Source organism: Aeromonas sp. sif2433 (assembly GCF_019218705.1).
In the GTDB taxonomy this organism is placed as follows: domain Bacteria; phylum Pseudomonadota; class Gammaproteobacteria; order Enterobacterales; family Aeromonadaceae; genus Aeromonas; species Aeromonas encheleia.
Genome location: NZ_JAHUXD010000004.1, coordinates 113389 through 170027, shown reverse-complemented (window position 1 = coordinate 170027; position 56639 = coordinate 113389). Strand labels below are relative to the sequence as shown.

The following is a 56639-nucleotide window of genomic DNA, read 5'->3' as shown; positions in this document are numbered from 1 at the left end:
TGTCCAGCAAGGGGATCCCGGTCCTGGTCAACGGCCTCGGCTGATCCTGTTTGTCCAGCCGCCAGCGCTTGATGGCATCACGCGGGATGGTCAGGGCCTGGCTGTAAGCCGGCTTGATGCTGATCTGCTCGTCGGTGATCTCCTCTATGGTGCCGGTCAGGCGATCGCCGTTGCGCATCCACAGGATGTCGGCCATCGCCGTCGTGCTGGCGCACAGGAGCAGCAGGCTCAGCAGACCCTGTCTCATCACCGCCATGCCGGTGAGCACTCAGCCGCTGATGGGCTGGGGTAGCCCGCTCTTGCTGTCGAGCAGGACCGTCACCTGAGTGCTATCCACCTCGGGGGCGGCAATGAACTGCTCGACCTCGGTTGACAGCACCAGGGGGGCGCCTTGTGCCATCTCCTCCTCGGTACGGGAGAGTGGAGAGTGGACCTCTAGCCAGCGTCGGCCGTCCGGCTCCACCGCCATCTTGACCGGCTGATTGATCACCCGCACCTGAGTGCCGACCGGCACCAAGTTAAACAGGGTCTCGATGTCGTCGGGACGCAGCCGGATGCAGCCTGCGCTGACCCGCAGACCGACCCCGAAATCCTTGTTGGTGCCGTGAATGAGATAGTCCCGCTGACCGTAGCCCAGGCGCATGGCGAAATTGCCAAGCGGATTGTCCGGTCCGGGCGGTACCACGGCCGGCAGATCTATGCCCTTTTGCTCCAGCCAGGACTTGCGCACCATGGGGCCGGGCACCCAGGTCGGGTTCGGGTTCTTCGCGATGATGGTGGTGGTCATCTCCGGCGTCTCGCGACCTATGTCACCGATGCCGATGGGCAGCACCATCACCTCCTGCTTGCCCTTGGGGAAGTAGTAGAGCCGCAGCTCGGGCAGGTTGATGACTATCCCCTCCCGCGGCACATCGGGCAGCAACATCTGGGTCGGCAGGGTCAGCCGGGTGCCTGGGGTGGGCAGATAGGGGTCTACCCCAGGGTTGGCCTCCAGCAAGGCCAGAAAACCAATCTGGGTATGCTTGCCGACCAGTTCCAGGTGATCCCCTGGTTGCACTATGTAATCTTCCAGCTCGCCGATCAGGCGGCTGTCCGCCGGCGGGAGGGGATAGGTTTTGGACCAGACCGGCGCGGCCCAGAGGCTGGTGGCGACCAGCAGCAGTGAGACGATACGTGGATACAACATGGTTTTTCCTATCTGTCAGTCTTGTCTTGAGGGAAGCGCTCCCTCCCAAAAAATGAGCAGAGATTGTAACCAATAGTCCCGGGATTACCAGCGCCTGGCTGAGGCACTGCCGAGCCGGCTGGGCATAGTCCGCCTCCCCCTTTCACCGCGCAGGCCCCGCTTTTTCGGCGAAACGGGGATAAGCGCGGGTCGACTGATGGCCGCTGACGTCGGCGGGGAAGAGTCACATCTTGACCGCCAGGGGTGGCATGGCCGATGTGCGGCCGGCTGCGATGGCGGGGGAGGGGAGCAAACCGCCGCGGGCTGGCTGTTTAATAGCCAGTCGTATGATCTTCAACGATATTTACATTGATTTCCCGACTCGGGTTGGGTCAATATGAGGGCCCGCGGAGAGATGCCGGAGTGGCCGAACGGGATTGACTCGAAATCAATTGTGGCAGCAATGCCACCCAGGGTTCGAATCCCTGTCTCTCCGCCATCTTCTGAGCCCGACTTGTACAACAGGTTGGGCTTTTTGTTGTCTGCTTGTTTTCCGCCGCTTCTGCCAGCATGCCGGCTCGTTGAACCCCACAGAACAGCTCATCCCTTCCTCTGATTTGCTTCTGGGATGCAGAAGAGCGCTCATCGGGGTGAGCCGAGGCAAATACCAGGCGAAACAATCGGCTAGAAGCGGCCTGACCCCTGTGGATAGTCGGAGGATTCAGGCCAAGTTCAGCGCACCCCCGGTATGGTGCTCCGGCGTTTATGCGGTGTAACGAATAACAAACAGAGATGGCTGCCGGCGCAGTCATTCCCGTCTATCTTCCATCCCACAAAGACGCGAAGCGACATGCACGAGCCCAAGGCCCACCCCGGTCAGGGGCCGCGCTCGCTGCCGATATCCATCCCCTGCCGTACGAGCTGCTGGCCATGATGCCTCTTTGCAGCACCGGTGGTCACCTCGCCATTCTCATGACGTCCTGGAGGACATGATGACCGAATGCCATCTGCGCAACTGCATTACCCCTTCTCTCATTCGCCAGATTGGGCTCGGTCTGGCCGCCGGCGCTTTGTGTTTCCTGGTGCTGAGCTATGCGGACCCGGCCGCTCGAAAGAGCGAGCCCGAGGCGGCCGTCGAGGTCCCCACGCCAGCAGAGCCCCTCTCGTCCGAACCCCAGGCCAGTGGCGCCGCGGCAACCTCGAGCCAGCCGGATGAGGCGAGCTTGCCCCTGCCGGCGCTGACGGCCGCTGGCGGCTCTGATGGAGTGCAGGGAGAGGGGATGGCCGACGAGGTGATTCCCACCCCCATGCTGGGCGAGCCGAGTGCGGCCGTATCGATAGCGGGTGAAGAGAAGGTGGTGGCTCAGCCGCCCATGCTGATAACCGCCAGCACTCCGCCCTCTACCGCTCAGCCTGCGGCCAAGCCGTCGGTGCCTCCGGAGTCGGTGTCCAAGCCAGCTCCCAAGCCAGCTCCCAAGCCTGAGAGCAAGCCTGAGGCCAAGCCGCAAGGCAAGGCGCCCGGCAAGGTGAGCTTGACGCCTGCCAAGGTCCTGCAGCAGAAGAACGGCAACCACCTCAGCGTCCAGTTGATGGGATCAGGCAGCCTGGCGGCCATAGAGCAGTTTGTGCTCGCCAACCGGCTCGCTGGCAAGGTGTGGATTTATCAGACCAAGTTCCACGGCAGCCCCTGGTATGTGGTGCTGAAGGGGGAGCATGCCAGCATGAGCCAGGCGCTGGCAGCCATTCGCAAGCTGTCGCCTGCCCTGCAGAAGGCGGGGCCCTGGCCCAAGTCATTTGCCCAGGTGAAGAACGAATTGAAGCAATAGGCCTGAGAGTGGGGGATGTGGCTCGGCCGAGCCGGGTCATGGTCGAGCATTCGCACCATTGCCCCATCCTATGAGCGTCAGCCCCTCAGCCTTTATTGCACCACAGCCGCGCCAGTCGCGGCTGTGGTGTTTTCGGTCTGGCTGATTTCAAACTGCTCCGCCATTCCTTGGGCAGCGTGAGACTGGCCCCAAGGACGGCCGTCAGCCCTTGCGGCTGGCGAGCTGGCGCAGCAGCTGGGTACTCTGGTGCAGGCTCTGCTGCTGCACCTCGCTCAGCGGACACTGCTTGATCACGTATTCGGCGCTGGCCACCACCGTCTTCCAGCGGGGGGCCTTGGGCAGGGTATCCAGGCTCAGGTATTTGTCGAGGGTGCGGGTCTGGGGGCTGGATCTGTCCATGTAGACCCGCCACAGCTTGCTCTTCTCCGCCAGCACTATCTTGCCCTTGCCGGTGCTCTGCTGCCAGGCATCCAGGGTGAGGCGCATGGTGTCCACCAGGGCCCGGCGCAGCGGCTCGTCATCCTGCTGGCGGATCAGGTTGTCCGCCAGGGAGCGGAACTCGCCACCGAGCCGGCTGAGTTCACCCAGCAGCTGACCGTCCTCTATGATGGCCTGGCGCGACAGGCTCTTGAGGGCGTTTTCCAGCGCCATCACCCGGTTGTCATCCTGGCGGGACTCGGTGCTGAGGGTGAGGGCGAAGGCGCGCTGGCCGCCCAGGCTGATGGGCAGCGCGCGGGCGTTGAGTTCATCCTTCTGACCCGCCACCAGGAAGCTCAGATCCTGCTCCGGCCGTGCGGTCAGGTCGGGCCACTGGCTCGCCAGGGGGGAGGCCAGCCACTCGTCGAGGAGCAAGCCTTCCATGGCCTCCGGCTCCTGTCCCAGCAAGCGGGCCAGGGCGCGGGAGGCAAACAGCACCACCCCCTGCTCGTCGATGAAGACCATGGGATCCGCCCCTTCCCCGAGCAGCGCCAGCAGCCGCTCCTGATCCTGATGCAGCTGTGTCTGCAGGCTGAGGCGGTGCTCTATCTCCTGCTTCAGTAGCCGGTTCTCCACCAGGGAGGCACGGCCGGCACTGGCTTCCAGCAGGGCCTTGACCCGGGCAAATAGCTCCTCCTTGCAGAACGGCTTGACCAGGTAATCGTTGGCGCCGGCGTTGAAGCCCTCTTCTATATCCTTTGGCTGGTTGAGGGCGGTGAGCAGCAGCACCGGCAGCTTGTCCTTGGGGTGCTGTTCGCGCAGGCGGCGGCAGACGTCGAAGCCGGACAGGGTCGGCATCATCACGTCCAGCAGTATGAGGTCGACCGGCTCCTGGGCCAGCTTGGCGAGGGCGTCGTGGCCGTCGCTGCTCGGCAGGATGCGGTAGCCGCAGGGCTGCAGCAGGTGGCGCAGTATGTGCAGATTGATGGGCTCGTCATCCACCACCAGGATGAGGGGCGCATCGGCAGGTGGCGGTGGCAGATCGTCGCTCTCCCAATCCGGCAGGATCAGTGGCTGCTGGCGCTCCAGCTGATGCTCCATCTGGCGACTGTCCAGGGTCAGGCTGCCCGCCTTGCCGCTGGCGAGCGGCAGGGTGAAGGCGAAGGTGGAGCCGACGCTCGGTTCGCTCTCCACGCTGAGTTCGCCCCCCATCAGGTGCACCAGCTGGCGGGTGATGGAGAGGCCGAGGCCGGCCCCCTGCTTGCTCAGCTCCGGGCTCATCTGCACCAGCGGTTCGAAGATGTGTTCCAGATGCTCCCGAGGGATGCCGATGCCGGTGTCGGTCACCCTGATGCGCAGGAACTGGCCCTCCACCAGGGCGCTCAGCACCACCTTGCCCTGGGGGGTGTACTTGATGGCGTTGCCCACCAGGTTGTAGAGCACCTGTTCCAGGCGCTGCTCGTCGGCCAGCACCGGCGGCAGCTCGGCCGGGCTTATGTCCACCAGGGTGAGCGGCTTGGCCTGCACCAGGTGCTGGCAGAGATCCAGCACCAGCCGGATGACCCCCTTGGAGGAGACCGGCTGGGGATGGATCTCCAGCTGGCCGTAGCGCATCTGGTGGTAGTCGAGCAGATCGTCCACCAGCCGGGCCAGGCCGTCGGCGCTCTTGATGATGAGGCCTAGCTGCTTCTGCTGACCCTCGGTCAGGTCCTGCTGGCTTGCGAGCATGGACTCCGCCATCCCCTTGATGCCGTGGATGGGGGTGCGCAGCTCGTGGGAGGTGTTGGCGAGCAGCTCATCCTTGAGCTTGTCCGCCTGTTGCAGGCTCAGGTTCTGCTTGTGGGTCAGCTTGACCTGCTGCTGCAGCTCCTGGGTCTGGCGCTCGATGAGTTCTATCTTGTCCTTCACCGAGCGCTGCATGTGGCGAAACGCCTGGGCCAGCCGGTCGATGTCATCGTCGGTACGGGCGATGCTGATGGGGTGATCCAGGGCACCGTCGGCCACCTGCTCGGCGGCGGCGGTGAGGGAGCGCAGCGGCGCCGTGATGGAGTGGGAGAGCCAGCGGGAGAACAGGATCAGCAGCAGCAGGGAGCCGGCACCGAGCAGTATGACCAGGGTCTCCAGCTGGCGGATGGGGCGGTAGGCCTCGCTGGTGGAGATCTCGGCGACGAAGGCCCACTCGGTGTCGAATACCTTGACCTGGGTGTAGGCGGCCAGCACCTCGTCATCGTGATAGGAGCGAAACAGCCCGACCCCCTGCTCACCGGAGAGGGTCTTGACGACCAGCGGGGTCTGCAGCGGTCGGAAGTTCGGGCTGAAGCTGTTCTCCACGCTGAACTCGGGGGCGAGCCAGGCATTGGCGCGCATCCGCTTGTCCGGGCCGACCAGTATGGTCTCCCCCGTCTCACCGAGTCCCTCCCGCTCCGCCATGATCTGGTTGAGCTTGTCCGGTAGCAGCTCGAAGATCACCACCCCGCGCACATAGTCGTACTGCATGACGGGGGCGGCCAGGTAGGCGACCACCTGGCCGGTCAGCTCGTTGCGGCCAAAGTCGGTGAACTCGAAGATCTGCTGGGGTTTCTGACCACCATCGAGCCGGCGCTTGATCTTGGCGAAGGTGTCGCCGAGGCCGCTGGTCTGATAGGGGCCGGAGAGCAGGTTGGTGGCAAAGTTGGCATGCTTGGTGACCGAATAGACCACATCACCGTTGAGATCCACCAGAAAGATGTCGCTGTAGTTGGACTTGCGCACCATGTCGGCATAGCCGCGGTGGAAGCGCTGATGCACCCGGCCGTACATCTCGTCCGCCAGGATCAGGGCGCTGATGGAGGGTTCTATGTCCACCTTGCTGTCGGGTTTTTGCAACTGATCCCAGGAGCCGGGCACATAGCGGGCCTGGGCACGGGCGCGCGCCTCCTGCGGGGTGGTGCCCAGCTTCTCGAAGGCGCCGGTGAAGCCATAGAAACGACCGATACTGTTGCCGGCAAAATCCTGCTGGGAGAAGTTGATGATCTGCTCTTTGAGGTTGCCGAAGTAGTCTTCCAGCTGGCTCTTCTTGATGTTGCGCACCGACACCAGATGATTGGAGGTCTGGGTGGTGAGGTCCTTGCCGTGGCTATAGAGGAAAAACAGGGTGACGACCAGGAAGGGCACCAGGCCTAACATGAAAAAAGCCAGCATCAGCTGAGCTCTGAGCCCACGAGGCTTGAAGGTCCATTTCATCTTGTGATTTTCAATTGAGAATCCAGTTACTAAACGCGACAAGTCTCTGATTAAAGACTAATCATTTCAATGACTTTATCTTGAATTCGCCTACGGAGTCACAGCGGGCCGAGGGAATTTCGGCCAAGGCGTTTAAAGCCTGAGCAAACGACCGGGAAAAGTGCTGAAAGACAGAAAAAAGGGTTGTGCCCGTGCTCTGGGTACGTATAATGCGCCTCGTTGTCAGGCAACTGGCACATAGCAGTCAGGCGGGAATAGCTCAGTTGGTAGAGCACGACCTTGCCAAGGTCGGGGTCGCGAGTTCGAGTCTCGTTTCCCGCTCCAATTTCTCATGGCACCAACCATGGGTATCACTTTCAAGGCGATCAGCCTTGTCAGCATGGCGCGTTAGCAAAGCGGTTATGCAGCGGATTGCAAATCCGTTTAGTCCGGTTCGACTCCGGAACGTGCCTCCATATTCTTCCTCTGTTTCATTCGTCTTCCATGCCTGTTTCAGCCTCGAAACTTCTCTTTGGCATACCCCCTTGTCTTTAATATCCTTGCTGGGTGAGTAACTGCTCGCAGCCCTGCTGGCGCCACTCTCTCTGCAGATAGTGACTCACGTCGCTCAGAGATTGCCCCCGGTATTGAAATTGCATTTCGGCGGAGTGCTCGGTCAGATCGGCCATCTTCTGTCTCAGTTGACCGCATTGCCACAGGCTGACGGTAGGCACCCCCTGGTACACCAGTGCGATGGCGTCATGCTGGTTGAGTCGCCACTCCTGCCACTCCGACCAGATCAGCAGGCCCAGCACGCTCAGGACCGCGACTTCTGCCAGTTTCATCCTCTTCTTCCTTCATCTCCCTGCCCATGCTCTAACTCTTGTCCAAGGAGTGGTTTTTGCCAGCCTTGTTACTCTTTGGTTAAATAATGTAACCCGGTTTCACTTTTTGGTTTTTAGGCGGTTTTTTTATAAAAAAATGGGCTTATTGGTGTAGTAATCCTACAAATTGTGGAGTAATCTTTGCTAAGTGGTCTTACCAGTGAGGCGTTAAATCATGTTTCATCCCTTCTCTCTGACTCAGATAATCCTTCGCCGCATCTTCGTGCTGCTGGTGGGCGTGTTGGCCTTCCCGGTGATGCTGTTTCGCAGCGATCGCGCCCGCTTCTACAGCTACCTGCACCGCATCTGGAGCAAGACCAGCACCAAGCCGGTGTGGCTCAAGATGAGCGAACGGGGCGAGCGGATCTTCTACTGAACCGTCTCCTCGCATAAAAAAAGACAGCCAAGGCTGTCTTTTTTATTTTTAAGCATATGAAATTAAATGATTTGTTCCTTACCGTGTCCACGCATTGACCACGTTGAGATAATCGGAAGCAAAAGCCCCAGTTTTGACTGGGGCTTTTTATTTGGTGGGGATTATCTGCCGAGGTAGTCCGCAATGACGACAGTGGCGACGCCAAGGACGGCATTTATCGTGGTATATACCCACTGCTTTTTGGCAATGAACACGACCTCACACACAATGCTAAGCACCAATACAAAGGGGTAGAAGATGTAGTAAGTAGCCAGAATTGAGTATTCGTCTGAGCGATGGACGGACACATCAAAGAGCACGAGAAAATAGTTGGCTACGAGGAACCATAAGCATATTTTCACAGATATCCCTCTATGGACTGATCAAGGCCCATTGCTGTTGTAAACGGTTCATGAGTGAATCCCTCATGGTGTTGGCGCGCAGACAAGAATGGAATCCTGCAAACGAGACGTAGCTGACCTGTTGTTGTGCCTGTGCCCACATCAGGCATATTTAGAGGATTGTTTCCCACATTCAGGCGACCCGAATGGACTCCGGGCCGCCATTGGTTCCGCCGCGGCGCTAGTGAAAGGGAAACAGATAGTTAAGCCAACTCGTCATTCGCAACAGCACTTTGCGGATAATGGAAACCTGGGTGAAGTACTTGGTATAGATGGCGGCCTGACCGCTGGAGCCCGCAATAACCTGATACTTGGGCCAGTCAGGATCCGTGATCTTGAGAGCGATAGGCAGGCGCCCTGGTGTCTGGGCCGATGTCTGATCGATCAGACTGGCGTTCGCCTGCACATTCCCGGCCGCCAACGCCGGTATGACAGACATCACCTCAGCAGTGAAGACCCGACCAGGGATACCATCTATTACAATTTCGGTTTCATCCCCTTCGGCTAAGCGCTGCATGCTGTTCTGCCAGAACCAGCCAACATAGGTAGTATCATCTTGGTGGATGAAGTTCATCACGGGGCGATATTGAAAAGGGGCCGCAATCATACCGGGGCGAAGCGCCAACTGAGAAACATATCCATCACTGGGAGCCGTGACCACGGTCTGCTCCAGCTCATACTTGGCCTCGTTGAGTTGGGCTTGCAGGTCTACGATCATGGCCTTCTGTTGGTCTATTTGGGCCGTAATGTCATCCACATTAGCCTGGGTCATATCGAGGTCACGCCGCTTGCCGATGCCACGATTCACCAATGCCAGTGCTCGGTCACGATCCAGGCTGGCGGAGCGGAGCCTGGCATCAATGGACTTGAGTTGCTCCCGATTGGATGCGAGCCTTGCGGTCAAGCTGGCCACCTTCTGTTCAAAGGGTTCGGCCTCAATACGAAACAGTACATCGCCCTTTTTGATCATCTGATTTGCCTGGACGGGCACCTCACTGACACGACCTTTCACCAGCGGCACAATAGGCGTGGAGACATAGTAGTTACGCGCTATTGACGCGTAGGGATGGTTGTAGTTCATCAGAACGATGAGCCCACCCACGAGAAAAAAACCACCGAGCACGGCGGTCGGCAGGGTCCACTTGTTGAGCGGGAGATTGAATATCTTGAATATGCCCGTAGCGCAAGCAACGTAACTGAGGATCAGTAGCAGGTCCATGGCTATCACCCTCTCTCATTCTGTTCGAGTGTCGCCATGCGGGCTTGCAGCGTGGCGAGCTCTTGCCTGAGCGCTGAAATGTCCTCTTCATCTTTCTTTAAGCGTTGAACGAACCCCCACCCCCGCTCGGGGCGGTAGAGGGTGGCCCAGATCCAAAGGAATGGCCAAATAACATGCAGAGTAAATAAGCTGACCCAGCCAGCCACATGAATGGCATCCTGATGGGGATGCTGACGATGTTTGGCTATTTCATAAGGAATATCGTGAATGACGATTATGCCGTAGAACAACACCAAGACGACGAATACCAAGACCCCTAACGCAAAGTAATCAAGTAGCATTTCTAAACCTCAACAGTTTTGCAGCTTTATCCCTCGTTGGTGTCACCTGTTATGCCCATATCGCTTTTAACACAGAGGGGTGAACATACCCTGAAGAGGTTTTGGTACTTCATGTCACTCTGGCAGTTCTTCTAGCTTCACTTCGAGTTGCAGGTGGTTGCCGTCTCGCTCCCCGTCTCTGGGAGTTGCAAGCCGCCAGCCAGAGCTGCCTCTCTCCCATCTATCGCCCATCGGGATCCAGCTCTGACCTGGCAGCAACTAGCCTCCCATCAAGACTCGCGCCGCTCCGATCGGCTCAGCCCTGCCAGCACGCTGCGCAGGCGGGCGAGGCCGATGGGCTTGAACAGGCACTCATCCATGCCGGCGGCGAGGCAGAGCTCCCGCTCCCTGGGCAGGGCGTGGGCGGTGAAGCCCCAGATGGGCAGCTCATGGCCGCGCGCACGCAGGCGGCGGGTCAGCTCGAAGCCATCCATCGTCGGCATCTGGCAGTCGGTGATGACGAGATCGAAGTGGTGGCTGCCGACGGCACGCAGCGCCTCCAGCCCGTTGCTGCGGACGCTCACCTCGTGCCCCAGATACTTGAGCTGCTGGCGCAGCAGCGTCTGGTTGGCATGGTTGTCATCCACCACCAGGATCCGCAGTGGCGTCTGTTCGGCCTCCTCCTGCCTGAGCAGGCTCTCTGGCGACGGCAGGCCCGAGACCACCGGCGTCAGCGGCAGGCTGATATCGAGTCGGGTACCCACGCCGATCTGGCTGCTGACCTCGATATCGCCCCCCATCATCTGGCACAGGATCCTGGCGATGTTGAGGCCAAGACCGGTGCCCGCGTATTGATAGGGAGAGTGGGCGCGGTAGAAGGGGGTGAACAGCAGTGGCAGCTTGTCGGCCGGGATGCCGACCCCGCTGTCGCTGATGAGCAGTCGCAGCACTGGGGCCTGCTCGTGCTCCCCCTCCAGGGTGGCCCGGATGCTGACTTCGCCGCGCTCGGTGAACTTGATGGCGTTGCTCAGCAGGTTGAAGACTACCTGGCGCAGCCGCAAGGGGTCGACCAGCACCAGTGGCAACGACTGGGTCGCGAGCTCGATGCGATAGTTCAACCCCTTCTGCTCGGCCATGCCGGCGAACACCTGGGCGACCGACTGCAGCAGCGGCGTGAGCGCGCACGGCTGCGGGGCCAGCGTCATCTGACCCGCCTCTATGCTGGAGATATCCAGTACATCCCCGATCAGATCCAGCAGGCCGTTGGCCGATTCAGAGGCGATGCGCAACTGCTCGCCGGTATGGGGCGAGAGCGCCGGATCCTGGATGGCGAGCTCCAGCATGCCGAGGATGGCGTTCATGGGGGTGCGGATCTCGTGGCTCATGGTGGCGAGGAAGTCGCTCTTGGCCCGACTGGCGCTGTCGGCCTGCTCCTTGGCCAGACGCAGCGCGCTCTCCATCGCCTTGCGCTCCGTGATGTCGATCCAGCCGTTGATCACCCCGCTGATGGCCCCCTGGCTGTCGCAGTAGGGCACCATCCAGTGATAGATGCACTTGCTGTGATCCCCCTTGTTGAAGACGCGATCGGCGAAGATGGGCTCACCATCCCGCAGTACTTTGGCGAAGTCCCGCTCCAGCCCGGCGAGGGCATCGGTATCGACCCGGCCACGGAGGCCCTCGATGAGGGGCTTGCCCAGCACGGCACCTGGCTGGGCATTGAGCAGCGCCAGGTACTTGCTGTTGCACAGCAGCACCTTGCCGCTCCTGTCCCGCACCACTATGGGGTGGGGCAGGCTCTCCCCCAGCGCCTCGATGAAGCGGACATGGGCTTCCAGCTGCTGGCGGGACGCCTGCTCCGAGCGGGCCAGCCGGTTGAGCATGCGATTGCGGTACAGCAGCAGCAGGGCCAGGCCAAACAGGACCGCAAACAGCAGGTAAAAGTAGTCGGCGTGGCGCTCCATGAAGGTGGGGGCCGGCAGCTTACGGTTGCGCCACTCGTAGCTCATCATTGCCAGCTCATTGGGGGAGATGGAGAGGATGGTCTTGTCGAGGATGCTCATCAGCATGTCGTTGTCCGCCAGGCTGGCGAAGCCCATGCGGATCGGCTCGTCGTCGGCGGGGCCCGCGATGCGCAGCCGGGTCAGGCGGTGGCCGTCCACCGCATGCTGGGCGAAGTAGAGCGGCACTATGGCGGCGTCGAGGCTGCCCCGGTTGAGCGCCTGCATCGCCTCCTCGGCGCTCTCCATGAAACTCACTTCGCTGCTGCCGAGGCGTGCGGCGAGGGGATGGTAGTGGGCCATGCCGACGCGCTTGCCGGCCAGATCCTGCAGGCTGGAGGTGGTCCGATCCGCTTGCTGGGCGAGGATCACATAGATGTCGTCGCTGGCATAGGGCAGGGAAGGGCGCAGCCCATAGCTCTCGGCCACGGGTTGGGAGATGGCGCCGATGAGATCGAGCCGGCCATCCCGCATTGCGTTGTTGCGCTGGCGATCCGAACCGAAGGAGGCGAACTCGAAGCGCAGGCCGGTGCGCTTGCTCACCTTGGCCAGCATGTCGACCGTCATGCCGGTGAGCTGATCATCATAATCCTTGACCCCATAAGGGTAGAGATCGTCCATCAGCCAGACCTTGATGGGGGGGGCCTTGCGCAACCAGGCCAGCTCGGCGGCGTCATAGAGATCGGACGGGTTGTCGACCATGTCGCGGATGGGCCCGTTCCACTGGCTGAAGATGAGGTTGCGGGTGATATCGTCGACATCACGCAGGGTGCGATTGATGAGGCTCAGCAGCTGCGGCGCCCTGGCGGAGACCGCGAAGCGAAAGCCGTCGGAAGCCAGGCTCGGCGGCGCCTCGCCGCGCCGCCCGAGTTTATCGAAGCGCTCGCTGTTGAGGTAATACATGGAGTGGATGTCGCTGAGCAGCACATCCTGCCGGCCGAAGAAGACGGCGTCGAAGGCCGCCACGTTGGAGGGGTAGGTCACCAGGCTGAGCAGGGGGTAGTCGCGTTTGAATTCCTGCTCATCGATGTAGCCCCGCACTGTGGCGACGCTCTGCCCGGGGGTCAGCAGGGGATCCTGGCGCTGCTTTGGCGCCGAGAAGACAGGGGTGTTGCTGAAGTAGCGCCGGCTGAGGCGGATCCCGGCTCGATCGCCGTCGGCCAGGGTCAGGTTGCCGAGGTTGACGATGTCGACATCACCCTGGCGCAGGGCGGCGAGGGCGCTCTCCTTGTCCTCGAAGCGGCGCAGCACCAACGGTTTCTGCAGGGCCTTGGCCAGGATGTTGAGATAGTCGGCGGAGATCCCCTCGAAGCGGCTGTCCGAGGCTGTCATGCTGAACGGGCGATAGTCGTGGTGCAGGATGCCGACGCGCAGCTGCGCGGTCTGCTGCAGCCACTGCTGCTCGGCCGGGGGCCGGGGGGAGTCGGTGTGCTGGATATAGTGGCGGCTGTGCAGCGTGAGCGCCAGCGCGGGCTGGGCGAACAGCAGGCACAGCAGGGTCAGCGATCGAAGCAGGTTCATCATGTCACCCGGGTTGCGACAGTCATCCTTGTCGGTCAAATGCACCAGAAAGCGGTCATTCTACCGGAATTATCGCAAAACAAGTCCCTTTGTTCGGCATTTCCCCGCGGGAACGACAGGAAAAAATGGCGGGACAGGCCCGCCATCGCTGCGCCTTGTCAGCCGCCGCTCATCCCCGTCGCCCTAGCCGAACCGGTAGGAACCCATATAGAGGCTGCCGTAGTCCCAGCTGTCGTGCAGCTTGTGGGGCTTGTCCTGGCCGGCCGCGCCCAGCGCCACGAACAGCGGGCGCAGGTGATCGTCGTGGGGATGGGATTCCACCGCGCCCGGGGCCCGGGCCCGATAATCTTCCAGCGCCGGGCGATCGCCGTCGCTCATGGCCTGCTCCAGCCAGCGGACGAAGCGGCTCGCCCAGTCGGGCACCGGGCTGTCATCCGGCCCGAGTGCGCGCAGGTTGTGGGTGATGGCGCCGGAGGCGAGGATGCCGATCCCTTGCTCGCGCAGGGCCTGCAGGGCCTCCCCCAGCTGCCACAGCTGGGCCGGGGTGAAGCTGGCCGGGATGGAGAGCTGCACCAGCGGGATGGCGCTCTGGGGATCCATCAGGGAGAGCGGCGACCAGACGCCGTGATCCAGCTCGCGCCGCACCGGGCTGGCCGGCAGGCCGGCCAGCAGCAGTTGATCGCTCACCGCCTCCTGCAGCCAGGCCGGGCTCTTGGCGGGCCAGCGGATCTGGTAGAGGGGCGCGGGGAAGCCGTAGAAGTCATACATCAGCGCCGGGCTGGGCTCGACGTTGAGTTGCGGCTCGCCGCGGCTGAACCAGTGGGCCGAGATCACCACCAGCCCCTTGATGTCGCCGAGGCGCAATTTCGTTAGAAATTGCGTAGCCGGCTGGTCACGCAGAACCAGATCCGGGGCGCCGTGGGAGATAAACCAGACGGGGGCGATAGCCATGATGAGACTCCTTGTTGGCGGCTTCGGCAGGGTCGGCCGGCACCGCGGGAAACGGGTTCAGGGCGGGGCCACTGAGGATGAGGTCATTATCTGCCCGGGAATCATGGTTAACAATCTACTGTCATGTATAAGCACTGTTCACCATGGGTTGATAGTCTGGTCGGTTAGAAGCGCTGCTGGATGGACGCGAACCCGCCAGGGTGGCTCGGCCAGAGAGCGCGATGGAATGGGGGATGGGCAGAAACGACAAGGCCAGCGTGTGAGCGCTGGCCTTGGTTTTTGATGGCGGTTGAGCCTTGGGGCTTACTGGATGCCCAGCAGCTCCACATCGAAGATCAGTACAGATCCAGGCGGGATCTTGCCAGCGGCTCTATCGCCATACGCCAGGTTGGCGGGGATGTAGAAGCGGGTCTTCTCCCCTTCCACCATCAGCTGCACCCCTTCGGTCCAGCCCTTGATCACCTGATTGAGGCCAAACTCGATGGGCTCGCCGCGGGCGACCGAGCTGTCAAACACTGTGCCGTCCAAGAGCTTGCCCTCGTAGTGCACCTTCACCTTGCTGCTGGCGGTGGGGTGGACGGTACCCGAGCCCGGGGTCAGTACCTCATATTGCAGGCCGGAGGCCGTGGTGGTCACCAGCGGCTTCTCCTTGTTGCCGGCGAGGAACTCGGCGCCCTGGCGCACGTTCTCTTCCGCCAGTTTCTTGTTGTTGGCGCTGGAGTAGAAGTAGTAGGCCACCCCGGCAACCAGCAGCGCGATCAGAATGAACTTCATTGGTTTTCCTTATTCCCTGAAATGCAAAGAGTGCAATGAGAGTCGCATCTTATCCCAGCCAGGGGCGCAGGGCGAGCCGCGCCGCCGGCGGATGTGAGCGGGCTGACAAAGGAGGAGGGAGCGAATGTTGCCCCTCTTCTCTGTCGTCTGGATTGGCTGGATGGCGCTACCAGGCGAGACAAATGATCAGGGGGTGAAGGTGACCCTCCCCTGGTGCCATCAGACGTTATTACTTGGCCGCCACCATCATCAGCGCCGGCAGGGCGAAGAAGAGCCCGGCCACGTAGCCAAGCGCCAGCAGCTTGTTCTCGCTGCCCACCCGGGCCAGCCCTTCGGCGGCCTTGATGGGCAGCTCGCGCAGGAAGGGCACGCCATAGATGAGCGCCACGGAGAACAGGTTGAACAGCACATGGACCAGGGCGATGGTCAGCGCCAGCTGGGCACCGGTACCGCTGATGGCGGTGGCCGCCAGCAGCGCCGTGATGGTGGTGCCTATGTTGGCACCCAGGGTGAAGGGGTAGAGCTGACGGGTGCTGAACACGCCGCCGCCGGCCAGCGGGATCATCAGGCTGGTGGTGGTGGAGGAGGACTGCACCATGACGGTGACCAGGGTGCCGGAGGCGATGCCGGTCAGCGGGCCACGGCCCAGCGCCTTGTGCAGCAGCTCCTTGGCACGGCCCACCATGACCTGTTGCAGTACCTTGCCCAGGCTGGTGACACAGGCGAGGATCAGCAGGATACCGATGCAGATGGTGGCGATGGCGGGGCCCTTGCCCGGCAGGATGGCGACGGCCTGATCGATGAGATCCAGTGCCGGCGAGATGAGGGGCTTCATGAAGTCCATCCCCTTCATCGACATGTCGGCGGAGCCCATCAGCAGGCTGGCGATCCACTCGGCGCTCCGTTGCAGCAGGCCGAACATCAGCTCCAGCGGCAGGAAGATGAAGACCGCCAGCAGGTTGAAGAAGTCGTGTACCGTTGCGGCGGCGAAGGCGCGGCGAAACTCGGCGCGATCCCGGATGTGGCCGAGGGAGACGATGGTATTGGTGATGGTGGTGCCGAGGTTGGCGCCCATCACCATGGGGATGGCCATCTCCATGGGCAGGCCGCCCGCCACCAGGCCGACGATCACCGAGGTGACCGTGCTGGACGATTGCACCAGGGCGGTGGCCAGGATGCCGAGCAGCAGGGCGACGAAGGGGTTGTTGGCGAAGGCGAAGATCTGGGCCGCGCCCTCGGCGCCGCCGGAGAAGCCCTTGAAGCCGTGGGAGACGGCGCCGACGGCGACCAGGATGAGGTAGATCAGGGTGATCACAGCCAGCCAGTTGAACAGTGGGCCGGTACGACGGGTCTGCTGTTGTGCGGAAGATGGGGTGCTGTGCATGGTGCCTCTGGGCAGTCTGTGAAGAATGGACGGGCGCATTACAGCAAGGCTCCATGACAGAAATATGACAAAGTGACACTTTTATGATGATTTGGTGACAGGGCGGCGCGGCTCGTCGCAGACAAAAAGTGTCGGAGTAAACGCCGTTCTGGCGCCATCTGGCCCACAACCGCCCCCCGCCCTTGCACTGAGATCTCAGGGTTATATGCTGCCGGACTCTCCTGTCTCCAAGCTGAGGAAGTTGTTATGCGTGCATGGGTATTGTGTCTGTCTCTGGGGTTGCTGTCTGCCGGTGCGCAGGCCAGCGTGTTCAAGTCCGAGTGCAACCTCGACAAGGCGGCCAGAAACGAGGCGATGAATGCGACCCTGGGGGTCAAGGGCAACTGCGACGCCGACAAGCTGATGCGTCAGCAGAAAGACAAGGCCAAGGCCGAGGTGAAGAAGAGCAGCACCGATGTGCTGGACAAGAAGACGGCGGGCCTGAAAGAGGCGAAGCAGCACACCAATGCCGCGCTGAACAAGCAGAGTGCCGGCCTGAAGGAGGCGCAGGGCAAGGTCAATCAGACCGGGCAGCAGCTCAAGCAGGCTCAGCGGGATGCGAAGGCGGTGGCCAAGGATCCGGTCAAGGCGGCCGCCACCGCGGTGCTCAATCAGGGTTGATGATCCGCCTGTGCGGATGTCTGAATGCAAGAAGGGGAGCCGCGGCTCCCCTTCTGTTTATCCACGATCCTTACTGACCGTCGACCGCTTCCTCGTACTGACGGAAGGGAATGCGGAACACCGCCAGCCGCAGGAACAGATAGGTCACCCCCAGCCCGGCCCAGATCAGGCCAAGCTCCAGCGAGCTCTGTTCCAGGTTGATCCAGAGCGCCCCTATGGTGGCGGCGCCGAGCAGCGGCAGCAGCAGGTAGAGCAGGTGATCCTTGAGGCACTTGTTGCGCTTCTCCCGCACCCAGAACTGACCGATGACCGACAGGTTGACGAAGGTGAAGGCCACCAGGGCACCGAAGTTCACCAGCGCCAGCGCGGTATCCAGATCGAAGGACACGGCGGAGAGGGCCAGACCGCCCACCATCAGCACGTTGATGGCCGGAGTCCGGTATTTCGGGTGGATGTAGCCGAACACCCGCTCCGGGATCATGCGATCGCGCCCCATCACGTAGAGGATGCGGGACACGCCGGCGTGCGCCGCCATGCCGGAGGCCAGCACCGCGACCGTGGTGCACACCAGCACCACGCTCTGGAAGAAGGTGCCGCCGACGTAGAGCGCGATCTCGGGCAGCACGGCGTCCGGCTCCTTGAAGCGGGCCAGATCCGGGAAGTAGAGCTGCAGGCAGTAGGAGACCACCACGAAGATGACGCCACCGATGAGGGCGGTCAGCACTATGGCGCGCGGGATCACCTTGCCGGCGTTCGGGGTCTCTTCACTGAGTGAGCTCAGACCGTCGAAGCCGAGGAAGGAGAAGCAGAGGATGGTGGCGCCGGTAAACAGCGGCAGCACGCTGGCGGATTCGAAGTGGAACGGCCGGCTGCTCATCAGGGTTGCCGCGCCTTCGCCGTGGTAGATGCCCCAGCCCATCAGGCCGATGAAGACGGTGATGATGGCGAGCTGGATCACCACTATGACGCCGTTGAAGTTGGCCACCAGGTTGATGCCGCGCAGGTTCAGGAAGGTCATCACAGTCACCAGACCGAAGATGAAGATCCAGGGATCGACCCCCGGGAACATGGCGGTCAGGTAGATCTTGGCCAGCAGTATGTTGATCATCGGCATGAACATGTAGTCGAGCAGGGAAGACCAGCCCACCATGAAACCGATATAGGGGTTGAACACCTTCTGGGCATAGGTGTAGGCGGAGCCCGCGGAGGGGAACTTGCGCACCAGATGGCCGTAGCTGAACGCGGTCAGCAGGATGCCGCCGAGCGCCAGCAGATAGGCGGTGGCGACCCGGCCCTCGGTGATGTCACCGACGATGGCGAAGGTGTCGAACACGGCCATGGGGGTCAGATAGGCCAGGCCCATCACCACCACCTGCCACATGCTGAGGGTTTTCTTCAGACGAACGGGTTGCTGGCTCACTCAGGCTTCCTCCTTGCACGGCTGGCAGGAAGTTGAATGGCTTGAGGCCATGGGACTGGTTTCTCGCATATGCATCGCATTGCTATGCAAACCACAGACGTTGGTCGCGCGGCGACCAAAGCAGGTTCCGGTGACAACCGGAGACAAAGCCAATAAGAGCCCCATGTTTTTCCTCATTGCGGCATTAGGTCCATCTGAACCTAGATATCATTTCCGGAACGTTCCGGCCTCGAAGTAGACACTTGTTTTCAAAATGAAAAATAACCGATGTGAGGATCACATCGGTTATTCAAATCGGCGCGCATTTTGCCCCAGATGGGGGGGGATGACAAGCCAGGATCGGCATTCCCGACAAGAGAATGCGCAAGGACAGGGTTTACATCAATAAACCGCGCCTATTCCGGTGTCGACGGCAGGGGTGCCAGCCCGCTGCTGGCAAGGCTTTCCGCCGGGTGGCTCGGCAGCGAGACGCGCCAGACCGTGGTGCGCAAAAACAGGTAAATTCCGCCGATGGCGGCCCAGATCAACCCCAGCATCAGGGAGGTCTGCTCCAGGTTGAGCCACAGGACAGCCACAGTCCCGGCCCCGAGCAGGGGCAGCACCAGGTATTGCAGGCGATCCTGCCAGGTCTTGTTGCGGCCCTGACGCACGTAGTAGCAGGAGATCACCGACAGATTGACCACGGTGAAGGCCACCAGGGCGCCGAAGTTGATCAGCGCCAGGGCGATCTCCAGATCGAAGCTGACGGCCGACAAGGCCAGCAGGCCCACCAGCAGGATGTTGAACACCGGGGTGCGCCACTTGGGATGGATGTAGCCGAAGGTGCGCTGGGGCAGCACCTTGTCCCGTCCCATCACGTAGAGGATGCGGGAGACCCCGGCGTGGGAGGAGAGCCCGGAGGCCAGCACCGCCACGCAGGCGCAGACCAGCACCACGCTCTGGAACAGCTTGCCGCCGACATAGAGGGCGATCTCCGGCAGCACGGCGTCCGGCGCCTTGAAGCGGGAGGCATCCGGGAAGTAGAGCTGCAGGGCATAGGCCACCACCACGAAGATGAGGCCGCCAAGCAGCGCGGTCAGGATGATGGCCCTGGGGATCACCTTGCCGGCCTCCGGCGTCTCCTCGGACAGCGCGCTCAGGCTGTCGAAGCCGAGGAAGGAGAAGCAGAGGATGGTGGCGCCGGTCAGCAGCGGCAGCAGCTCGGTGCTGGTGCTGTAGACGGGCTGCAGGCTGAGGGTGCCGAGCCCTTCTCCCTGATAGATGCCATGGCCGAGCAGGCCGAGGAAGACCAGCATGATGGCGACTTGGATGAAGATGATGAGGCCGTTGAGGTTGGCCACCAGATCGATGCCGCGCAGGTTGATGGCGGTCATCAGCACCGTCATGCCGAGGATGAAGATCCAGGGCTCGACGCCGGGGAAGAGGGCGCTCAGATAGATCTTGGCCAGCAGCATGTTGATCATCGGCAGGAAGATGTAGTCGAGCAGGGAGGACCAGCCCACCATGAAGCCCACCACCGGGGAGAACTCCCGCTGGGCATAGGTGTAGGCCGAGCCGGCGATCGGGTAGTGGCGCACCATCTTGCTGTAGCTGGAGGCGGTGAACAGCACCCCCACCAGGGCCAGCAGGTAGGCGGTGGTGACATGACCCTGGGTGATGTCGGTGACGATGCCGAAGGTATCGAACACCACCATGGGGGTCATGTAGGCCAACCCCATCACGACCACTTGCCACAGGGTCAGGGTTTGCTTCAGTCGCGCGGGGCGTGGGGCCATGGGGCCTGTCTCCTAAGAATGCAGTGGTGAAGAGCCCGCCTGCCGAGCAGGGAGACGGGCTCCATGACGGCGTGATGCGTCACAGAGGGAGCCAACTGCTCCTGCCATCATTTTTTAGGGGCGCGATGATACCGTATATGGCGGCCGTCCGCGATGGACGGCCTGCAGTTATCTGACGATATCCTTCGTGCGGGTGGGCAGATCCGGGCGCTAGCCCTGACTGGCGGCGGCCAGCGCCTGCTCCAGCAGGTCCAGCCCCTCGTCGATCAGGGCCGGGGGGGCGGTGAGGGGGGCCAGGAAGCGGATGACGTTGGCGCGCACGCCGCAGGCCAGCAACACCAGCCCCTGTTTGCCCGCCTCGGCCACCAGCCGCTTGGTGAGATCCGGGTCAGGTTGGGTGGCATCCCGTCCCTTGACCAGCTCCATGGCCACCATGGCGCCGGGGCCGCGGATGTCGCCGATGCAGTCGAAGCGCTCCGCCAGACGGTGCAGGCGGGCCTTGATCTGCTCGCCCTGGGTCTGGGCCTTCAGGTTGAGCTGCTCCTCCTCGATGACCTCCAGCACCGCCAGGGCGGCGGCGCAGGCGATGGGGGAGCCGGCATAGGTGCCGCCCAGACCACCGGGCTTGGCGGCGTTCATGATCTCAGCTTTGCCCACCACGGCCGAGAGCGGGAAGCCGCCCGCCAGGCTCTTGGCGAGCGTCATGATGTCCGGCTCTATGCCGCTGTATTCGGTGGCGAAGGTCTTGCCGGTGCGGCAGAAGCCGGTCTGGATCTCGTCACAGATGAGCACTATGCCGTGCTGATCGCAGATCTTGCGCAAGGCTTGCATGAAGCTCGGGGAGGCGACGTAGAAGCCCCCTTCCCCCTGCACTGGCTCCAGTATGATGGCGGCCACCCGGGCCGGCTCAATGTCCGAGCTGAAGCAGAGATCCAGCGCCGCCAGGGCCTCGGCCTCGCTCACCCCCAGATAATCGGCCGGGAAGGGCAGGTGATAGACCTCACCCGGGAAGGGGCCGAAGCCGGTCTTGTAGGGCACCACCTTGCCGGTGAGCGCCATCCCCATCATGGTGCGGCCGTGGAAGCCGCCCTTGAAGGCGATGGTGCCGCTGCGGCCGGTGTGTGCCCGGGCGATCTTGATGGCGTTCTCCACCGCCTCGGCGCCGGTGGAGAGGAACAGGGTGCGCTTGGGGGTGGGGCCGGGCACCAGGGCGTTCAGCTTCTCCGCCAGCTCGATGTAGCCGGCGTAGGGGGTGACCTGGAAGCAGGTGTGGCTGAACTTCTCGAGCTGCTCGCGCACGGCGGCGAGCACCTTGGGATGGTTGTGGCCGGTGTTGAGCACCGCGATGCCGGAGGCGAAGTCGATGTAGCGATTGCCCTCCACGTCCCACAGCTCGGCGTTCTGCGCCCGCTCGATAAAGACCGGCAGCAGGGTGCCGACTCCCTGTACCACGGCGGCTTCACGGCGGGCCTGCCAGGATTGGTTACTCATCTCTATTCTCCCTCTGGGGCTAGCCCCTCAATTCACTGTGATGGGCCGGCAGCTTGGCTGCTGACCCTCTCCTTGTGGTGATGTCATGGGGCGGACGACTCGAGACACCCCTGCCATTAAAGAATTAATAATTACAATAAATGTATTTTTATGCAATTGAGCCGAAGCAGAGATATTTGGTCTCGAGGTACTCTTCCAGGCCCTCGCTGGCCCCTTCGCGGCCAAGGCCCGACTCCTTGATGCCGCCAAAGGGCGCCAGCTCGGTGGAGATGATCCCCTCGTTGATGCCGACCATGCCGTATTCCAGCCGCTCGGCGACCCGCCACACCCGGGCAATGTCCCGGCCATAGAAGTAGGCGGCGAGTCCGTAGGGGGTGTCGTTGGCCATGGCGATGGCCTCGGCCTCGGTCTCGAAGCGCACCAGCGGGGCCACGGGGCCGAAGATCTCCTCCTGCAAGATGGGGTTGTCCTGCGCCACCTCGGTCAGGATGGTGGGGTGGTAGAACAGCGGGCCGGCGGGATGGGGCTCACCCCCCACCAGCACACAAGCGCCGGCGGTGATGGACTGATTGACCAGCTCGGCCACCTTACTGGCGGCGGCGGGATTGATGAGCGGGCCGATTTGCGTGCCCTCGCTCATGCCATCCCCGACCTTGAAGGCGCGCACGGCGCTGGCCAGCTTGTCGGCGAAGGCGTCGTAGACGCCGGCCTGCACCAGGATGCGGTTGGCGCAGACGCAGGTCTGGCCCGCGTTGCGGTACTTGGAGGCGAGCGCACCCGCGACGGCGGCGTCGAGATCCGCATCGTCAAACACGATGAAGGGGGCGTTGCCGCCGAGCTCCAGCGACAGCCGCTTCATGGTGTCGGCGCACTGGCGCATCAGCAGCTTGCCGATGCGGGTGGAGCCGGTGAAGGAGAGCTTGCGCACCTTGGGGTTGCGGCACAGCTCGTCGCCCACGACCGAGGCCTGATGGGAGGTGATGATGTTGATGACCCCGGCCGGAATGCCCGCCCGCTCCGCCAACACCGCCAACGCCAGCGCACAGAGCGGGGTCTCGGCGGCGGGTTTGATGACGATGGTGCAGCCGGCCGCCAGGGCCGGGCCCGCCTTGCGGGTGATCATGGCGATGGGGAAGTTCCAGGGGGTGATGGCGGCCACCACGCCCACCGGCTGCTTGATGGTCGCGAGGCGCCTATCCCCGGAGAAGCCCGGGATGGTGCGGCCATAGGCGCGCTTGCCCTCTTCCGCGAACCACTGGATGAAGCTGGCGCCGTAGGCCACCTCGCCCTTGGCCTCGGCGAGCGGCTTGCCCTGCTCGCGGGTCATGATGCGGGCGAGCTCGGTCTGGTTGGCCATGATGAGCTCGAACCAGGCATAGAGCCTGGTGCTGCGCTCCTTGGCGGTGAGGGCTGCCCAGGCGGGCTGGGCGCCGTGCGCTGCCTCGATGGCGCGACGGGTGTCGGCCTCGCCCATGTCGGGCACCTGGGTGATGATCTCACCCGTGGCCGGGTTGAGCACCGCGAACTGGCGCCCGTCATGGGCCTCGCACCAGTGACCATCTATATAGGCAAGGGATTTGAGCAAGGCGTGAGCCTGAGCGGGTTGTGATGCTGACGATGCTGACATAGATAGGAAGCCTCGATTGTGGGTCCGGGTGGCCAACTCATCCGACGATGCCACCGTATAGAATAATAAGCACGTAACGACCATAAATTGAGCCGAAATGTTTTTCAAGTGTTAAATATATTTGAGTAAAGCGGCCGTCACATGCTAGAAATGGAGCTGTCAGGGCGATTCTATCGGATTTCCTGGACTCAGGTGTGCAAAATAATGAACGGCCTGGTTGTGCAGGATAACGAACACGGCGGTGGAATTGGTCCGCTATTTTAACCAGATGGCTCACAGGACTTAGGCAGGCACCTAGGCAGGTACACAGGGAGGTGGGCGATGCAGCAACCACAAGGAGAGGCCCAGTGGCAGGCCATGACGGATAACCCCTTGACGGGCAAAGGGATGGATAAAAGCATGGGGGAGCGGCTCGCCGCCACCCGCCGCCGCCTCGGGCTCTCCCAGCGTCGGGTCGCCGAGCTGAGCGGGCTGACCCACGGCGCCATCTGCATGATAGAGCAGAACAAGGTGAGCCCGTCGGTGGCCTCGCTGCAGAAGCTGCTGAGTGTCTATGAGTTGCCGCTATCCCGCTTCTTCGCCGAAGAGGAGGGGCGGGCACCGACCGTGGTGATCAAGGCCGAACAGCTGATCGAGCTGGGCAGCCAGGGGGTCTCCATGAAGCTGGTGCACAACGGCAACAACCGCCGCCAGCTCGGTTTCATGCTGGAGACTTACGCCCCCGGCACGGACACCGGGGGCCAGGTCAAGCATCTGGGGGAGGAGGTCGGCACCGTGCTGGAGGGATCCGTGCTGCTGACCCTGGCCGGGCAGACCTATCGGCTCAATGCCGGGGACAGCTATGTGATCGACACCGGCGAGCCCCACAGTTTCAGCAATCCGTCGGGGCAGAGCTGCCGCATCGTCAGCGCCCATACCCCGGCCAACTTCTAGTTTTGGAAAAGAACCGGTAAGGAAACAAGGATCATGACCGAACATGTAAACAGTTACTACGCAGCCAGCGCCAATAAACACGCGCCCTATCCGACCCTGACCGAGCAGCTGGAGTGCGATGTCTGCATCATAGGGGCGGGTTACACCGGCCTCTCCAGCGCGCTGCATCTGGTGGAGAAGGGCTACTCGGTGGTGGTGCTGGAGGCGGCCAGGGTGGGCTTCGGGGCCAGCGGTCGCAACGGCGGCCAGATCGTCAACTCCTACAGCCGTGACATCGACACCATAGAAGCGAATTGCCCGCCGGATCAGGCCAGGCTGCTCGGCTCCATGTTGTTTGAGGGGGGCGACATCATCCGCGAACGCATCAAGCGCTACAACATCCAGTGCGATCTGCAGCAGGGCGGGGTCTTTGCCGCCGAGACCGAGCGCCAGCTGCACGAGCTCAAGGCCCAGCAGGCCCGCTGGCAGCAGTGGGGCAACGACGAGCTGGAGTTGCTCGATGAGGACGGGATCCGCGAGGTGGTGGCGAGCGATCGCTACGTCGGCGGCCTGCTCGACAAGCGTGGTGGTCATATCCACCCCCTCAACCTGGCGCTGGGGGAGGCGGAGGCCATCCGCATGCAGGGGGGCAGGATCTTCGAACAATCCGCCGTCACCGCCATCACCCCGGGCCAGCCCGCGCTGGTGAAGACCGCCAAGGGGGCGGTGAAGGCGCGCTTCGTGGTGGTGGCCGGCAACGCCTACCTCGGCAACCTGGTGCCCGAGCTCGCGTCCAAGAGCATGCCGTGCGGCACCCAGGTGATCGCCACCGAGGTGCTGGGGGAGGAGCGGGCCCGCGCCCTCCTGCCGCAGAACTACTGCCTGGAAGATAGCAACTACCTGCTCGACTACTACCGCACCACCGGCGATCACCGCCTGCTCTACGGCGGCGGCGTGGTCTATGGGGCGCGGGATCCGGCGGACATAGAGCGGCTGATCATCCCCAAGATGCTGCAGACCTTCCCCCAGCTCAGAGACGTCAAGGTGGAGTACACCTGGACCGGCAACTTCCTGCTGACCCTGTCCCGTCTGCCGCAGTTTGGCCGCATCGGCCACAACATCTACTACATGCAGGGCTACAGCGGCCACGGCGTGACCTGTACCCATCTGGCGGGCAAGCTGCTGGCGGAGGTGCTGAGTGGCCAGGCCGAGCGGTTCGATGCCTTCGCCAAACTGCCTCACTACCCCTTCCCGGGTGGCCGGCTGTTCCGCATCCCCTTCACCATGGCGGGTGCCACCTGGTACAGCCTGCGGGATCGACTGGGGGTGTAGGCGCGGACTTCTATCAGGCGTTGAACATGACGAGGCCACCCCAGGGTGGCCTCGATTTTTTCATCTTGTGACGGGAGGGGGCTGGGGCCAGGGGCATATCCTGGGCGCTTGCCATGCTGCGCCCTGCGATCCAGGGGCCGGCGCCTGCAACCCGGCAGGGGTCAGGCCGGATCCGGCTCGGCGGGGAGGGAGTGGATCACCAGCTGGCACAATCGCCGCGCCGCCTCCTCTTGGCTCTGGACTACGTGCTGAGCGCCGCGTCCGCGCAGGTGATGCACCTCCTCGGGCGCTTGGCCGCAGGCCGCCACTTGCAGCAGGGCTCCCCGCTCACGGGCCATGGCCGCGACCTCGCCGGCCAGCAGGCTGTCATCCAGGGTGATCAGCAGCCAGCTGGCATCGGGCAGCGCCGCATCGAGCAGATCCCCCTGGGTCGGTTGACCCGCCAGGCAGCTGATCCCCAGGGCGCGCCAGGGGGCGAGCAGGCTCTCGTCACTGTCTATGACCACCATCGTCTGCCCCTGCTCGTGCAGGCGCCGGATCAGATGGCTGCCGATGGCGCCGGCCCCGACCACCACGACATGGCCCCGCAGGGGGCACTGGATGGGGGCCTCTTCCGCCTGCGGCTCAGGGTGGCGCCGCAACCAGCGCTCGGCCTGATTGAACACCAGCGGGTTGAGCATGATGGAGAAACAGGCCCCGATCAGTACCAGGTCGCGCGCCACATCGGGCACCAGCCCCAGCAGGGTGCCCAGCCCCATCAGGATGAAGGAGAACTCCCCCACCTGCGCCAGACTGGCCGAGATGGTGAGGGCGGTGCGTCGGCTGTGGCCAAACAGCCGCACTATGATGAAGGCCGCCACCGACTTGCCGATGATGATGACGAAGATGGTCGCCAGCACCGCCAGCGGCTCGCGCAGCAGGACGGCGGGATCAAACAGCATGCCCACCGACACGAAGAAGAGCACGGCGAAGGCATCCTGCAATGGCAGGGTGTCGTTGGCCGCCTTGTGGCTCAGGTGCGAGCCGTTCATCACGACGCCGGCGAAGAAGGCGCCGAGGGCGAAGGAGACCCCGAACAGCTTGACGGCGCCAAAGGCGATGCCGAGTGAGCAGGAGAGCACCCCCAGGGTGAACAGCTCGCGGGAGCCGGTCGCGGCGGTGCGGGCCAGCAGCCAGGGAATGAGGCGGCGTCCGCCTATGACCATCAGGGCGATGAAGGCCGCGACCTTGGCCAGGGTGAAACCGAGATCCCACAGGATATGCGTGAGGGTCAGGGCCTCGTCGCCCTGTTGCAGCTTGGCCAGGATGGGGAGCAGGACCAGCGCCAGCACCATCACCAGATCCTCGACGATCAGCCAGCCAATGGCGATGCGGCCTTCCCTGGTATCGAGTTGGCCCCGGCTCTCCAGCGCCCGCAGCAGCACCACGGTGCTGGCCGTCGAGAGCGCCAGGCCAAAGACCAGCCCGGCGGTGATGCTCCAGCCGAGCAGCTGGGAGAGGCCGAGCCCGAGCAGGGTCGCCAGGGTGATCTGCACTATGGCGCCGGGGATGGCGATCTGTTTGACGGACAGCAGATCCTTCAGGGAGAAGTGCAGGCCGACGCCAAACATCAGCAGGATGACGCCGATCTCCGCCAGCTCGGGGGCGAGTCTCAGATCGGCCACATAGCCGGGGGTGAAGGGGCCGCAGACGACGCCTGCTGCCAGGTAGCCCACCATGGGGGAGATGCGCAGGCGCTGGGCCAGCATGCCAAACAGATAGGCGAGCACCAGGCCGCCTACCAGAGTCGTGATCAGGGGGAGTGAATGGTCCATATCGTCACCTCGCTAATGGCAGTCAGTGGGCTACCAGATCACCGCGGGGGCGAAGAGGGCAGCTGTCAATGAGCAGGGGGCGAAAGAGACAGTGTCGGCCGCAGCAAGCACAGAGTGTTGAAGACAACGCTGCCGTTTCTGTTGAAAAATAATACATTTATGCAAAATTGGCAATCTTTATCCACATTTATGCCCATATCTGCGATTAAATGTGAATAAGTAATAAAACTGAGGAGAGAAGGCGGGATGTTTTCCATTTCCTTGGCAGGAGTAATTCATCGGTGATTGGTTGTTCTGGCCGTCACGCGAGGTGAACGGACAAGGTGCGGAGGCGGCACCCTGGCCGCCTCCGCTGTGATGAGCTTGCGGCGATCACTTGCCCCGGGCGACCCCCTCCCGTCTGGGATCGGCGGCGCCAAACCAGCCGGTGGCGTTGCGCTCCACCCCCTGCAGGCCCGAGGTCTGCTCGTTCAGCAGCACCTCATGCCCCCTGGCCTTGAGACCCTCGATCACGGCCTGGGGCGTGCGCCCCTGCTCCAGCTCGGTGGGGCCGTTGCGGCTGCCGAAGTTGGGCAGGTTGATGGCCTGCTGCAGGTTCAGCCCCCAATCCTGGGTGCCGAGCAGCGTCTTGCCCACGTAGTTGATGATGGCCGAGCCGCCGGGGGAGCCGAGGCTCATCTCCAGCTCGCCGGTCTGCTTGTCAAACACCAGCAGGGGCGACATGGAGGAGCGCGGGCGCTTGCCCGGCTCGACCCGGTTGGCCACCGGCAGACCGGCGGCATCCACCGAGGTGAAGGAGAAGTCGGTGAGCTGGTTGTTGAGCAGGTAGCCGTTGACCATCAGCCGCGAGCCGAAGCCATCCTCGATGGAGCTGGTCATGGAGACCGCCATCCCCGCCTTGTCGACGATGGAGACGTGGCTGGTGGAGGGCAGCTCAGGGGTGGCGTCCTTGCCGCGGGCCAGCGCCAGTGGCGGCGTGCCGGGCTGGGCGATCCCCATGGAGCGGGTGCCGATCAGCTTGCCGCGCTCGGCGAGGTAGCCTTTGTCGAGCAGCCCCTGCACCGGCACGCTGACGAAGTCGCCGTCGGCCACATACTGGTTGCGGTCGGCGAAGGCGAGCCGCGCCGCCTCGCTGTAGAGATGGATGGCATCGCTTGAGGCGGCCAGCCGGCCGTCGGCCGTGGGCACCGGCTTGAGGGCCGCCATGTCGCGGCTCTCCAGCATGCCGAAGATCTGGCCCAGGGCGATGGTGCCGGAGGAGGGGGTCGGGAAGCCGCACACCTCGCTCTGGCGATAGTCGAAGCAGAGGCCGTCCCGCAGCTTGGCGCTGTAGCTGGCCAGATCCACGGCCGCCAGCACGCCGGGGTTGGTGGGGTGCTGGTGCACCTTGGCCACCATGGCCTCGGCGAGCGGCCCCCGATAGAAGGCGTCGGCCCCCTCCCGGGCCAGGGTCTGCAGCACCCTGGCCAGCGCCGGGTTGCTGAGCCTGCTGCCGGCGGCCCTTGGGGTGCCATCCGGCAGATAGAAGTAGGCGCGGGCATCGGGATCCTTGGCCAGATAGGGATCCTTTTGCAGCAGGCTGGCCAGCCGTGGGCTGATGATGAAACCCTGCTCGGCGAGCGTGATGGCCGGCTCGAACAACGTGGCCCAGGGCAGCTTGCCATAGCGCTGATGGGCCAGCGCCAGCGCGCGCACCGTGCCGGGGACGCCGACCGAGCGACCGCCCACCACGCCGTCATAGAACGCCATCGGCTTGCCGCCCCGCATAAACAGCTGATCCGTCGCCGCGGCGGGGGCGGTCTCCCGGCCATCCACCGCGCTCACCCGCTTGCCATCCCACACCAGCAGCAGGGAGCCACCGCCGATGCCGGAGGATTGGGGCTCCACCAGGGTCAGCACCAGCTGGACGGCGATGGCTGCATCCACCGCGCTGCCGCCGGCCTTGATGATCTGATAGCCGGCATCTACCGCCAGCGGATTGGCGGCGGCCACCATGAAGTCACGGCCCTGCCAGCCCTGCTTGTCGGTCCAGCCGCTGGCCGCCTCGGGGGCGAGCAGGGTCTGGGGCGGGGGCACATAATGGAAGCCATTCTGGGGGGCGCAACCGGCGAGCAGGCCGAAGGCCACCAGCAGGCCGAGGGGCTTGAGGGACATGACACTCTCCTTGTCTGTTTTTTCAACACCAGGCTGGAATGTGGCACAATCGAGGCTTCATTGAAAGATTGTCTTGCTACTCATATGGTTACAGACATATCCACGGAGGCGCCCGGCGGGCTTGGGGGAGAGGGATGAGAAGATGCGTGATGGGGCTGCTCTGCCTGCTGCTGACAGCCTGCGGCGAGCCGGGCTTCAGGCCCCTGGCGGCGGGGGAGACCATACTGGCGTTCGGCGATAGCCTGACCGAGGGGCGCGGTGCCAGCCCGACCCAGAGCTACCCCAGCGTGCTGGCCGCTCTGAGCGGTCACCCCGTCATCAACGCCGGGGTCTCGGGCGAGCTGAGTCAGGCGGGCAGGGCCCGCTTGCCGGCGCTGCTGGCCGAGCACAGGCCCGCGCTGGTGATCTTGCTGGAGGGGGGCAATGACATACTGCGCGGCAGCGGGGAAGCGGCGCTCAAGGCCAACCTGGCCGCCATGATAGAGGCGGTGCAGGGCAGCGGTGCCCAACTGCTGCTGGTGGCCGTGCCCCGCAAGTCCCTGTTCGCCACGGGGGCACCGCTCTACGCCGAGCTCGCGGAGCAATACCAGCTGGTGCTGGACGAGGAGAGCATTGGCGAGCTGCTGCGCAGCCCCGAGTTCAAGTCCGATGCGGTGCATCTCAATGGGGCGGGTTATCGCACCCTGGCCGAGCGGCTGCACCGCACGCTCCTGGATCGCGGCGCGCTCTGAGGCGGGGACTGCCTCCGGCACCCTGGCTCGACACATAAAAAAACCGCCCTTCTTGTTAAGTGAAGGGCGGTTGCTTGCGATGACTCCTGTCGCCAGGGGACTATCCTATCTGGTCGGCTCGGCTAGATGGACTGCTCTTCGCCACCCAGGACGGCAAACAGCGCCGGGATGAACTGGGCCAGCTCGGCGGTCACCAGGGCGAAGTCCGCATCCAGCCGGGCGGCGGGATCTTCGCTGGTCACGTCGTCGTTCTGCTCGCGCAGCTCTTCGCTGAACTTGAGGCGCTTGATGGAGAGATCGTCCCCCAGCACGAAGCTCAGGGTCTCGCCCCAGTTCAGGGCCAGCTTGGTCACCAGCTTGTCGTTGGCCAGGTGATTCTTGATCTCCTCGCTCATCAGATCCTGCTGCTTGCAGCGGATGATGCCGCCATGCTCCATGGCGCTGCGCAGCTCGGCCTCGTCTTCCAGGGTGAAGCTGGCGGGCAGGTTACCCTCGTTCAGCCACTCGGTCATGGTGATCTCGGGTGGGTTCTTGAGGGCCACCGGGACCACCGGCAGGGTGCCGATGCTCTTGCGCAGCAGGGCCAGCAGATCGTCCGCCTTCTTGGCGGAGCCTGCGTCCACCACCATCAGGTTGTCGGCCGGATTGATCCAGGCGAAGGTCTGGCTGGTGCGGCTGAAGGCGCGGGGCAGCAGGGTGTGGAGGATCTCCTCCTTCAGCGCTTCCTTCTCCTTCTTCTTGAGGGCGCGGCCCTGCTCGAATTCGATCGCTTCGACCTTCTCCGCCAGCATCTCCTTGATCACCGTGCCCGGCAGCATCTTCTCTTCCTTGCGGGCGCAGAGCAGGATGTGGCCAGAGGCGCTGTGGGTCAGGGTTGAGCCGAATTTGCCGAGGGGCTTGACCCAACCGAACCGGGAGATGTCCTGACTGCCACAGGGAGTGAAGGCACAGGCCTCGAGCTGGGTTTCCAGCTGATCCACGGTCAGGTCAAAGGGGCGGGTAAAGCGATAAATCTGCAGGTTTTTAAACCACATGGCGTCCTCGGTCTCATAGATTGTCCGGCGGGCATTGTACTAGAGAGGCGCTTTGTGATCAGCCAATCATTCTCGCTAAATAAAGGGAGATCGAGTTCACAGGGAGTCCTGTTTCACCCCCATTGTGTCATCAAAGTCCCCTAGACTGCCTGTGTCGAGTTTGTTAACAAGGATGCGGAAATGTTGAGAGCGAGCAGGCCGGAAGACATGGAAGAGATAGTCGAGATCTGGCTGCTGGCATCCTTGCAGGCTCATGATTTTGTTGACGCTTCCTGCTGGTGGCAGGCCCAGGAGGAGCTGCGCACCCGCTACCTCGATCATGCCCGCATCTGGGTATACGAGGAGCGCGATGAGCTGCTTGGCTTCATGGCGCTGGTGGAGGATTTCCTAGCGGCGCTGTTCGTGCGCCCCGACCGGCAGGGTCGCGGGGTCGGCCATGCCCTGCTGCAGGAGGCCAAGCTGCAGGAGGGCAAGCTGCATACCCGGGTGTTCGTGGAGAACGAGCCGGCGGTGCGCTTCTATCGGCGCCACGGCTTCGTGATCGCGGGGGAGCAGTCTGATCCGCTGACCGGTCACCCCCAATACCGGATGTGCTTCCCGACCGCCTGAATCTGACGCCGGCGGCCTGTTTTGCTTGAAAAAGTGATGGCAGATCCGCATCTTGTCTGCATCGGGTGCCGCCGGCACCGCTCCTCTATTTATTCTACAGATTGATTCGACAGATCGATTCGACAATCCGAGCCGCCTTCTCATGAAAATCCTGCACACCGCCGACTGGCATCTGGGTCATCAACTCCATGGCCACGAGCGCCGCTTCGAACACGACGCCTTCCTCGACTGGCTGGCCGACACCATCAAGAGCCGGCAGATCGATGCCCTGCTGGTGGCGGGGGATTTGTTCGATACCGCCAATCCCCCCGCCAGCGCCTGGCAGCAGCTCTACCGCTTCCTGGCCCGGCTGCGGGCCGAGATGCCCAGGCTCAACATGGTGCTGATCGGCGGCAACCACGACTCCCCCTCCAAGCTGGATGCCCCTCACGAGCTGCTGCGGGCCTTCGATCTGCACCTGGTGGGCAGCATCAGCCGGGATGGGGAGGGGCGGCTCGAGACCGAACGCCTGCTGGTGCCGCTGCAGGACCAGGAGGGCAAGGTTGCGGCCTGGTGCGCCGCCGTGCCCTTCCTGCGCAGCAGCGATCTGCGGGTCGAGCCGCTGGAAGAGGGGCAGGATCGGCTGATCGAGGGGGTGCGCCAGGTCTATGCCGAGGTGCTGGGCGCGGGGCGCGCGCGCTGCGAGCCCGGCCAGGCGCTGATCGCCATGGGCCATGCCTATCTGGCGGCGGGCCAGCTCTCCGAGCTGTCCGAGCGGCGGGTGCTCGGCGGCAATCAGCACGCCCTGCCCGCCGACATTTTCGCAGGTGCCGACTACACGGCGCTCGGTCACCTGCATCTGGCCCAGAGCCCGGCCACGGCGGTGCACTACAGCGGCTCGCCGCTGCCGCTGTCGCTGGCAGAGGCGAACTACAACCATCAGGTGCTGGAGGTGACGCTCGAAGATGGCAAACTGGCGGGGCTGGAGCGACTCCCCGTGCCCCGCAGCGTCGAGATGATCCGGCTGCCGGAGAGTGAACTCGACGCGGCGCTCAAAGCCATAGAGGCACTCTCCCTGCCCGAATGCCCCCAGGAGGCGCAACCCTTCCTCGAGGTACGCCTGCTGCTGCCCAAGCCCGAGGCCCGCATCCGCGAGCGGATCCTGGCGGCCATGGCGGGCAAGCCGGTGCGGCTGGCCCGCATCAGCACCCGCTATCAGGGCTCGGGTCAGGGGCTGGCCGATGGTGCCAGCCGGCGCAGGCTGGATGAACTCTCGCCGACCGAGGTATTCAGGCTCTGCTATCAGCGCCAGTTTGACGGTGAACCCCAGGCCGAACTGGTGGCCTCGTTTGAAGAGATCCTGGCGCAGGTCAAGGAGTCCGAAGCATGAAAATCTTGTCTCTCAGCGGTGAGAACCTGGCCAGCCTGACCGGCGCCTTCGCCATCGACTTCACCCGTGGCGCCCTGGGGGCCGCGGGCCTGTTCGCCATCACCGGCAACACTGGCGCCGGCAAGAGCACATTGCTCGATGCCATCTGTTTGGCGCTGTACGACGAGATGCCGCGCTTTATTGCCAATCGCAAGAATGTTGAAAAAATTGGCCGAGCGGATGAAGACGAAAAAGAAAAATTAACCGCTAACGATGTTAAAAATATCCTCAGCCGTGGCCACGCCAGCGGCCTCGCCGAGGTGCAGTTTCGCGGCTGTGACGGTCGTATCTGGCTGGCACGCTGGGCGGTGCGCCGGGCCCGCAACCGCTCGGAGGGGCGTTTTCAGGCCCAGGAGCGCAGCCTGACCGACGTCGTTACCGGCCAGCTCTTCTCCGGCAGCAAGCGGGAGCTGCAGGAGCGCATCGACGAGCTGGTGGGCCTCTCCTGGGAGCAGTTCCGCCGCGCGGTGATCCTGCCCCAGGGGGAGTTCGCCGCCTTCCTCAAGTCGGGCGCCGACGAGCGCTCGGCGCTGCTGGAGCGGATGACGGGCACCGAGCTCTACTCCGCCATCTCGGTACAGACCCATGAGCGGGCTCGGGCCGAGCAGCAGACGCTCGCGGCCATAGGCCAGCGGCTCGGCGATGTGGCGCTGATGGACGAGGCGACCCGCGAGCACTGGGTCGCCGAGCAGCAGCGCCTCTCCACCAGTCTCAAGCACGAGCAGCAGCAGCGTCAGCTGTTGCAGGACTTGCGCGACCTCAACGATCGCATCGCCGCCCTGCGCCTCGCCTGCCAGGAGGGACAGGCCGCGCTCGCTGACGCCGAGGCGGCCCATGCCCAGGCGGCCCCGGAGCGGGAGGAGTTTGGCCGCGCCGAGCAGGCCCAGGTGGCCCGCGCGGATCACGACGAGCTGGCCCGCCTCGACCAGGAGGTGCAGCAGCAGGAGCTGCTTATCGGCCAGTTGGGACCCGAGCTTGAGCTGTCCTCGCAGGCGCAGCAACAGGCCGCCCTGCGTGAGCAGCAGTTGCTGGCGGATAAGCTGAGCGCCGAGCGGGAGTGGGGGGCCCTGCAACCCGAGCTCAAGCGGGCACAGGATCTCGATACCCGCATCCGGGAGAAGGCCGGTCAGTTGCAGGAGATCCAGCAGCAGGGCGCGCAGGCGAGGACCCTGCAACTCCAGCTGCAACAGGAGTGGCAGCAGCAGCGCGAGCGGGCGCAGGCGCTCGAGGATCGCCGCCGGCAGTGGGCGAGCTGGCTCGAGGAGCGCAAGACGCTGGCCCCGCTGGCACGCCAGTGGCAACCCCTGCTGGCGGCCATGCAGGACTGGGCCGAGAACAAGGCGCTGCTGCAGCGCTTGCTGCAGAGTCGTGAACATCGAAGCCATGCCCTGCGCAATCTGCTGGCTCGCCTCGAGCAGGGGCAACAGGAGCGAGACCATTGGCAGCAGGAGCATGCGCGTCTGCTGCTGCAACACGATCAGTGGCAGGCACAGGAGTGGGACGCTCAGGTTGCCAGGGCGCAGGAGCAGCGTCAGTCCCGCACCGAGCAGCTGGCGCGGGTGCGGCAGATGCTGGAGCTGGCACAGGCGGGTCGCAATCACAGCGAACAGCAGCAGCGATTGTGGCAAGAGATCGGCATGCTCGAGCAGCAGCTGGCCCGGCTTGCCGCCCAGCGCGATGAGCTGGAGCCCGCCTTGGCGCGGCTCGGCACCCAGCGGGAGGAGGCGCGCCATGCCCTGGAGCAGGCCCGCGCCGTGGCCAGTTTCGAGCAGCATCGTCACGTGCTCCAGGAGGGGGCTCCCTGCCCGCTCTGCGGCGCCGAGGAGCATCCCTATCGCCAGAGCCAGCCCCAGGTGGCTGGTATACTGGCGCAGCTGGCCGAGCGCGTCCGTCAGCTGGATCTCGACTGGGAGCGACTCCATCATCAGCACATCCAAGGGGAGAGCGAAGGGGTCGAACTGGCCCGCCAGCTGGCCGCCCGCCAGCAGCATCAGCCCGAGCTGGCGGCGAGATCCGAACAGCTGAGCCAGCGTTGGTCACTGCTGGGAGGGCGTGGCCTGCCACCGCGCCAGAGCCCGGCGGAGTGGGTCGAGCTGCAGGCCGATCTACTGGCCCAGGGGGAGGCCCTGGAGCACGAGCTGGCGGCCGGCCAACAGCAGTTGCAGCAGGCCCAGCAGGGGCAGCAGCAGCTTGCGGGGCTGCGGGAGCAGCTGGCCCAACTCAACGTCCGGTATCAGCAGTGTGAACAGCAGTGGCACGAAGACGAGCGCCAGAAGGTAGCCTGGGAGGCCGAGCTGAAGGCGCTGGCCGAGCAGGAGAGCACCCTGCGCCAGCGGCTGGCACAGGGGGAGGCCAGGCTCGATCAGCAGATGGGGGCCGAGCCCTGGCGCCAGTGGATTGAGGGTGAGCGCTGGCAGGAGTGGCAGCAGAGCTGCGAGGCCTATCTGCAGGGGCAGGGAGAGTGGGAGCAACTCGGCAACGAGCTCGCCAGCCTGACCCCTCTACTGAGCGCCCAGGAGGTACGGGTGCAGGGCCAGAACGCGCTGCTGCACAAGCTGGAGCGCGACTACAAGGAAGGGGAACAGCAGCGCCAGGGGCTGCTGGCCAGCCGCGAGGCCTGCCTCGATGGCCGCGCCATCGCCCAGGTCGAGCACGAATGGCAGCAGCGGCAGCAACAGGCGACCAGCCGGCTCGAGGAGGCGGTGACCGCCCTGCGGGCCGCCAGGGAGCGACAGACCGAGCTCAGGACCCGGCTCACCCATCTCGAGCAGGACAGGCAGCTGAGCAGCCGGCGGCGGCGCGAGGTGCAGGGGCGCTGGGCGGCGCAGGCCAGTGCGCTCGGCATCGCCGAATATGATCTGCGCCGGCTGCTGGCCATCAGCCCGGATGAGCTCAAGGTGCGGCGCGCCGCCTTGCAGCGGCTTGAGGACGCCCTGACCGAGGCCAGAACCCGGCTCGGGGAGCGCCAGCGGGCGCAGGCGCAGGAGGAGGCCAAGCTGGAGCGTTACCGCGAGCATCATGGGGAGCTGACCGCGCTCTCCACCGAGGAGCTGAGCCAGCGCCTCACCACCAGCACGGCGCTGTGCCGCGAGCTGGAGGAGCAGCTGTTCCAGTGCAAGAGCACCCTGGCCCAGGCTGAGACGGCGGCGCTCAAGGCGGGGAGCCTGCAGGCAGAGTTGGCCCGCCAGCAGGGGGTGGTGGATCACTGGCAACAGTTGTCTGAGCTGATAGGGTCGGCCAGCGGCGCCAAATTCCGCACCTTCGCCCAGAGCCTCACCCTGGAGCGCCTGCTGCTGGAGGCCAATGCCCAGCTCGCGGAGCTGTCGCCACGCTACCGGCTGGAGCGGGTGCCCGGCACCGATCTGGCGTTGCAGGTGGTGGATCTCGACATGGGGGACGAGGTGCGCTCGGTGGATTCCCTCTCCGGCGGTGAGAGCTTCCTGGTGTCGCTGGCGCTGGCGCTGGCGCTCTCCAGCCTCTCGTCGCGCCAGACCCAGGTCGAGTCGCTGTTCATCGACGAGGGATTCGGCACCCTGGATCCGGACAGCCTGGATCTCGCGCTCTCCAGCCTCGACTCCTTGCAGGCGGCGGGCCGCCAGATCGGGGTCATCTCCCACGTCCAGACCCTGGTGGAACGCATCGGTGTGCAAATAAGGGTCGAGGCCCTCGGTGGCGGCGAGAGCCGGGTGGTCTTGCCCTGAGGACGATGCATCGACCAACAAACAGGCCCCATGATTGGGGCCTGTTTGTTGGCGTGGCCGGTCGGGGATTATCTCTTCTCTGGCAGCATATTGGTCAGGGTGTTGTCCTTGAGCACATGGTGGTGATAGAGGGCCGCGGCAGCATGCAGGGCGATCAGGGCATAGCCGATGTTGGCCAGCGTCTCGTGCAGCTCCTTGATGGTCCCCTTCAGGCCATCATCCGGCGCCATCAGGGCGGGCAACTCGGCTCCGAAGAAGGGGATGGGCTTGCCACCCGCGCTCAAGAGCAGCCAGCCCAGCAGCGGGGTGAGCAGCAGAAAGCCGTACAGTGCCAGATGGGCGAGCTGGGCCAGCCTGAGCATCAGGGGAGAGAGGGCGGGCTCGATACGTGGTGACGGGCTGCTGAAGCGCACCAGCAGGCGCACCACGACCAGTGCCAGGATCAGTAGACCCAGCATGAAGTGCCACTCCTTCATGGCATCGCGGCCGACGGAGCCCTTGGGGAAGATGTCCCTGAACTCCATCAGGCTGTAGACGGCGATCATCAACAGCAGGGTCAGCCAGTGCAGCCCGATGCTCAGACTGCCATAACGTCGTTCCGTATTCTTCAACATGCTCATCTCCTACTCGGGCGCTCATTGCGTCAGGCTCTGTTTCTGTCACACCGGGCTAGCTTCCTGCATCTAAACCCGGTCTTGATCGTCACCATGTTACAAGGCTTGCTTGCCAAAACCTTGATCTCGATAACTTTCTGACACTTCATCCCACTTCCCAAGGGTGACTGATGGGAGACTTGTCGACGTGGGGTGATACGGCTGACTACCCTGCCTGTGAGGGTCGTGAGATGAGGACCCGGTGATGGGGGGGTCTGTTCGGATTGCATGGCTCAGCCGATGCCGGGGGCCATGCCGCTGGATCATGGGCCCTCGTGACGGGCAGCCCTGTGACTCCGCATGGTGTGGATCAGGGGTTGGAGGCAGGTTAGGGTTGTGACTCGGTATCGGACCGAGGCGCTGGGCGGCCGGTTGGCGATGGGCGAGGGGGGGCCGTCGTCAACGGATCCTGGCCCATAAAAAAACCGAAGCCCAGGGCTTCGGTTTTTCGTTGCGGCAGCTGGCACAGGCCAGCGGCGCATTATTTCTTGATGCGGATCACCGGAGTCTCGCCCACGGTCACGGCGCCAGTCATCTTGATCAGCTCTTTTATCTCATCCATGTTGGAGATGACCACAGGCGTCAGGGTAGACTTGGCTTTCGCTTCCAGAACGGCCAGATCGAACTCGATGATGGTATCACCGCGCTTGACCTTCTGACCTTCCTGAGCGATACGGGTGAAGCCTTCGCCTTTCAGCTCGACGGTGTCGATACCGAAGTGAACGAACAGCTCGATACCAGAGTCGGATTCCAGAGAGAACGCGTGGTTGGTCTCGAAGATCTTGCCGATGGTGCCGTCGCACGGCGCAACCATCTTGTTGCCAGCCGGCTTGATGGCGATGCCGTCACCGACGATCTTCTCGGCGAAGACAACGTCAGGCACGTCTTCGATCGGTACGATTTCCCCTGACAGGGGGGCAAAGATTTCGATGCCGCCGGTGTCAGAGCTGTCATCGGAAACCAGTTTCTTCAGTTTATCAAACAGACCCATAGTAAAGCTCCTAGAGATGATTGTCGCTGTTTGCAGCCGATCTTAGCAGACTGCCTTCTGCTTAATAAAGTTATCTACACAGGCTTCGATTTCGGCGGCGGTCGCATAGCTCAGAGCCTGGTCTGCCATTGCCTTCACATCTTCGAAGTTGGTGTTACGGATAAGCTTCTTGATACGCGGTACAGAGATGGCGCTCATGGAGAACTCATCCAGACCCATACCCAGCAGCAGCAGGGTGGCGCGTTCGTCACCAGCCAGTTCACCGCACATACCGGTCCACTTGCCATTGTCATGGGAAGCGTCGATTACCATCTTGATCAGGGTCAGGACGGAGGGTGACAGCGGGTTGTACATGGCGGAAATCATCTCGTTACCACGATCGACGGCCAGGGTGTACTGGGTCAGGTCGTTGGTACCGATACTGAAGAAATCCACTTCCTTGGCCAGATGATGAGCCATCACGGCAGCAGCCGGTGTCTCGATCATGATACCCACTTCGATGGATTCATCAAAGGCTTTGCCGTCGGCACGCAGTTCAGCCTTCAGCTGCTCCACGGTCGCCTTGAGGCTGCGGAACTCTTCGACGGAGATGATCATCGGGAACATGATGCGCAGTTTGCCAAAGGCAGAGGCACGCAGAATGGCCTTCAGTTGGGCGTGCATGATGTCTTCGCGATCGAAGAAAATGCGCACGGCACGCCAGCCCAGGAAGGGGTTCATCTCTTTCGGGAAATTCATGTAAGGCAGTTCTTTGTCGCCGCCGATGTCCATGGTGCGGACGATGATCGGCTGATCCGGCATGGCCGCTGCCACTTCTTTGTAGGCCTTGAACTGCTCGTCTTCGGTCGGCAGCGCATCGCGGTCCATGAACAGGAACTCGGTACGGTACAGACCCACGCCTTCGGCGCCATTACGGATGGCACCCTCGGTATCCTTGACGGTACCGATGTTGGCGCACACTTCGACCTGATGACCATCGAGGGTGATGGCGGGCAGATCTTTCAACTTGGCCAGCTCGTCTTTCTCGGCCTGGAACTGGGCCTGGAATTTCTTGGCCTCAGCCAGCTGCTCGGCAGTCGGGTTGATGATGATCTGGTTGTTGATCCCATCCAGTATCAGCATCTCGCCATTGTTGACGCGCGCGGTGATGTCGTTGGTGCCCACGATGGCCGGCAGCTCCAGGGAGCGGGCCATGATGGAGGTGTGAGAGGTACGGCCACCGATGTCGGTGACAAAACCCAGCACGTATTTCAGGTTGATCTGAGCGGTTTCGGACGGAGTCAGGTCTTTGGCGACCAGGATGACCTCTTCGTCGATGGTGCTCAGGTTGACAACGGCGATGCCCAGCACGTTCTTCACCAGACGGGTTCCGATGTCACGGAAGTCGGTGGCGCGCTCACGCAGATAGGGGTCATCCAGCTCGGCCATCATCTTGGCGTACTGCTCGATCACCTCATAGATGGCTTTGTCGGCGGAAGCCTTGTTGTCTTTGATGAAGGATCTGATATCCCCTTCCAGCTCCTCATCTTCGAGCAGCATGATGTGGCCTTCGAAGATGGCCTCTTTTTCCTCACCGAAGGTGCGACCTGCCATCTCTTTGATGGCTTCCAGCTGTGCGGCTGACTTGGTGCGGGCTTCGAGGAAGCGGTTGATCTCGGCGTCAATCTGGTCAACAGAGATCTTGCCCTGATTGATAACGATTTCATCTTCTTTCAGAAGAAGCGCCTTACCGAATGCGATACCGGGGGACGCAAGAATGCCAGATATCATAATCCTTCCTATTAAAACGACTGTGGGGGAGGAATAAAGCTGGATTACTCCAGCTCGTCCATCAGGGCAACCAGCTTCTCAACGGCTTTCTGAGCGTCCGGGCCGTCGGCCTGGATGGTCACGTTGGTGCCTTTGGTCAGGCCCAGGGTCTGCAGCTTGAACAGGCTCTTGGCGCTGGCGGATTTGCCACCGGAGACCACAGTGATCTCGCTTTGGAATTCTTTAGCTTCTTTCACGAACTGAGCTGCAGGACGGGTGTGCAGGCCGTTTTCAGCAGTAATAACAACAGACTTCTCGTACATGGTTTCACCCCATATTATTGATATTGTGTGGAGAGATGGACGCTTATGAGGCTTCCTGTCTCACCGTGTCAGTATGGATATGTTGTAAAGTAACGAAATCAGACCCGCAATGGTTTAATCCAGGTCAATTTTCTGTGCAGTATTCGGCGTCCTGACCAAGTCTTTTCGTTATCGGGCTACAAGCCGCGCCATGACTGGCTTGAAATTAATTTATAACGAAAAATAACATTTTGTTACCTTGTGATACTTAACCAGCAAACACCTCGTGACGCGGCACAGGATATGAGATTTATCGCAGAATGTCTGCTTTTTTTGTCACATCCAAATTTGTTATTTTACCCCAAAAAATAAGGGGCCGACTGACACTGTCGACTACTGAGTTTAGCTCATAAAGAAAACGGCGCTCCGAAGAGCGCCGTTGTTTTGATGTAAGACGATCAATTACTGCTGCAATTCCTGCTCGCTGAATACGCCGGCGAACAGGGCGCTGGAGAGGTAACGCTCGGCGGCGCTTGGCAGCACGACCACTATGGTCTTGCCCTCGAACTCCGGCAGCTCGGCCAGACGAGCGGCGGCCACCACGGCGGCCCCCGAGCTGATCCCCGCCAGAATGCCTTCTTCTTCCATCAGGCGGCGAGCCATCTCGATGGACTCCTCGCTGCTCACCTGTTCGACTCTGTCCAGCAGGCTAAGATCCAGGTTTCCCGGTATGAAACCGGCACCTATGCCCTGGATCTTGTGCGGGCCAGGCTTGATCTCTTCACCGGCCAGCTTCTGGCTGATGACGGGGGACTCGGAGGGTTCGACCGCGACCGAGATGATGGCTTTGCCCTTGGTCTGCTTGAAGAAGCGGGAGACGCCTGTGATGGTGCCGCCGGTACCGACACCGGCCACGAACACATCGACGTCACCGTCGGTGGCGTCCCAGATCTCGGGGCCTGTGGTCAGCTCGTGGATCTCGGGGTTGGCGGGGTTTTCGAACTGTTGCAGCAACACATACTTGCCCGGCTCGGATTCGAGGATCTCGTTGGCTTTGGCGATGGCGCCCTTCATGCCGAGCGGACCTTCGGTCAGCACCAGGTTGGCGCCCAGCGCCTTGAGCAGCTTGCGGCGCTCCAGGCTCATGGTGGCCGGCATGGTCAGGGTGATGGGATAGCCACGGGCCGCGGCCACGAATGCCAGAGCAATGCCCGTGTTACCGCTGGTGGGCTCGATGATCTCCTTGCCCTTGGTCAGCACGCCGCGTTTCTCGGCATCCCAGATGAGGTTGGAGCCGATCCGACACTTGACGCTGAAGCTGGGGTTGCGGCTCTCTATCTTGGCCAGCACGCGGCCCTTGGTAACACGATTGAGACGAACCAGTGGGGTGTTGCCTATGGTCTGGCTGTTGTCCTCAAAAATTTTGCTCATGGTGCTATCCCTGTGTTTGTTAAGGCGATGAAACAAGATTACCCTGTGGTTTCTGAATGAGAAGTGACGAATCGTTATAACAATATGTTATTACAACATATAGAACTTATTCTTTCTTACCGAGGCCTTGCTCGGGTCTCCCGCCGCCAAAGGAATGGACGTTATGGGATTTGCAGGAAGCGATCGCTACCTCGCCTCAGAGGCGTTGAGTATGGCAGTCAATGCCGCCATCTTGCTGGAGAAACCGCTGCTGATTAAGGGGGAACCCGGCACCGGCAAGACGGTGCTGGCCGAGGCGGTTGCCGAATCGCTTGGCGCTGATCTCATCGCCTGGCACATCAAGTCCACCACCAAGGCCCAGCAGGGGCTCTATGAATACGATGCGGTGGCGCGGCTGCGGGACTCCCAGCTCGGCGATCCTCGGGTGGAGGACATCAATCACTACATTCGCCGTGGCAAGTTGTGGCAGGCGTTCGCGGCCGATCAGCGGCCTGTGCTGCTCATCGACGAAATCGACAAGGCCGACATCGAGTTCCCCAACGATCTGCTGCTGGAGCTGGATCGGATGGAGTTCGACGTCTACGAGACCGGCGAGCGGGTCAAGGCCCGCCAACGCCCCGTGGTCATCATCACCTCCAACAACGAAAAAGAGCTGCCGGATGCCTTCCTGCGCCGCTGCTTCTTTCATTACATCCGCTTCCCCGACAAGGCCGAGATGCAGGCCATAGTCCAGCTGCACTATCCCGGACTGAAAGAAGAGCTGCTGGACGAGGCGATGGCGCTGTTCTTCGAGCTTCGGGAGGTGGAGGGGCTGCGCAAGAAGCCATCCACCTCAGAGCTGCTGGACTGGATCCGGCTGCTGCTGGCCGATGGCATCTCCCCCGAGGCGATGTGCACCCGCGAGCCGGGCAAGCTGGTGCCTGCGTTGTATGGCGCCCTGCTCAAGACCGAACAGGATCTGCACCTGTTCGAGAAGCTGGCCTTCCTGGCGCGGCGCGGTCGCTGAATGCTGATCGATTTCTTCACCCATCTGCGGCGCCACAAGCTGCCCTGTTCGCTGCGCGAATTGCTGGATCTGCACCAGGCCCTGGCGGCCCGGCTCGCCTGCCTCGACATGGATGAGTTTTACTTGTTGTCTCGCTGCCTGCTGGTCAAGGACGAGGCCCACTTCGATCGCTTCGATCGCGCCTTCGCCGAGTATTACGACGGCCTGCAGGCCAACCCCCTGTTGCCGGAGACCCTGCCGGATGAGTGGCTGCGCCAGGAGTTCGAGCGGCTGCTGAGTCCGGAAGAGAAGGCACTGCTGCAATCCCTCGGCGGGCTCGACAAGCTGCTGGAGACCCTCAACCAGCGGCTGGCGGAGCAAAAAGAGCGCCACGCCGGCGGCAACAAGTGGGTGGGCACGGGGGGCAGCAGCCCCTTCGGTCACGGCGGCTTTCACCCGGAAGGGGTCAGCATGGGGGGAGAGGGGCGACAGGGCAAGGCGGCCAAGGTGTGGGAGGCGCGCCACTATCGCAACTTCAGCGACGATGACTCCCCCCTGGGCCAGCGCGCCATCCAGCTGGCGCTGCGCAAGCTGAGGCGCTGGGTGCGCAAGGGCAGCCCGGACGAGCTGGATCTCGATGACACCATCCAGAGCACCGCCCGCCAGGGCTGGCTCGATGTGAAGCTGAGGCCCGAGCGCCGCAATGGCATCAAGCTGCTGGTCTTCTTCGATGTCGGGGGCTCCATGGATGCCCACGTGGCCGAGGTACAGCGGCTGTTCTCGGCCCTGCGCCACGAGTTCAAGCACCTGGAGTTCTTCTATTTTCACAACTGCCTCTACGACTTCGTCTGGCAAGACAACAATCGCCGGGTCGAGGAGCGATTCGACACCCTGCGCCTGCTGCGCACCTACGGCAGCGACTACAGGGTGATCCTGGTGGGGGACGCCAAGATGGGCCCCTACGAGATCAGCTGGCCGGGTGGCAGCGTCGAGTACTGGAACGAGGAGGCGGGTCAGGTGTGGCTAGCCCGCCTGCAGCAGCACTATCCCAGGCTGGCATGGATCAACCCCATTCCCAGGCGGGAGTGGCTCTGGCACCCTTCCATCAAGTTGATGAATGAATTGATTGGCGGGCGCATGCACCCGCTGACCCTGGCCGGTCTCGCCGCGGCGATCGATCAGCTATGACTCTTACCCTACAAAACAGACAAGCCGGGATCGCACCCGGCCAGGAGCAAAGATGACTTCTATCGTGATCAGTGGCTCAGGCCTCTATACCCCGCCCTTTGCCGTCAGCAACGAAGAGCTGGTGGCCGCCTTCAACCAGTATGTGGATCTCTACAACGAGGAGAACGCCTCGGCCATCGACGCCGGTCAGCTGGCGGCCAAGCAGCACTCCAGCTGCGAATTCATCGAGAAGGCCTCCGGCATCAAGAGCCGTTACCTGGTGAGCAAGGAGGGGGTGCTGGATCCCGACATCATGCAGCCGCTGCTGGCGGAGCGGGCGGACGACAAGCCCTCCATCATGGTGGAGATGGCGGTGGCCGCCGCCGAGCAGGCGCTGATCGCCGCCGGTCGCGAACCCGCCGAGATAGATCTGGTGATCGTCGCCGCCTCCAACATGCCGCGCCCCTATCCGGCGCTCTCCATCGAACTGCAGCACTACCTGGGGGCCGGTGGCATGGCCTTTGACATGAACGTGGCCTGCTCGTCCGCCACCTTCGGCATCAAGACGGCGGCGGATCTGCTGGCGGCTGGCACGGCCCGGCTGGCGCTGGTGGTGAGCCCGGAGATCTGCTCCGGCCATCTCAATTTCAGGGATCGAGATAGCCACTTTATCTTTGGTGACGCCTGCACCGCCGTGCTGCTGGAGCGGGAGGCGGATTGCAAGGTGGCAGGGGCCTGGCAACTATTGGCCAGCAAGCTGACGACCCAGTATTCCAACAACATCCGCAACAACTTCGGCTTCCTCAACCGGTTCAGCCCACGCACCCGCTACGGCGATGACAAGCTGTTCCGCCAGCAGGGGCGCAAGGTGTTCAAGGAGGTGTTGCCGCTGGTGTGCGAGCAGATAGAGCGCCAGCTCGGCGAGCAGGGCTGGGGGGCGGATGCCCTGAGCCGGCTCTGGCTGCATCAGGCCAACCTCACCATGAACCAGTTCATCGGCCGCAAGCTGCTGGGGCACGATGCCAGCCAGCAGGAGGCACCGGTGATCCTGGACAGCTACGGTAACACCAGCTCGGCGGGCTCCATCATCGCCTTCCACCTGTTCAACCAGGACCTGCCGAGCGGTGCCCGTGGCGTGCTCTGCTCCTTCGGCGCCGGCTACTCCATCGGCAGTCTGCTGCTGCAGCGCCTCTGATCTGGCAGGCACAGGCGTAACATGCAAAAACCACCCGGCGGGTGGTTTTTTTTATGGGTGTGATCTCAGCGGTGCTCAGACGGGATCTATGGCCGACACCAGGCAGTGGGGCTCCTGGATCTGAAAGCGCACGTTGAGATCGAACAGCCTGACCCCGTACAGCTTCTCATCCGGCTTGCCTTTCTTGTAGGCGGGGCGCGGATCCTGGGCCAGCACCTCGCTCACCAGCTGGCGCAGCTCGGGGTGGCGGGAGGCGAGTCGGGCTAGCTGCTGCTCCGCCTCGGCGCTGAAGCTCACCGCCAGCGGCGGGGTCGGGGCCTCGGGGGCGAAGCCGCCACGGGCCTCCGGCAGGCTGTCGGCATAGGGAATGTAGGGCTTGATATCGACGATTGGGGTGCCATCGAGCAGATCGACCGCCCCCAGCTCCAGCCACAGCTTGCCCCGCTCGCGGCCGATGCCGTGCAGCTCGACCACCGACAGGCCCAGCGGATTGGGGCGGAAGGTGGAGCGGGTGGCAAAGACCCCGACCCGCTCATTGCCGCCCAGGCGTGGCGGACGTACCGTCGGGTGCCAGCCCTGCCCCATGGTCTGGTGAAACACGAAACTGAGCCAGAGGTGGGAGAACTGCTCGATGCCGCGCAGCACGTCCGGCTGATCGTAGGGGGGCAGCAGCTCGAGGCGGGCCCGGATGGACTTGACCAGACCGGGCTGGCGGGGGATGGCGAACTTCTCCTTGTAGGGAGAGTGGATGATCCCGAGGGTGTCGATTTCGAACTTCATGGCGGATCCGCGGCTAAAAAACCCCGGCAATTTAGCACAGCCGACCCGAAAACGCAGGCATAGCCGCCCGATGCCGGTTTCCCTCCTGTCGCCGTGATCTTGCTCCCATCCCGGCCCGCCGGGGGCTGTGCCCCGGCGCCAACTTGCGTAGGGTGGGGGCAGGAAGCATATCGGCATGAAATGCGGGCTGTCGCGCAGACGGCTGGTTTGCGCCGGACAGGGGGTATATCGGTATGAAATAGGGGCTGTCGCAGAGACTGTCAGTTCGTACCGAACAAGGGGACATGGATGAAACTGCTTATCATCGGCGGCACCGGGTTTCTGGGCCGCTATCTCAGCTCGCTGGCGCTGGATTGGGGCCACGAGGTGACGCTGTTCAATCGCGGCCATCGCCAGCATCCCGACTGGCGCGAGCTGACCCTGCTGCAGGGAGACAGGGATCAGCAGCTCGGTGCGCTGCAGGCGGAAGGGCTGCATTGGGATCTGGCCATCGACACCTGCTGCTACCGGCCCGAGCAGGCGGCCAGCCTGTCCAGGACCTTGCTGGGGCGCTGCGAGCGGCTGATCTTCATCTCCACCATCAGCGTCTATCGCGACTTCGCTCAGGAGGGGATGGATGAGTCGGCACCGCTGCACGAGGTGGCCACCGACGAGTCAGTCACCGACTACGGTCCGCTGAAGGTGCTGTGCGAGGCCGAATATCGCGCCCGCTGGGGGGAGCGGCTCTGCATCCTGCGCCCCGGCGTGCTGTGCGGCCCCCAGGATCCCACGGCTCGCCTGGCCTGGTGGGTGAAGCGGGTGCAGCGAGGAGGGCTCTGGCTGTTGCCGGGCACGGGTCAGGATCGGCTGCAATATCTGGATGTGCGGGACTGCGCCGAATTCGTGCTGCGGGCCGCCGAGCAGCAGCTGGGGGGCTGCTTCAACCTGCTCAAACCCGGCATTGAACTGGCGGACTGGGTAGCGCGCCTCGCCGCCCGGCTGGCCCCGCGCGAACCGCTGCAGCTTGAGTGGGTGCCCTGGCCCGCCTTGCTGGCCGCCGGCATCGAGCCCTGGCAGAGCTACCCCACGCTATTGCCCAACGAGTTGGCCGAATATGCCGGCTATGGCCGCATCAGTGCCGAGGCCGCCATAGTGCAGGGGCTCAACTTCCGGCCGCTGGAGGAGACGGTGGCGGATCTCGCCGACTGGTTGGCGACCGGGGTCGTCGATGAGGCGCAGACCGGGCTCAGTGCCGGGGAGGAGCGGGCCTTGCGGCGGCGGCTCTCGACGCAGAGCGTCGTGTGAACCGGTAAGCATCAGGCAGCAGGGTAAAAGCAGAGAGGGCGTCCCATGGGACGCCCTCTCTGTCTATCGGCGGCTCAGCGCAGGGTGGCACCGCAGCCGACTAGCAATTCCCTGAGGATGGCGCGATGGCAGCGGGACTCCTGCTCGCAATAACAGCCCAGCGACAGGTTGGTGTGGTGGGAGAGGGCAGCCAGCAACGCCAGATCGTGGCGGGCAGAGGGACTGGCCATCTCGGCCTTGTACTGCCGGCAGAAGGCGGTCCACTGAGCTGGCGTCTCGGCGGCCTGACCCAGCTTCATGGTGTCGCTACTGGGAGCCAGGTTCGGGAACCAGACATCGTACCAATCCTGGCTGGCAAACTTAGCTTTTGGGACGCCACGGGGCGGGCGGCGCACGGTGCCGATGCGCAGACCCTCGTCCGGCAGACGGGGGCTGCCGAGTCGAACTATGGCCAGTGCCATGGCGGTAGCTTACTTCACTTCGGCGACTTTCAGCGCCTGGCCGTAACAGATCACCTGCTTCAGGCAGCCCGGCACATCGCTGAACTCGGCGCACTTGTCGAAGCTGACGCCGTTGCCACCCATGTCCGCCACGCGGCGGCGAGCCAGGGTACGGGCCTCACCGGCATTGGGCACCGGCTGATTGGCATCGATCTGGCAGGATTCCCCCTCGACGGTGCCGAGGTAGAGGTAGTTGAGGTCGGCAAGCTGACCCTGCTCATAGATCTGGACGCCGCCCGGCTTGAAATACTCGTCGAAGTTTTCCTTGTCCAGATTGCTGTTGAAGGAGAAATCGGCGCAGCCAGAGGCGATGAGGGGCAGCAGTAGAGTCAGGCGTTTCATGTCGGCTTCTTGTTGAACAGTGAGGGGGCCATTATAGGGGCCAGTCGCTGCCCGGGACCAGCCCCATTTTTAGCCATAGGGAGGGGGCATGACGGGGATCAGACCGGCGCCAGCCGCTGATGGAGACTGCGGTAGTCGTCGTCGGCCAGCAACTCCTGGAAGAGTGAGAGGCGCATCGGTGGATCCGCCCCTGTTCCTTTATTTAGGCCTGATAACGGCGGATCAGACCGGTGCCAACCGTTGATGGAGACTGCGGTAGTAGTCGTCGGCCAGCAGCTCTGCGTGAGGGGCACAGAGGCGGATCTGTCCCTCTTCCATCAGGGCTATCCTGTCCATCTGCTCCAGCCCCAGCAGGCGGTGGGAGATGAGCAGCAGGGAGCGCTCGGCGCCGAGCTTGAACAGCAGGGCCATGATCTCGCGCTCGGTCTGGCTGTCGAGCCCCTCGGTCGGCTCATCCAGCAGCCAGAGCGGCGCATCGTGCAACAGGGCGCGGGCAATGCCGATGCGGCGGCGCTCGCCGCCGGAGAGGGGCCGCCCGCCATCCCCCAGCCAGGCATCGAGACCCGCCTTATCTTCCAGCAGGGTGGCGAGCCCTACCAGGTCCAATACCTCGACAAGCCGCTCATCGCTGGCGGCCGGGGCGGCCAGCTTGAGGTTGTCCCGCAGGGTGGCGGCAAACAGGTGCACCCGCTGGCTCACCACCGAGCAGGAGGTGCGCAGCGCCCCTTCCCCATAAGTCGTGAGCGGCCTGCCATCCAGCAGGATCTCCCCCGCCTGCATCTCCCACTCGCGGGTCAGCAGCCCCATCAGGGTGGACTTGCCGCAGCCGGTCTGGCCCAGCAGCGCCAGCTTCTCGCCAGCCTGCAGCTCTAAGGAGCAGCCCCGCAGCACGGGCTGGTCATGGCCGGGGTAGGTGAAATGGAGGTCGCGGATCTGCAGGGCGCCCTCGCGGGCATGCTGTTGTTCATCCCCCCACTCGGGGGCCTTGGCATCTTGCAGGATCTCGTTGAGACGACGGGCCGAGGTGAGGCTGGTGGAGAGGTGCTGGAAGGCCCCCGCCAGCGGCAGCAGCGCCTCGAAGCTCGCCAGGGTGGCGAACACCATCAGCGCCGTGATGGGATCCGGCATCGCGCCCCCGACGCCATGACCGGCCAGCCACAGCATCAGGGTCAGGGTCCAGCCGCTCAGCAGCTGGACGCTGGCATTGGCCAGGCCGCTCACCCTGGCCATGCGGGCCTGGGCGCGGATCAGGGCCTGCTCGGCCTGTTGCAGCTCGGCGAGCGCCTTGGGGGCGGCGGCAAACATCTGCAGCTCGGCCTGGCCGTCCAGATAGTCCACCAGCCGGGTGCGCAGGCTGGATTTCTCGGCGATCAGCGCCTGGCCCGGCTTGCGCCCGGCGAAGTAGAACACCAGCGGCAGGGCAATCATGCCGAGCAGCAGTATGGCCCCCAGGATCAGCGCCAGGCGGCTGTCGAAGAAGGAGAGGAAGAATACCAGCCCGGCACAGCTGAGCAGGGCCGCCCCTATGGGGGTGATGAGGCGCAGGTAGACATGATCCATGGCGTCGATGTCGGCCACCAGCCGGTTGAGCAGGTCCGCCTGGCGAAAGCCGGCCAGGGTGCCGGTGGAGAGCGGCGAGAGTTTCTGCCAGAACCAGACTCGCAGCCGGGTCAGCACCCGGAAGGTGGCATCGTGGCTCACCACCCGCTCGCCCCAGCGGCTGGCGGTGCGCACGATGGAGAAGAAGCGCACCCCGCCGGCCGGGGTCATGTAGTTGAAGGTGTCGCGGCTGGCGACGGCCAGCCCGGCCACGGCGGCGGCGGAGAGGAACCAGCCGGAGAGGGACAGCAGCCCCATGCCGGCCACCAGGGTGACGAAGGCCAGTAGCAGACCCAGCGAGAGGCTGAGCCAGTGCTGGCGGTAGAGGCGCAGGAACGGCAGTAGATCAGTCATCGAGAGAATCCCCTGAACGGTGGGACAGCAGCCGGGCGAAGGGCCCACGGGCCTGGCTGAGTTGGGAGAAATGGCCTTGCTCCACCAGCTGGCCGCGTTCCAGCACCAGGATGTTGTCCATCTGGCTGAGCTGATCGAGGCGGTGGGTGATCATCAGCAGGGTCTGGCCTGCGCTCGCCTGCTCGAGGGTACTCATGATGGCGCGCTCGGAGTGGCGGTCCAGGCTGGCGGTGGGTTCATCCAGCACCATCAGCTGGGTGGATTTGAGCAGGGTGCGGGCCAGGGCGAGGCGCTGGGCCTGGCCGACCGAGAGGCCGCCGGCCTGATCGCCGACCTGATAGTCGAACCCCTTCTCGCTGGCAAACTCCCAGGCCTGGGCCCGTTTCAGGGCCGCTTCCAACTCGGCGTCGCTTGCGGAAGGCCTGGCCAGCAGCAGGTTGTCACGGAGGCTGGCGTGGAACAGTTGCGGGTTCTGGGATAGCCAGCCCAGTTGCAGGCGCCACTGGCTCATATCCAGCTCGGCGAGCTCCTGCCCGTTGACCTTCAGCTCGCCGCGATAGGGGGCGAAGCCGAGCAGGGCGTTGACCAGCGAGCTCTTGCCCGCGCCGCTGATGCCGACCAGGGCCGTGCGTGAACCGGGCGTCAGCTGGAAGTCGAGCGGGCCGACCAGCACCTTGCCCTCGGCGCTCAGCACCTCCAGGGCGCGGGCCTCTACCCTGATGGGGCCATCGGCCTGGAAGGGAGCATGACCAGAGGCGGGTTCGCTGACCTCGGCCTCCAGAAACTCCAGCAGCTGTTCGGCGGCACCTATGGCTTGCGCCTTGGCGTGATAGTGGGCGCCGAGTTCACGCAGCGGGGCGTAGAACTCGGGGGCGAGAAACAGCACGAACAGGCCGGTAAAGAGGGTAACTTTGACGCCATAGTTGCCGAAGTTCAGGTGATCTATGTAGGAGAAGCCGAAATAGACCGCCACCAGCGCCACCGCGATGGCGGCGAAGAACTCCAGCACGGCGGTGCTGAGGAAGGCGAGCCGCAGCACCTCCATGGTGCGCTCCCGAAAATCTTCCGAGGCGTCGCGAATGGCCTCACCCTCGGCCTGGGTGCGCAGGAAGAGTTGCAGGGTGCGCAATCCCTTCAGGCGATCGAGGAAGTGACCGGAGAGCCGCGCCAGCGACTGGAAGTTGCGGCGGTTCGCATCGGCGGCGCCGACCCCCACCAGGATCATGAAGAGCGGGATCAGGGGGGCGGTGCCGAGCAGTATGATGCCGGCGGCCCAGTTGACCGGGAACACGGCCACCAGGATCACCAGGGGAATGAACACGGCGACGGCCATCTGCGGCAGATAGCGGGAGAAGAACTCCTGCATGTCTTCGATCTGCTCCAGCAGCAGGCTGGCCCAGCTGCCGGCGGGGCGGCGCTGGATGTAGGCCGGACCGAGCCGGCCGAGGCGGGTGAGCACCAGCTCGCGGATGGCCTGGCGCACCGCGCTGCCCGCCTTGAAGCTGGCAACTTCGCGGCCATAGGCCAGCCCGGCCTTGGCCGCAGTCACCAGCAGCAGGCTAATGAAGAGGGGGATGGACTGTTCTGGCGTGGTGCCTTCGATGATGAAGCCATGGAGCAGGGTGGCCAGCAACCAGGCCTGGGCGACCATCAGCATGCCCTGACCCAGGCCAAAGCCGATGGAGAGGCCGATCCAGCGTCGGCCATGGCTCGATTGTTTGCGCAACCAGCCATAGAGATGTTTCTGCGTGTTCTTGTCCATTACCACCCTCCTCGGTCGAGTGGCGCAAGACTATCGTCGCCCCCATGGCTTGGCAACCTCGCAGATCCGGCGGCGTGAAGATGATTGATTGAAAAAGCAGCTGCATGCTCATTAGTTGGCCGAACAGCTTGATTTATGGCAAAAAACAGGACGGCGGTGATTGCGCTCGCCGGCAAAATGCATATAGTAGAGGCCACTGACGCGGGTGTAGTTCAATGGTAGAACGGTAGCTTCCCAAGCTGCATACGTGGGTTCGATTCCCATCACCCGCTCCACATTCCGATATCCGGTAGACGACCCGTCTCGTTATTGCCTCTGCCTCGCACGCTACCCCAGACGCTGATCAACTCCCCGAATATCGACAGTAGTTTCTGAGCCTTGCGGGCATCGTATAATGGCTATTACCTCAGCCTTCCAAGCTGATGATGCGGGTTCGATTCCCGCTGCCCGCTCCAGATATCAAACAAAAAGCCCACTCAATCGAGTGGGCTTTTTGTTTTTCCACGCCAAGCAGGCGCTGGCTGCCGGAAACAGAAGAGGCGCCAATGGCGCCTCTCACTCCACACTCTGCCGGTCAGGCTTATTCCTGCTCCAGCTCACCGCAGAAGCGGTAGCCTTCGCCATGGATGGTGGCGATGATTTCCGGGGTGTCACCCACGCTCTCGAAGTGCTTGCGAATGCGGCGGATGGTGACATCGACGGTACGATCGTGGGGCTTCAGCTCGCGGCCTGTCATCTTCTTGAGCAACTCGGCACGGGTCTGGATCTGGCCCGGGTTCTCGCAGAAGTGCAGCATGGCGCGGAATTCTGAACGGGGCAGCTTGAACATGTCCCCAGCCGGGCTGACCAGTGCGCGGCTGTTGATGTCCAGTGCCCAGCCGTTGAACAGGTAACGCTCAACCAGCTTCTTCTCTTCACCACCGGCGGTGACGTTCATGGTGCGGCTCAGCAGGTTGCGAGCACGGATGGTCAGCTCACGAGGGTTGAACGGCTTGGTGATGTAATCATCGGCGCCGATCTCCAGACCCAGGATCTTGTCCACCTCATTGTCACGACCGGTCAGGAACATCAGGGCGATGTTGTCATCTTCGCGCAGCTCACGGGCCAGCAACAGGCCGTTCTTGCCCGGCAGGTTGATGTCCATGATCACCAGATTGATGGTGTGGGTGGTCAGGGCTTGATGCATCTCGTCGCCATTGTTGGCCTCGAGCACGATGTAGCCTTCGGCCTCGAAGATGCTTTTCAGAGTGTTGCGGGTGACCAGTTCGTCTTCGACGATCAGAATGTGTGGTGTTTGCATGAGTATTCCCAGATTCTTATCAGTTAATTTTCGAAATTTTAACACTCTTTGGCGTTATTCGACCGGTCCTGAAAATTTATTACGTCATCCTGGGTATGAATATCAGGTCGAATCATCGCGAATTTGGTATCGATGTTGGCAAACATCCTTGTGCCACACATGGGGTCTCAACAAGCCTGAACGAGCGAAGCCCTGAAAGGTAGTCCATTACAAAAGTTGCTGCATTTTATCAGTTAACAGGCGCATAACAACACTCTTTGCCGTCAGATAGCAACTTTTTAACTCTGGCTTGATATAAGTCAAACCCTGAGTTCGCTGCATGATACTTGGGCTGGCCCGCTTTTTCGCCCCTATGGAATGTAATGGGATGTAACATGTGATTGACATGATTTTGTGGGAAAACTACAGAAAAGTCTGTTTTTTTGCCCCGTTCGAGCCGTCCTCCTGGCCCGCCTATGCCATCGTCACGGCCTGGAATCCGGCCAGCAGATGGGTAGGAATGCGTCGCAACTCTCGTCGTCATCTTGCCCTGTTGCGGCTCATCGACGACGCCCCCGACCTGCTCGTCATGGGGCCTGTGTGGGGCAGCTCCCTGGACGAAAGTTGGCAGGAAGCGTCGTTATTGTTACAGATGCCCCGCGCCGACGCCGTCCGGCTGGCCAGTCGTTTCGGCCAGAATGCCTGTTACTGGGTCGAGGGGGGAGCGCTCTGGCTGATCCCCGTGTTGATGAAGGGGGAGCCACACCATCTGGGCAGACTGACCTCCTGCTGGATTGTCAGGGACCCGACATGATGAAAGAATGAGCGGACTCACTCCATGGAAGGACGCTGACGATGCTGGACTTACTACCCGACCTTTGCGATCAACACGGCGATGCCGTGCAGGTGGCCGAGCCGCTGTTCCACGACTATGGCGGCAAGCCGCTGTTTCATGGCCAGGCGGTCACCCTCTCCTGTTTCGAGGATAACAGCCTGGTGCGGGAACTGGTGGCGCAGCCCGGCCGGGGCAAGGTGATGGTGATCGATGGGGGCGGCTCCCTGCGCCGGGCACTGCTCGGGGATCAGCTGGCCATCAAGGCGGTGGAGCAGGGTTGGGAGGGGATCCTGATCTATGGCGCGGTGCGGGATGTGGGCACCCTGGCGACGCTGGCGCTGGGCGTCAAGGCGTTGGCGGCCTGTCCGGTCAAGACCGAGAAGCTGGGGCAGGGTGAGCTGGATGCCGTGCTCTCTTTTGCCGGGGTGACCATAGCGCCGGGTGACTATGTCTACGCCGATCTCAACGGCGTGCTGATCAGTGGTGCCCGGCTCATCTGAAGGTTCAGAAGTTGAAGCCAACCCCCAGGGTGAGAAATTGCTCCGTGCTGAAGGCGCTGACGCCGTAGTTGGCGGTGATGGCCAGTTGTGGTGTCAGCAGCAGGCTGCTGTTGAGCTCCACCAGGGTGCTGGGGTTGCTCACCTCCAACTGCTTGAGCTGGCTGCCGATGTTCAGCGAGGGGGAGAGCTGGTAGCGCACCCCTGAGCTGATATTGAAGCCGGCCTGATCGCTGCGGGTGCCGACGGCGGGCCCGGCTTCCATGTAGAGGGTGACATCATCCTGCACCGGGTATTGGTAGCCGGTGTTGATGAGCCAGAGGTCGAAATTGTCGCCGTGATGAGTCTGATTGCCGAGCAGCACGCCGGAATAACTCTTCACGTAGAGCTGGCTGTCCGATTCGGTCTGGAGAAAACTCCAGTCGGCCGCCTGGGCCGAAAATGCGAGGCCTGATGCGAGTGCGATGATGAGAGACTTGACCATTCTTTTCCCCTCCCTGGGTCCGGAACAGGACCCTAAGCATGGCACATGCCAGCAGGTAGTAAAGGCAACCCGCATCACAATAAAAGAGTTTTAATCCGCTTCCGACTCATGATACACAGGCCCCCATCACTCTGCGTCTTCACTATTTTCTCCATCAAGAGGTGAACTCATGAACAAGAAACTGACCCTGCTGGCCGCGCTGGCTTTGGGAGGCTGCGCCATGACTGCGAGTTCCAATCTGGCTCAACTGCAAGCATCGACCTGGCAACTGCAGGGGGCGAGCGGTGACACCTTCACCCTGCAGGTCGCGGGTGACAAGGTGGCAGGCAAGGGCGGCTGCAACCGCTACTTTGGCGGCATCACCCAGCAGGGCGACGGCGTTCTGACGCTGGGGGCCATGGGCGCGACCCGCATGATGTGTGCCGGGGATCTGGCGGGCAAGGAGGCGAACTACCTGCAGGCGCTGGAGAAGGTCGCGACCTATCGGATCTCCGGTCAGCAACTGGTGTTGAGCGATGCCAACAAGACGGCCCTGCTCACCTTCGATGCCCTGCCGGCCACTAAGTAAGAGAGAGTCTCGTCAGAGACTGTCGTAGCCGAGCCGCTGGGCCCGGAGCAAAAAGGGACGTCGCGGCGTCCCTTTTTGCTGGGTATCTGAGCTATGGGGCGTCTCATCCCCCCCGCTGAAACCGGAAGCGTTTCTTGCGCCGGTAGGGATAGACATCCTCGAACACCCCCTCCTTGATGTTGCCCTGCAGCATCTTCCAGTAGCTGGCATCGAACAGCTCCTTGTGCACCTGCATCATGATCGTTCGCACCTGGGGCTTTTGCAGCAGGAAGGTGGCGAATTCCTCGGGGAAGATGTCGTTGGGGGCGACCGAGTACCAGGGCTCGGCGCTCCACTCGTCCTCGGGATAGCGCGGCGGCGGGATCTGGCGGAAGTTGCACTCCGTCATATAGCAGATCTCGTCGTAGTCGTAGAACACCACCCGACCGTGGCGGGTCACGCCGAAGTTCTTGAACAGCATGTCGCCGGGGAAGATGTTGGCCGCCGCCAGCTGCTTGATGGCGTTGCCGTACTCCTCCAGCGCAAGCCGGGTCTGCTGCTCGTCCGCCCTGTCCAGATAGAGGTTGAGCGGGATCATCTTGCGCTCTGTGTAGAGGTGCTTGATGACCAGCTTGTCGGCGGTGAGGGTGAGCGCAGAGGGGGCTACCGTCTTGAGCTCGGCCAAGAGCTCGGGGGAGATCCGCTCGAGGGGAAACTCGAAGTTGGTGAACTCCTGGGTATCGGCCATGCGGCCCACCCG

General features: G+C 63.0%; 46 protein-coding genes and 5 tRNA genes (2 of these 51 only partly in view). 21 read left to right on the top strand and 30 right to left on the bottom strand.

Annotated features, from left to right (window positions below; all coding sequences use genetic code 11):
• Nucleotides 1–247, bottom strand: partial view of a DUF481 domain-containing protein gene (locus KW825_RS08080; RefSeq protein ID WP_218328887.1) — the 5' portion only. The gene continues 740 nt to the left of window position 1, outside the view; the window shows 247 of its 987 coding nt (coding positions 1–247); the start codon lies at nt 245–247; the stop codon falls past the left edge of the window.
• A 21-nt stretch (nt 248–268) separates the two neighbouring features.
• Entirely contained in the window at nt 269–1186 is a 918-nt protein-coding gene (locus tag KW825_RS08075) for a L,D-transpeptidase family protein (protein WP_218328886.1), read from the bottom strand.
• A gap of 388 nt (nt 1187–1574) precedes the next feature.
• On the opposite strand from KW825_RS08075, the gene KW825_RS08070 reads away from it, so the two are divergent.
• Both KW825_RS08070 and KW825_RS08065 read left to right on the top strand, forming a co-directional pair.
• Nucleotides 1575–1664, top strand: a tRNA-Ser gene (locus KW825_RS08070).
• Between the two features lie 493 nt (nt 1665–2157).
• The gene (locus tag KW825_RS08065; RefSeq protein WP_218328885.1) at nt 2158–2991 is read left to right on the top strand and encodes an SPOR domain-containing protein; all 834 of its coding nucleotides are present in this window, start codon (nt 2158–2160) and stop codon (nt 2989–2991) included.
• Between the two features lie 201 nt (nt 2992–3192).
• On the opposite strand, the gene KW825_RS08060 is transcribed toward KW825_RS08065, so the two are convergent.
• Nucleotides 3193–6630, bottom strand: a complete 3438-nt coding sequence (locus tag KW825_RS08060) for an ATP-binding protein (RefSeq protein WP_218328884.1) — start codon at nt 6628–6630, stop codon at nt 3193–3195.
• A 248-nt stretch (nt 6631–6878) separates the two neighbouring features.
• On the opposite strand from KW825_RS08060, the gene KW825_RS08055 reads away from it, so the two are divergent.
• Both KW825_RS08055 and KW825_RS08050 read left to right on the top strand, forming a co-directional pair.
• Nucleotides 6879–6954, top strand: a tRNA-Gly gene (locus KW825_RS08055).
• Between the two features lie 57 nt (nt 6955–7011).
• Nucleotides 7012–7085 (top strand) — tRNA-Cys (locus KW825_RS08050).
• A 75-nt stretch (nt 7086–7160) separates the two neighbouring features.
• Here the strand turns inward: KW825_RS08050 and KW825_RS08045 are convergent.
• Nucleotides 7161–7454: a hypothetical protein gene (locus tag KW825_RS08045; RefSeq protein ID WP_218328883.1), complete on the bottom strand. Its 294-nt coding sequence runs from the start codon at nt 7452–7454 to the stop codon at nt 7161–7163.
• Nucleotides 7455–7668: 214 nt separating this feature from the next.
• Between KW825_RS08045 and KW825_RS08040 the strand changes: the two genes are divergently transcribed.
• Complete coding sequence (locus KW825_RS08040; RefSeq protein WP_218289944.1) at nt 7669–7869, top strand: YbfA family protein; 201 nt, start codon at nt 7669–7671, stop codon at nt 7867–7869.
• 621 nt (nt 7870–8490) lie between these two features.
• Here the strand turns inward: KW825_RS08040 and KW825_RS08035 are convergent.
• The 6 genes from KW825_RS08035 to KW825_RS08010 form a co-directional block, all read right to left on the bottom strand.
• Entirely contained in the window at nt 8491–9528 is a 1038-nt protein-coding gene (locus tag KW825_RS08035; protein WP_218328882.1) for an HlyD family secretion protein, read from the bottom strand.
• A 5-nt stretch (nt 9529–9533) separates the two neighbouring features.
• Entirely contained in the window at nt 9534–9869 is a 336-nt protein-coding gene (locus KW825_RS08030) for a DUF3302 domain-containing protein (protein WP_042653942.1), read from the bottom strand.
• Between the two features lie 269 nt (nt 9870–10138).
• On the bottom strand, nt 10139–13366 hold the full coding sequence (locus KW825_RS08025) for a response regulator (protein WP_218328881.1): 3228 nt from the start codon (nt 13364–13366) through the stop codon (nt 10139–10141).
• A 183-nt stretch (nt 13367–13549) separates the two neighbouring features.
• Nucleotides 13550–14317 (bottom strand): class III extradiol ring-cleavage dioxygenase, encoded by a 768-nt coding sequence (locus KW825_RS08020; protein WP_218328880.1) that lies wholly within the window; start codon nt 14315–14317, stop codon nt 13550–13552.
• 303 nt (nt 14318–14620) lie between these two features.
• A complete protein-coding gene (locus KW825_RS08015; RefSeq protein ID WP_218328879.1) occupies nt 14621–15091 on the bottom strand; it encodes an FKBP-type peptidyl-prolyl cis-trans isomerase in 471 nt (156 codons plus the stop codon).
• A 229-nt stretch (nt 15092–15320) separates the two neighbouring features.
• Complete coding sequence (locus KW825_RS08010) at nt 15321–16475, bottom strand: sodium:phosphate symporter (RefSeq protein ID WP_042653939.1); 1155 nt, start codon at nt 16473–16475, stop codon at nt 15321–15323.
• A 246-nt stretch (nt 16476–16721) separates the two neighbouring features.
• On the opposite strand from KW825_RS08010, the gene KW825_RS08005 reads away from it, so the two are divergent.
• A complete protein-coding gene (locus KW825_RS08005; protein WP_042653938.1) occupies nt 16722–17135 on the top strand; it encodes a hypothetical protein in 414 nt (137 codons plus the stop codon).
• 70 nt (nt 17136–17205) lie between these two features.
• Here the strand turns inward: KW825_RS08005 and KW825_RS08000 are convergent, their stop codons facing one another.
• From KW825_RS08000 to KW825_RS07985, 4 genes are all read right to left on the bottom strand, one after another.
• Nucleotides 17206–18516 carry an APC family permease gene (locus tag KW825_RS08000; protein WP_126623520.1) on the bottom strand — a complete coding sequence of 437 codons (1311 nt, stop codon included), beginning with the start codon at nt 18514–18516 and terminating at the stop codon, nt 17206–17208.
• 434 nt (nt 18517–18950) lie between these two features.
• Entirely contained in the window at nt 18951–20330 is a 1380-nt protein-coding gene (locus tag KW825_RS07995) for an APC family permease (protein ID WP_218328878.1), read from the bottom strand.
• 210 nt (nt 20331–20540) lie between these two features.
• Nucleotides 20541–21821 (bottom strand): 4-aminobutyrate--2-oxoglutarate transaminase, encoded by a 1281-nt coding sequence (gene gabT, locus KW825_RS07990; RefSeq protein WP_218328877.1) that lies wholly within the window; start codon nt 21819–21821, stop codon nt 20541–20543.
• 148 nt (nt 21822–21969) lie between these two features.
• Entirely contained in the window at nt 21970–23448 is a 1479-nt protein-coding gene (locus KW825_RS07985) for an NAD-dependent succinate-semialdehyde dehydrogenase (protein ID WP_218328876.1), read from the bottom strand.
• 321 nt (nt 23449–23769) lie between these two features.
• Here KW825_RS07985 and puuR point away from each other — a divergent pair, with 321 nt between their 5' ends.
• On the top strand, nt 23770–24381 hold the full coding sequence (gene puuR, locus KW825_RS07980) for an HTH-type transcriptional regulator PuuR (RefSeq protein WP_218328875.1): 612 nt from the start codon (nt 23770–23772) through the stop codon (nt 24379–24381).
• Between the two features lie 33 nt (nt 24382–24414).
• Complete coding sequence (locus KW825_RS07975; protein WP_218328874.1) at nt 24415–25692, top strand: FAD-binding oxidoreductase; 1278 nt, start codon at nt 24415–24417, stop codon at nt 25690–25692.
• Nucleotides 25693–25853: 161 nt separating this feature from the next.
• Here the strand turns inward: KW825_RS07975 and ybaL are convergent, their stop codons facing one another.
• Nucleotides 25854–27506, bottom strand: a complete 1653-nt coding sequence (gene ybaL, locus KW825_RS07970; protein ID WP_218328873.1) for a YbaL family putative K(+) efflux transporter — start codon at nt 27504–27506, stop codon at nt 25854–25856.
• A gap of 372 nt (nt 27507–27878) precedes the next feature.
• Complete coding sequence (gene ggt / locus KW825_RS07965) at nt 27879–29660, bottom strand: gamma-glutamyltransferase (protein WP_218328872.1); 1782 nt, start codon at nt 29658–29660, stop codon at nt 27879–27881.
• A 134-nt stretch (nt 29661–29794) separates the two neighbouring features.
• Here ggt and KW825_RS07960 point away from each other — a divergent pair, with 134 nt between their 5' ends.
• Nucleotides 29795–30391, top strand: a complete 597-nt coding sequence (locus tag KW825_RS07960; RefSeq protein WP_218328871.1) for a GDSL-type esterase/lipase family protein — start codon at nt 29795–29797, stop codon at nt 30389–30391.
• A 122-nt stretch (nt 30392–30513) separates the two neighbouring features.
• Here KW825_RS07960 and rdgC read toward each other — a convergent pair whose 3' ends face one another.
• Nucleotides 30514–31425, bottom strand: coding sequence for a recombination-associated protein RdgC (rdgC, locus tag KW825_RS07955; RefSeq protein ID WP_042653928.1), 912 nt, complete (start codon nt 31423–31425; stop codon nt 30514–30516).
• Nucleotides 31426–31605: 180 nt separating this feature from the next.
• On the opposite strand from rdgC, the gene KW825_RS07950 reads away from it, so the two are divergent.
• The 3 genes from KW825_RS07950 (at nt 31606) to KW825_RS07940 (ending at nt 37143) form a co-directional block, all read left to right on the top strand.
• Nucleotides 31606–32034, top strand: coding sequence for a GNAT family N-acetyltransferase (locus KW825_RS07950; RefSeq protein ID WP_218328870.1), 429 nt, complete (start codon nt 31606–31608; stop codon nt 32032–32034).
• A 142-nt stretch (nt 32035–32176) separates the two neighbouring features.
• Nucleotides 32177–33403, top strand: a complete 1227-nt coding sequence (locus KW825_RS07945) for an exonuclease SbcCD subunit D C-terminal domain-containing protein (RefSeq protein ID WP_218328869.1) — start codon at nt 32177–32179, stop codon at nt 33401–33403.
• Nucleotides 33400–37143: an AAA family ATPase gene (locus KW825_RS07940; RefSeq protein WP_218328868.1), complete on the top strand. Its 3744-nt coding sequence runs from the start codon at nt 33400–33402 to the stop codon at nt 37141–37143. Before KW825_RS07945 ends, KW825_RS07940 begins: the two co-directional genes overlap by 4 nt.
• A 68-nt stretch (nt 37144–37211) precedes the next feature.
• On the opposite strand, the gene KW825_RS07935 is transcribed toward KW825_RS07940, so the two are convergent.
• The 5 genes from KW825_RS07935 to cysK form a co-directional block, all read right to left on the bottom strand.
• Nucleotides 37212–37757, bottom strand: a complete 546-nt coding sequence (locus tag KW825_RS07935; protein WP_218328867.1) for a cytochrome b — start codon at nt 37755–37757, stop codon at nt 37212–37214.
• Between the two features lie 520 nt (nt 37758–38277).
• A complete protein-coding gene (crr, locus tag KW825_RS07930) occupies nt 38278–38787 on the bottom strand; it encodes a PTS glucose transporter subunit IIA (RefSeq protein ID WP_005325875.1) in 510 nt (169 codons plus the stop codon).
• Between the two features lie 42 nt (nt 38788–38829).
• On the bottom strand, nt 38830–40557 hold the full coding sequence (gene ptsI / locus KW825_RS07925) for a phosphoenolpyruvate-protein phosphotransferase PtsI (protein ID WP_042653924.1): 1728 nt from the start codon (nt 40555–40557) through the stop codon (nt 38830–38832).
• 44 nt (nt 40558–40601) lie between these two features.
• A complete protein-coding gene (locus KW825_RS07920) occupies nt 40602–40859 on the bottom strand; it encodes an HPr family phosphocarrier protein (RefSeq protein ID WP_005303128.1) in 258 nt (85 codons plus the stop codon).
• Nucleotides 40860–41300: 441 nt separating this feature from the next.
• On the bottom strand, nt 41301–42269 hold the full coding sequence (gene cysK / locus KW825_RS07915) for a cysteine synthase A (RefSeq protein ID WP_042653923.1): 969 nt from the start codon (nt 42267–42269) through the stop codon (nt 41301–41303).
• Nucleotides 42270–42432: 163 nt separating this feature from the next.
• Between cysK and KW825_RS07910 the strand changes: the two genes are divergently transcribed.
• From KW825_RS07910 to KW825_RS07900, 3 genes are read left to right on the top strand one after another with little or no spacing between them, the layout of a single operon-like run.
• Nucleotides 42433–43275, top strand: a complete 843-nt coding sequence (locus KW825_RS07910) for a MoxR family ATPase (RefSeq protein ID WP_218328866.1) — start codon at nt 42433–42435, stop codon at nt 43273–43275.
• The gene (locus KW825_RS07905; protein WP_218328865.1) at nt 43276–44442 is read left to right on the top strand and encodes a VWA domain-containing protein; all 1167 of its coding nucleotides are present in this window, start codon (nt 43276–43278) and stop codon (nt 44440–44442) included.
• Nucleotides 44443–44494: 52 nt separating this feature from the next.
• Nucleotides 44495–45616 carry a beta-ketoacyl-ACP synthase III gene (locus KW825_RS07900; protein ID WP_218328864.1) on the top strand — a complete coding sequence of 374 codons (1122 nt, stop codon included), beginning with the start codon at nt 44495–44497 and terminating at the stop codon, nt 45614–45616.
• A gap of 75 nt (nt 45617–45691) precedes the next feature.
• Here KW825_RS07900 and tsaA read toward each other — a convergent pair whose 3' ends face one another.
• A complete protein-coding gene (tsaA, locus tag KW825_RS07895) occupies nt 45692–46396 on the bottom strand; it encodes a tRNA (N6-threonylcarbamoyladenosine(37)-N6)-methyltransferase TrmO (RefSeq protein ID WP_218328863.1) in 705 nt (234 codons plus the stop codon).
• Nucleotides 46397–46684: 288 nt separating this feature from the next.
• On the opposite strand from tsaA, the gene KW825_RS07890 reads away from it, so the two are divergent.
• Nucleotides 46685–47680 carry an NAD-dependent epimerase/dehydratase family protein gene (locus KW825_RS07890; RefSeq protein ID WP_218328862.1) on the top strand — a complete coding sequence of 332 codons (996 nt, stop codon included), beginning with the start codon at nt 46685–46687 and terminating at the stop codon, nt 47678–47680.
• A gap of 74 nt (nt 47681–47754) precedes the next feature.
• Here KW825_RS07890 and KW825_RS07885 read toward each other — a convergent pair whose 3' ends face one another.
• The 4 genes from KW825_RS07885 to cydD form a co-directional block, all read right to left on the bottom strand.
• Nucleotides 47755–48141, bottom strand: a complete 387-nt coding sequence (locus KW825_RS07885) for a DUF488 domain-containing protein (protein ID WP_218328861.1) — start codon at nt 48139–48141, stop codon at nt 47755–47757.
• Between the two features lie 9 nt (nt 48142–48150).
• Nucleotides 48151–48522 (bottom strand): Rcs stress response system protein RcsF, encoded by a 372-nt coding sequence (gene rcsF / locus KW825_RS07880; protein ID WP_042653916.1) that lies wholly within the window; start codon nt 48520–48522, stop codon nt 48151–48153.
• Between the two features lie 222 nt (nt 48523–48744).
• A complete protein-coding gene (gene cydC / locus KW825_RS07875; protein WP_218328860.1) occupies nt 48745–50475 on the bottom strand; it encodes a cysteine/glutathione ABC transporter ATP-binding protein/permease CydC in 1731 nt (576 codons plus the stop codon).
• Nucleotides 50468–52237 (bottom strand): cysteine/glutathione ABC transporter permease/ATP-binding protein CydD, encoded by a 1770-nt coding sequence (gene cydD, locus KW825_RS07870; protein WP_218328859.1) that lies wholly within the window; start codon nt 52235–52237, stop codon nt 50468–50470. Before cydD ends, cydC begins: the two co-directional genes overlap by 8 nt.
• Nucleotides 52238–52438: 201 nt before the next feature.
• Between cydD and KW825_RS07865 the strand changes: the two genes are divergently transcribed.
• A tRNA-Gly gene (locus KW825_RS07865) sits at nt 52439–52512 on the top strand.
• Between the two features lie 105 nt (nt 52513–52617).
• Nucleotides 52618–52692: transfer RNA gene (locus tag KW825_RS07860), tRNA-Gly, on the top strand.
• A gap of 125 nt (nt 52693–52817) precedes the next feature.
• Here the strand turns inward: KW825_RS07860 and arcA are convergent.
• Complete coding sequence (gene arcA, locus KW825_RS07855; RefSeq protein WP_033130442.1) at nt 52818–53537, bottom strand: two-component system response regulator ArcA; 720 nt, start codon at nt 53535–53537, stop codon at nt 52818–52820.
• Between the two features lie 376 nt (nt 53538–53913).
• Here arcA and KW825_RS07850 point away from each other — a divergent pair, with 376 nt between their 5' ends.
• Together KW825_RS07850 and KW825_RS07845 are read left to right on the top strand one after the other, a co-directional pair.
• The gene (locus tag KW825_RS07850; protein ID WP_218328858.1) at nt 53914–54330 is read left to right on the top strand and encodes a DUF3293 domain-containing protein; all 417 of its coding nucleotides are present in this window, start codon (nt 53914–53916) and stop codon (nt 54328–54330) included.
• A 41-nt stretch (nt 54331–54371) separates the two neighbouring features.
• Nucleotides 54372–54851, top strand: a complete 480-nt coding sequence (locus KW825_RS07845) for a putative 4-hydroxy-4-methyl-2-oxoglutarate aldolase (RefSeq protein ID WP_218328857.1) — start codon at nt 54372–54374, stop codon at nt 54849–54851.
• Between the two features lie 4 nt (nt 54852–54855).
• Here KW825_RS07845 and KW825_RS07840 read toward each other — a convergent pair whose 3' ends face one another.
• The gene (locus tag KW825_RS07840) at nt 54856–55332 is read right to left on the bottom strand and encodes a hypothetical protein (protein WP_218328856.1); all 477 of its coding nucleotides are present in this window, start codon (nt 55330–55332) and stop codon (nt 54856–54858) included.
• A 169-nt stretch (nt 55333–55501) separates the two neighbouring features.
• Here KW825_RS07840 and KW825_RS07835 point away from each other — a divergent pair, with 169 nt between their 5' ends.
• A complete protein-coding gene (locus KW825_RS07835) occupies nt 55502–55900 on the top strand; it encodes an META domain-containing protein (protein WP_218328855.1) in 399 nt (132 codons plus the stop codon).
• A 103-nt stretch (nt 55901–56003) separates the two neighbouring features.
• On the opposite strand, the gene aceK is transcribed toward KW825_RS07835, so the two are convergent.
• Nucleotides 56004–56639, bottom strand: the 3' portion of a protein-coding gene (gene aceK / locus KW825_RS07830) for a bifunctional isocitrate dehydrogenase kinase/phosphatase (RefSeq protein WP_218328854.1). 1092 nt of this gene lie beyond the right edge of the window; 636 of the gene's 1728 nt are visible here — the last part of the coding sequence; its start codon lies beyond the right edge, outside the window; the stop codon is at nt 56004–56006.

What these genes read in the sequence shown, in the direction of transcription:
- KW825_RS08035 (WP_218328882.1), bottom strand. Translation starts at nt 9,528, where the DNA reads ATGGACCTGCTACTGATCCTCAGTTACGTTGCTTGCGCTACGGGCATA.
- KW825_RS08005 (WP_042653938.1), top strand. Translation starts at nt 16,722, where the DNA reads ATGCGTGCATGGGTATTGTGTCTGTCTCTGGGGTTGCTGTCTGCCGGT.
- KW825_RS07900 (WP_218328864.1), top strand. Translation starts at nt 44,495, where the DNA reads ATGACTTCTATCGTGATCAGTGGCTCAGGCCTCTATACCCCGCCCTTT.
- KW825_RS08060 (WP_218328884.1), bottom strand. Translation starts at nt 6,630, where the DNA reads ATGAAATGGACCTTCAAGCCTCGTGGGCTCAGAGCTCAGCTGATGCTG.
- cysK (WP_042653923.1), bottom strand. Translation starts at nt 42,269, where the DNA reads ATGAGCAAAATTTTTGAGGACAACAGCCAGACCATAGGCAACACCCCA.
- puuR (WP_218328875.1), top strand. Translation starts at nt 23,770, where the DNA reads ATGCAGCAACCACAAGGAGAGGCCCAGTGGCAGGCCATGACGGATAAC.
- KW825_RS07975 (WP_218328874.1), top strand. Translation starts at nt 24,415, where the DNA reads ATGACCGAACATGTAAACAGTTACTACGCAGCCAGCGCCAATAAACAC.
- arcA (WP_033130442.1), bottom strand. Translation starts at nt 53,537, where the DNA reads ATGCAAACACCACACATTCTGATCGTCGAAGACGAACTGGTCACCCGC.
- KW825_RS08000 (WP_126623520.1), bottom strand. Translation starts at nt 18,516, where the DNA reads ATGTGGCAGGTGGTGGTGATGGGCCTGGCCTATCTGACCCCCATGGCC.
- KW825_RS07995 (WP_218328878.1), bottom strand. Translation starts at nt 20,330, where the DNA reads ATGGCCCCACGCCCCGCGCGACTGAAGCAAACCCTGACCCTGTGGCAA.
- crr (WP_005325875.1), bottom strand. Translation starts at nt 38,787, where the DNA reads ATGGGTCTGTTTGATAAACTGAAGAAACTGGTTTCCGATGACAGCTCT.
- KW825_RS07945 (WP_218328869.1), top strand. Translation starts at nt 32,177, where the DNA reads ATGAAAATCCTGCACACCGCCGACTGGCATCTGGGTCATCAACTCCAT.
- gabT (WP_218328877.1), bottom strand. Translation starts at nt 21,821, where the DNA reads ATGAGTAACCAATCCTGGCAGGCCCGCCGTGAAGCCGCCGTGGTACAG.
- ybaL (WP_218328873.1), bottom strand. Translation starts at nt 27,506, where the DNA reads ATGGACCATTCACTCCCCCTGATCACGACTCTGGTAGGCGGCCTGGTG.
- KW825_RS07910 (WP_218328866.1), top strand. Translation starts at nt 42,433, where the DNA reads ATGGGATTTGCAGGAAGCGATCGCTACCTCGCCTCAGAGGCGTTGAGT.
- KW825_RS07940 (WP_218328868.1), top strand. Translation starts at nt 33,400, where the DNA reads ATGAAAATCTTGTCTCTCAGCGGTGAGAACCTGGCCAGCCTGACCGGC.
- ptsI (WP_042653924.1), bottom strand. Translation starts at nt 40,557, where the DNA reads ATGATATCTGGCATTCTTGCGTCCCCCGGTATCGCATTCGGTAAGGCG.
- KW825_RS08020 (WP_218328880.1), bottom strand. Translation starts at nt 14,317, where the DNA reads ATGGCTATCGCCCCCGTCTGGTTTATCTCCCACGGCGCCCCGGATCTG.
- KW825_RS08010 (WP_042653939.1), bottom strand. Translation starts at nt 16,475, where the DNA reads ATGCACAGCACCCCATCTTCCGCACAACAGCAGACCCGTCGTACCGGC.
- KW825_RS08025 (WP_218328881.1), bottom strand. Translation starts at nt 13,366, where the DNA reads ATGAACCTGCTTCGATCGCTGACCCTGCTGTGCCTGCTGTTCGCCCAG.
- KW825_RS08030 (WP_042653942.1), bottom strand. Translation starts at nt 9,869, where the DNA reads ATGCTACTTGATTACTTTGCGTTAGGGGTCTTGGTATTCGTCGTCTTG.
- KW825_RS07985 (WP_218328876.1), bottom strand. Translation starts at nt 23,448, where the DNA reads ATGTCAGCATCGTCAGCATCACAACCCGCTCAGGCTCACGCCTTGCTC.
- rcsF (WP_042653916.1), bottom strand. Translation starts at nt 48,522, where the DNA reads ATGAAACGCCTGACTCTACTGCTGCCCCTCATCGCCTCTGGCTGCGCC.
- KW825_RS08040 (WP_218289944.1), top strand. Translation starts at nt 7,669, where the DNA reads ATGTTTCATCCCTTCTCTCTGACTCAGATAATCCTTCGCCGCATCTTC.
- rdgC (WP_042653928.1), bottom strand. Translation starts at nt 31,425, where the DNA reads ATGTGGTTTAAAAACCTGCAGATTTATCGCTTTACCCGCCCCTTTGAC.
- KW825_RS07950 (WP_218328870.1), top strand. Translation starts at nt 31,606, where the DNA reads ATGTTGAGAGCGAGCAGGCCGGAAGACATGGAAGAGATAGTCGAGATC.
- KW825_RS08045 (WP_218328883.1), bottom strand. Translation starts at nt 7,454, where the DNA reads ATGAAACTGGCAGAAGTCGCGGTCCTGAGCGTGCTGGGCCTGCTGATC.
- KW825_RS07835 (WP_218328855.1), top strand. Translation starts at nt 55,502, where the DNA reads ATGAACAAGAAACTGACCCTGCTGGCCGCGCTGGCTTTGGGAGGCTGC.
- KW825_RS07935 (WP_218328867.1), bottom strand. Translation starts at nt 37,757, where the DNA reads ATGTTGAAGAATACGGAACGACGTTATGGCAGTCTGAGCATCGGGCTG.
- tsaA (WP_218328863.1), bottom strand. Translation starts at nt 46,396, where the DNA reads ATGAAGTTCGAAATCGACACCCTCGGGATCATCCACTCTCCCTACAAG.
- KW825_RS08065 (WP_218328885.1), top strand. Translation starts at nt 2,158, where the DNA reads ATGACCGAATGCCATCTGCGCAACTGCATTACCCCTTCTCTCATTCGC.
- KW825_RS07920 (WP_005303128.1), bottom strand. Translation starts at nt 40,859, where the DNA reads ATGTACGAGAAGTCTGTTGTTATTACTGCTGAAAACGGCCTGCACACC.
- KW825_RS07905 (WP_218328865.1), top strand. Translation starts at nt 43,276, where the DNA reads ATGCTGATCGATTTCTTCACCCATCTGCGGCGCCACAAGCTGCCCTGT.
- KW825_RS08075 (WP_218328886.1), bottom strand. Translation starts at nt 1,186, where the DNA reads ATGTTGTATCCACGTATCGTCTCACTGCTGCTGGTCGCCACCAGCCTC.
- KW825_RS07960 (WP_218328871.1), top strand. Translation starts at nt 29,795, where the DNA reads ATGAGAAGATGCGTGATGGGGCTGCTCTGCCTGCTGCTGACAGCCTGC.
- KW825_RS07845 (WP_218328857.1), top strand. Translation starts at nt 54,372, where the DNA reads ATGCTGGACTTACTACCCGACCTTTGCGATCAACACGGCGATGCCGTG.
- cydC (WP_218328860.1), bottom strand. Translation starts at nt 50,475, where the DNA reads ATGACTGATCTACTGCCGTTCCTGCGCCTCTACCGCCAGCACTGGCTC.
- cydD (WP_218328859.1), bottom strand. Translation starts at nt 52,237, where the DNA reads ATGGACAAGAACACGCAGAAACATCTCTATGGCTGGTTGCGCAAACAA.
- KW825_RS08015 (WP_218328879.1), bottom strand. Translation starts at nt 15,091, where the DNA reads ATGAAGTTCATTCTGATCGCGCTGCTGGTTGCCGGGGTGGCCTACTAC.
- KW825_RS07890 (WP_218328862.1), top strand. Translation starts at nt 46,685, where the DNA reads ATGAAACTGCTTATCATCGGCGGCACCGGGTTTCTGGGCCGCTATCTC.
- KW825_RS07885 (WP_218328861.1), bottom strand. Translation starts at nt 48,141, where the DNA reads ATGGCACTGGCCATAGTTCGACTCGGCAGCCCCCGTCTGCCGGACGAG.
- KW825_RS07840 (WP_218328856.1), bottom strand. Translation starts at nt 55,332, where the DNA reads ATGGTCAAGTCTCTCATCATCGCACTCGCATCAGGCCTCGCATTTTCG.
- ggt (WP_218328872.1), bottom strand. Translation starts at nt 29,660, where the DNA reads ATGTCCCTCAAGCCCCTCGGCCTGCTGGTGGCCTTCGGCCTGCTCGCC.